58 protein-coding genes, 1 tRNA gene and 1 pseudogene (2 of these 60 only partly in view) are annotated in these 54522 nt (G+C 66.1%); 31 read left to right on the top strand and 29 right to left on the bottom strand.

Annotation, left to right across the window (positions count from 1 at the left end):
• The 3 genes in view from CYR75_RS02450 to CYR75_RS15935 are tightly spaced (at most 9 nt apart) and all read left to right on the top strand, a layout consistent with a single transcriptional unit that may run on beyond the window.
• A protein-coding gene (locus CYR75_RS02450; protein WP_225972804.1) for a nitric oxide reductase activation protein NorD crosses the window boundary here: on the top strand, positions 1-1902 show its 3' portion. The gene continues 63 nt to the left of window position 1, outside the view; the window shows 1902 of its 1965 coding nt (coding positions 64-1965); the start codon falls outside the window, past its left edge; it ends in the stop codon at positions 1900-1902.
• Positions 1899-2471 carry a cytochrome c oxidase subunit 3 gene (locus tag CYR75_RS02455; RefSeq protein ID WP_225972805.1) on the top strand — a complete coding sequence of 191 codons (573 nt, stop codon included), beginning with the start codon at positions 1899-1901 and terminating at the stop codon, positions 2469-2471. Before CYR75_RS02450 ends, CYR75_RS02455 begins: the two co-directional genes overlap by 4 nt.
• Positions 2472-2480: 9 nt before the next feature.
• Positions 2481-2798: a cytochrome C oxidase subunit IV family protein gene (locus CYR75_RS15935; RefSeq protein ID WP_158644556.1), complete on the top strand. Its 318-nt coding sequence runs from the start codon at positions 2481-2483 to the stop codon at positions 2796-2798.
• Here CYR75_RS15935 and CYR75_RS02465 read toward each other — a convergent pair.
• On the bottom strand, positions 2748-3407 hold the full coding sequence (locus tag CYR75_RS02465; RefSeq protein WP_225972806.1) for a Crp/Fnr family transcriptional regulator: 660 nt from the start codon (positions 3405-3407) through the stop codon (positions 2748-2750). The genes CYR75_RS15935 and CYR75_RS02465 overlap by 51 nt on opposite strands.
• A 93-nt stretch (positions 3408-3500) precedes the next feature.
• Positions 3501-3854, bottom strand: coding sequence for a hypothetical protein (locus tag CYR75_RS02470; protein ID WP_101498690.1), 354 nt, complete (start codon positions 3852-3854; stop codon positions 3501-3503).
• Between the two features lie 253 nt (positions 3855-4107).
• Between CYR75_RS02470 and CYR75_RS02475 the strand changes: the two genes are divergently transcribed.
• Positions 4108-5205 carry a branched-chain amino acid aminotransferase gene (locus CYR75_RS02475; protein ID WP_101498691.1) on the top strand — a complete coding sequence of 366 codons (1098 nt, stop codon included), beginning with the start codon at positions 4108-4110 and terminating at the stop codon, positions 5203-5205.
• Between the two features lie 12 nt (positions 5206-5217).
• On the opposite strand, the gene CYR75_RS02480 is transcribed toward CYR75_RS02475, so the two are convergent.
• The 7 genes and pseudogenes from CYR75_RS02480 to CYR75_RS02510 form a co-directional block, all read right to left on the bottom strand.
• Entirely contained in the window at positions 5218-5655 is a 438-nt protein-coding gene (locus CYR75_RS02480) for a universal stress protein (protein WP_101498692.1), read from the bottom strand.
• A 9-nt stretch (positions 5656-5664) separates the two neighbouring features.
• Positions 5665-6951: a TRAP transporter large permease gene (locus CYR75_RS02485; protein WP_101498693.1), complete on the bottom strand. Its 1287-nt coding sequence runs from the start codon at positions 6949-6951 to the stop codon at positions 5665-5667.
• Positions 6952-6954: 3 nt separating this feature from the next.
• A complete protein-coding gene (locus CYR75_RS02490) occupies positions 6955-7632 on the bottom strand; it encodes a TRAP transporter small permease (protein ID WP_101498694.1) in 678 nt (225 codons plus the stop codon).
• A 140-nt stretch (positions 7633-7772) separates the two neighbouring features.
• Positions 7773-8897 carry a TRAP transporter substrate-binding protein DctP gene (dctP, locus tag CYR75_RS02495; RefSeq protein ID WP_101498695.1) on the bottom strand — a complete coding sequence of 375 codons (1125 nt, stop codon included), beginning with the start codon at positions 8895-8897 and terminating at the stop codon, positions 7773-7775.
• Between the two features lie 547 nt (positions 8898-9444).
• Positions 9445-9918, bottom strand: a complete 474-nt coding sequence (locus CYR75_RS02500; RefSeq protein ID WP_158644557.1) for a hypothetical protein — start codon at positions 9916-9918, stop codon at positions 9445-9447.
• 214 nt (positions 9919-10132) lie between these two features.
• Positions 10133-11212: pseudogene (locus tag CYR75_RS02505) on the bottom strand (IS3 family transposase); the annotation flags it as partial.
• A gap of 61 nt (positions 11213-11273) precedes the next feature.
• Entirely contained in the window at positions 11274-11459 is a 186-nt protein-coding gene (locus CYR75_RS02510; protein WP_101498697.1) for a hypothetical protein, read from the bottom strand.
• Positions 11460-11626: 167 nt separating this feature from the next.
• Here CYR75_RS02510 and CYR75_RS02515 point away from each other — a divergent pair, with 167 nt between their 5' ends.
• Both CYR75_RS02515 and CYR75_RS02525 read left to right on the top strand, forming a co-directional pair.
• Complete coding sequence (locus CYR75_RS02515) at positions 11627-12196, top strand: hypothetical protein (protein WP_101498698.1); 570 nt, start codon at positions 11627-11629, stop codon at positions 12194-12196.
• Between the two features lie 263 nt (positions 12197-12459).
• Positions 12460-13530 (top strand): tyrosine-type recombinase/integrase, encoded by a 1071-nt coding sequence (locus CYR75_RS02525; protein ID WP_225972807.1) that lies wholly within the window; start codon positions 12460-12462, stop codon positions 13528-13530.
• 89 nt (positions 13531-13619) lie between these two features.
• Here the strand turns inward: CYR75_RS02525 and CYR75_RS02530 are convergent.
• The 4 genes from CYR75_RS02530 to CYR75_RS02545 form a co-directional block, all read right to left on the bottom strand.
• Positions 13620-13694: transfer RNA gene (locus CYR75_RS02530), tRNA-Glu, on the bottom strand.
• Between the two features lie 124 nt (positions 13695-13818).
• Positions 13819-15558: a single-stranded-DNA-specific exonuclease RecJ gene (gene recJ / locus CYR75_RS02535; RefSeq protein WP_101498700.1), complete on the bottom strand. Its 1740-nt coding sequence runs from the start codon at positions 15556-15558 to the stop codon at positions 13819-13821.
• 76 nt (positions 15559-15634) lie between these two features.
• Positions 15635-16405 carry a MipA/OmpV family protein gene (locus tag CYR75_RS02540; protein WP_101498701.1) on the bottom strand — a complete coding sequence of 257 codons (771 nt, stop codon included), beginning with the start codon at positions 16403-16405 and terminating at the stop codon, positions 15635-15637.
• 147 nt (positions 16406-16552) lie between these two features.
• The gene (locus CYR75_RS02545; protein WP_101498702.1) at positions 16553-18427 is read right to left on the bottom strand and encodes an ABC-F family ATP-binding cassette domain-containing protein; all 1875 of its coding nucleotides are present in this window, start codon (positions 18425-18427) and stop codon (positions 16553-16555) included.
• A gap of 145 nt (positions 18428-18572) precedes the next feature.
• Here CYR75_RS02545 and ndk point away from each other — a divergent pair, with 145 nt between their 5' ends.
• From ndk to CYR75_RS02565, 4 genes are all read left to right on the top strand, one after another.
• Positions 18573-18995, top strand: a complete 423-nt coding sequence (ndk, locus tag CYR75_RS02550; protein ID WP_101498703.1) for a nucleoside-diphosphate kinase — start codon at positions 18573-18575, stop codon at positions 18993-18995.
• A 112-nt stretch (positions 18996-19107) separates the two neighbouring features.
• Complete coding sequence (gene fabD, locus CYR75_RS02555; RefSeq protein WP_101498704.1) at positions 19108-20037, top strand: ACP S-malonyltransferase; 930 nt, start codon at positions 19108-19110, stop codon at positions 20035-20037.
• Between the two features lie 35 nt (positions 20038-20072).
• Positions 20073-20810 (top strand): 3-oxoacyl-[acyl-carrier-protein] reductase, encoded by a 738-nt coding sequence (gene fabG, locus CYR75_RS02560; RefSeq protein ID WP_101498705.1) that lies wholly within the window; start codon positions 20073-20075, stop codon positions 20808-20810.
• Between the two features lie 156 nt (positions 20811-20966).
• Complete coding sequence (locus tag CYR75_RS02565) at positions 20967-21200, top strand: acyl carrier protein (protein WP_101498706.1); 234 nt, start codon at positions 20967-20969, stop codon at positions 21198-21200.
• Between the two features lie 239 nt (positions 21201-21439).
• Here the strand turns inward: CYR75_RS02565 and CYR75_RS02570 are convergent, their stop codons facing one another.
• The 4 genes from CYR75_RS02570 to CYR75_RS02585 form a co-directional block, all read right to left on the bottom strand.
• Positions 21440-22078: a DUF1190 domain-containing protein gene (locus tag CYR75_RS02570; RefSeq protein ID WP_101498707.1), complete on the bottom strand. Its 639-nt coding sequence runs from the start codon at positions 22076-22078 to the stop codon at positions 21440-21442.
• A 2-nt stretch (positions 22079-22080) separates the two neighbouring features.
• The gene (locus tag CYR75_RS02575) at positions 22081-23304 is read right to left on the bottom strand and encodes a glutathionylspermidine synthase family protein (protein WP_101498708.1); all 1224 of its coding nucleotides are present in this window, start codon (positions 23302-23304) and stop codon (positions 22081-22083) included.
• Positions 23305-23382: 78 nt separating this feature from the next.
• Positions 23383-23565: a hypothetical protein gene (locus tag CYR75_RS02580; protein WP_101498709.1), complete on the bottom strand. Its 183-nt coding sequence runs from the start codon at positions 23563-23565 to the stop codon at positions 23383-23385.
• Positions 23562-24023, bottom strand: coding sequence for a TetR/AcrR family transcriptional regulator (locus tag CYR75_RS02585; RefSeq protein ID WP_101498710.1), 462 nt, complete (start codon positions 24021-24023; stop codon positions 23562-23564). The genes CYR75_RS02580 and CYR75_RS02585 overlap by 4 nt, the downstream gene beginning before the upstream one ends.
• A 221-nt stretch (positions 24024-24244) precedes the next feature.
• On the opposite strand from CYR75_RS02585, the gene CYR75_RS02590 reads away from it, so the two are divergent.
• The 3 genes from CYR75_RS02590 to CYR75_RS02600 are packed head-to-tail and all read left to right on the top strand — an operon-like array spanning position 24245 to position 27877.
• The gene (locus CYR75_RS02590; RefSeq protein ID WP_158644558.1) at positions 24245-24598 is read left to right on the top strand and encodes a hypothetical protein; all 354 of its coding nucleotides are present in this window, start codon (positions 24245-24247) and stop codon (positions 24596-24598) included.
• Positions 24595-25767: an RsmB/NOP family class I SAM-dependent RNA methyltransferase gene (locus tag CYR75_RS02595; RefSeq protein ID WP_101498712.1), complete on the top strand. Its 1173-nt coding sequence runs from the start codon at positions 24595-24597 to the stop codon at positions 25765-25767. Before CYR75_RS02590 ends, CYR75_RS02595 begins: the two co-directional genes overlap by 4 nt.
• A 55-nt stretch (positions 25768-25822) precedes the next feature.
• The gene (locus tag CYR75_RS02600) at positions 25823-27877 is read left to right on the top strand and encodes a hybrid sensor histidine kinase/response regulator (protein ID WP_101498713.1); all 2055 of its coding nucleotides are present in this window, start codon (positions 25823-25825) and stop codon (positions 27875-27877) included.
• Here CYR75_RS02600 and CYR75_RS02605 read toward each other — a convergent pair.
• Entirely contained in the window at positions 27832-28437 is a 606-nt protein-coding gene (locus CYR75_RS02605; RefSeq protein ID WP_101498714.1) for a hypothetical protein, read from the bottom strand. The genes CYR75_RS02600 and CYR75_RS02605 overlap by 46 nt on opposite strands.
• 200 nt (positions 28438-28637) lie before the next feature.
• On the opposite strand from CYR75_RS02605, the gene recA reads away from it, so the two are divergent.
• Positions 28638-29696, top strand: a complete 1059-nt coding sequence (gene recA / locus CYR75_RS02610) for a recombinase RecA (protein ID WP_101498715.1) — start codon at positions 28638-28640, stop codon at positions 29694-29696.
• 119 nt (positions 29697-29815) lie between these two features.
• Here recA and CYR75_RS02615 read toward each other — a convergent pair whose 3' ends face one another.
• Both CYR75_RS02615 and CYR75_RS02620 read right to left on the bottom strand, forming a co-directional pair.
• Positions 29816-30148, bottom strand: coding sequence for a hypothetical protein (locus tag CYR75_RS02615; RefSeq protein ID WP_101498716.1), 333 nt, complete (start codon positions 30146-30148; stop codon positions 29816-29818).
• Positions 30149-30227: 79 nt separating this feature from the next.
• Complete coding sequence (locus tag CYR75_RS02620; protein ID WP_101498717.1) at positions 30228-32099, bottom strand: extracellular solute-binding protein; 1872 nt, start codon at positions 32097-32099, stop codon at positions 30228-30230.
• 288 nt (positions 32100-32387) lie between these two features.
• Between CYR75_RS02620 and CYR75_RS02625 the strand changes: the two genes are divergently transcribed.
• The gene (locus tag CYR75_RS02625) at positions 32388-33170 is read left to right on the top strand and encodes a 3-hydroxybutyrate dehydrogenase (protein WP_101498718.1); all 783 of its coding nucleotides are present in this window, start codon (positions 32388-32390) and stop codon (positions 33168-33170) included.
• Here the strand turns inward: CYR75_RS02625 and CYR75_RS02630 are convergent.
• A complete protein-coding gene (locus CYR75_RS02630; protein WP_101498719.1) occupies positions 33139-34383 on the bottom strand; it encodes a pyridoxal phosphate-dependent aminotransferase in 1245 nt (414 codons plus the stop codon). The genes CYR75_RS02625 and CYR75_RS02630 overlap by 32 nt on opposite strands.
• 66 nt (positions 34384-34449) lie before the next feature.
• Between CYR75_RS02630 and CYR75_RS02635 the strand changes: the two genes are divergently transcribed.
• Together CYR75_RS02635 and CYR75_RS02640 are read left to right on the top strand one after the other, a co-directional pair.
• Complete coding sequence (locus tag CYR75_RS02635) at positions 34450-34776, top strand: FAD assembly factor SdhE (protein WP_192876674.1); 327 nt, start codon at positions 34450-34452, stop codon at positions 34774-34776.
• Between the two features lie 52 nt (positions 34777-34828).
• Positions 34829-35329, top strand: a complete 501-nt coding sequence (locus CYR75_RS02640) for a MarR family winged helix-turn-helix transcriptional regulator (protein WP_101498720.1) — start codon at positions 34829-34831, stop codon at positions 35327-35329.
• A 27-nt stretch (positions 35330-35356) separates the two neighbouring features.
• Here CYR75_RS02640 and CYR75_RS02645 read toward each other — a convergent pair whose 3' ends face one another.
• Complete coding sequence (locus CYR75_RS02645; protein WP_101498721.1) at positions 35357-35782, bottom strand: VOC family protein; 426 nt, start codon at positions 35780-35782, stop codon at positions 35357-35359.
• A 138-nt stretch (positions 35783-35920) separates the two neighbouring features.
• Here CYR75_RS02645 and CYR75_RS02650 point away from each other — a divergent pair, with 138 nt between their 5' ends.
• Both CYR75_RS02650 and CYR75_RS02655 read left to right on the top strand, forming a co-directional pair.
• Entirely contained in the window at positions 35921-36754 is an 834-nt protein-coding gene (locus CYR75_RS02650) for a thymidylate synthase (protein ID WP_101498722.1), read from the top strand.
• A complete protein-coding gene (locus CYR75_RS02655; RefSeq protein ID WP_101498723.1) occupies positions 36754-37233 on the top strand; it encodes a dihydrofolate reductase in 480 nt (159 codons plus the stop codon). Before CYR75_RS02650 ends, CYR75_RS02655 begins: the two co-directional genes overlap by 1 nt.
• 2 nt (positions 37234-37235) lie before the next feature.
• Here CYR75_RS02655 and CYR75_RS02660 read toward each other — a convergent pair whose 3' ends face one another.
• The 3 genes from CYR75_RS02660 to fabB are packed head-to-tail and all read right to left on the bottom strand — an operon-like array spanning position 37236 to position 40089.
• Positions 37236-38069, bottom strand: coding sequence for an alpha/beta fold hydrolase (locus CYR75_RS02660; protein ID WP_225972808.1), 834 nt, complete (start codon positions 38067-38069; stop codon positions 37236-37238).
• Positions 38066-38854 carry an enoyl-ACP reductase FabI gene (locus CYR75_RS02665; protein ID WP_101498725.1) on the bottom strand — a complete coding sequence of 263 codons (789 nt, stop codon included), beginning with the start codon at positions 38852-38854 and terminating at the stop codon, positions 38066-38068. Before CYR75_RS02665 ends, CYR75_RS02660 begins: the two co-directional genes overlap by 4 nt.
• Positions 38855-38859: 5 nt before the next feature.
• Positions 38860-40089 carry a beta-ketoacyl-ACP synthase I gene (gene fabB, locus CYR75_RS02670; protein WP_101498726.1) on the bottom strand — a complete coding sequence of 410 codons (1230 nt, stop codon included), beginning with the start codon at positions 40087-40089 and terminating at the stop codon, positions 38860-38862.
• Between the two features lie 277 nt (positions 40090-40366).
• On the opposite strand from fabB, the gene CYR75_RS02675 reads away from it, so the two are divergent.
• The 4 genes from CYR75_RS02675 to CYR75_RS02690 all read left to right on the top strand — a co-directional run bounded on the left by CYR75_RS02675 (position 40367) and on the right by CYR75_RS02690 (position 43761).
• A complete protein-coding gene (locus tag CYR75_RS02675; protein WP_101498727.1) occupies positions 40367-40711 on the top strand; it encodes a RidA family protein in 345 nt (114 codons plus the stop codon).
• 85 nt (positions 40712-40796) lie between these two features.
• Entirely contained in the window at positions 40797-41846 is a 1050-nt protein-coding gene (locus CYR75_RS02680) for a TRAP transporter substrate-binding protein (RefSeq protein WP_101498728.1), read from the top strand.
• Positions 41843-42403 carry a TRAP transporter small permease gene (locus CYR75_RS02685; RefSeq protein ID WP_101498729.1) on the top strand — a complete coding sequence of 187 codons (561 nt, stop codon included), beginning with the start codon at positions 41843-41845 and terminating at the stop codon, positions 42401-42403. The genes CYR75_RS02680 and CYR75_RS02685 overlap by 4 nt, the downstream gene beginning before the upstream one ends.
• Complete coding sequence (locus CYR75_RS02690) at positions 42400-43761, top strand: TRAP transporter large permease (RefSeq protein WP_101498730.1); 1362 nt, start codon at positions 42400-42402, stop codon at positions 43759-43761. The genes CYR75_RS02685 and CYR75_RS02690 overlap by 4 nt, the downstream gene beginning before the upstream one ends.
• 136 nt (positions 43762-43897) lie before the next feature.
• Here the strand turns inward: CYR75_RS02690 and fabA are convergent, their stop codons facing one another.
• From fabA to CYR75_RS02705, 3 genes are all read right to left on the bottom strand, one after another.
• Positions 43898-44407, bottom strand: a complete 510-nt coding sequence (gene fabA, locus CYR75_RS02695) for a bifunctional 3-hydroxydecanoyl-ACP dehydratase/trans-2-decenoyl-ACP isomerase (RefSeq protein WP_101498731.1) — start codon at positions 44405-44407, stop codon at positions 43898-43900.
• A gap of 98 nt (positions 44408-44505) precedes the next feature.
• Positions 44506-45366, bottom strand: coding sequence for a glycosyltransferase family protein (locus CYR75_RS02700; RefSeq protein WP_101498732.1), 861 nt, complete (start codon positions 45364-45366; stop codon positions 44506-44508).
• Positions 45363-46049 (bottom strand): hypothetical protein, encoded by a 687-nt coding sequence (locus CYR75_RS02705; protein WP_101498733.1) that lies wholly within the window; start codon positions 46047-46049, stop codon positions 45363-45365. Before CYR75_RS02705 ends, CYR75_RS02700 begins: the two co-directional genes overlap by 4 nt.
• Before the next feature lie 112 nt (positions 46050-46161).
• Between CYR75_RS02705 and infC the strand changes: the two genes are divergently transcribed.
• From infC to CYR75_RS02725, 4 genes are all read left to right on the top strand, one after another.
• Complete coding sequence (gene infC, locus CYR75_RS02710) at positions 46162-46764, top strand: translation initiation factor IF-3 (protein WP_225972809.1); 603 nt, start codon at positions 46162-46164, stop codon at positions 46762-46764.
• A 54-nt stretch (positions 46765-46818) separates the two neighbouring features.
• Positions 46819-47277 (top strand): dUTP diphosphatase, encoded by a 459-nt coding sequence (gene dut, locus CYR75_RS02715; protein ID WP_101498734.1) that lies wholly within the window; start codon positions 46819-46821, stop codon positions 47275-47277.
• Positions 47278-47289: 12 nt separating this feature from the next.
• The gene (locus CYR75_RS02720) at positions 47290-48351 is read left to right on the top strand and encodes a HesA/MoeB/ThiF family protein (protein WP_225972810.1); all 1062 of its coding nucleotides are present in this window, start codon (positions 47290-47292) and stop codon (positions 48349-48351) included.
• Positions 48352-48490: 139 nt separating this feature from the next.
• Positions 48491-48940 (top strand): hypothetical protein, encoded by a 450-nt coding sequence (locus CYR75_RS02725; protein ID WP_158644559.1) that lies wholly within the window; start codon positions 48491-48493, stop codon positions 48938-48940.
• 105 nt (positions 48941-49045) lie between these two features.
• Here CYR75_RS02725 and selD read toward each other — a convergent pair whose 3' ends face one another.
• On the bottom strand, positions 49046-50071 hold the full coding sequence (gene selD / locus CYR75_RS02730; protein ID WP_101498737.1) for a selenide, water dikinase SelD: 1026 nt from the start codon (positions 50069-50071) through the stop codon (positions 49046-49048).
• Positions 50072-50177: 106 nt separating this feature from the next.
• Between selD and CYR75_RS02735 the strand changes: the two genes are divergently transcribed.
• The 4 genes from CYR75_RS02735 to folP all read left to right on the top strand — a co-directional run.
• Positions 50178-52721, top strand: a complete 2544-nt coding sequence (locus CYR75_RS02735) for a putative PEP-binding protein (protein ID WP_101498738.1) — start codon at positions 50178-50180, stop codon at positions 52719-52721.
• A 234-nt stretch (positions 52722-52955) separates the two neighbouring features.
• Positions 52956-53459: a cell wall hydrolase gene (locus CYR75_RS02740; protein WP_101498739.1), complete on the top strand. Its 504-nt coding sequence runs from the start codon at positions 52956-52958 to the stop codon at positions 53457-53459.
• 69 nt (positions 53460-53528) lie between these two features.
• A complete protein-coding gene (locus tag CYR75_RS02745; RefSeq protein ID WP_101498740.1) occupies positions 53529-54311 on the top strand; it encodes a dihydroneopterin aldolase in 783 nt (260 codons plus the stop codon).
• Positions 54308-54522, top strand: partial view of a dihydropteroate synthase gene (folP, locus tag CYR75_RS02750; RefSeq protein ID WP_101498741.1) — the 5' portion only. The gene runs 775 nt beyond the window's last position; the window shows 215 of its 990 coding nt (coding positions 1-215); its start codon is at positions 54308-54310; its stop codon lies off the right edge, out of view. Before CYR75_RS02745 ends, folP begins: the two co-directional genes overlap by 4 nt.

The following is a 54522-nucleotide window of genomic DNA, read 5'->3' on the forward strand; positions in this document are numbered from 1 at the left end:
GAGGAATCGGTCGGAAAGCTGTGGCATGCCTATGCCAGCCGGCTGGACGCGCCCCCGGACTATCCCGAGGCCGAGGTGATGCTGAACGACGTCTCGGCTCGTCTGGCGGTGCTGTTTCGCGGGCTGGGCGGTGATCACGCGGTCGAACTGCGTCCCGCCGCCGACCGCGTCAGCCGCCACCGGATCAGTTGGCGCCGCCGTCTGGGAACCGACGCCGAGGCGCTGCCCCGCGCCAGCTTCGACGGCGAGGCGCTACGCCTGCCGCTGCGGCTGGCGGTGTTTCCGACCCAGCAGGCCAACGCCGCACTTTACCTGTGGCTGGCGGCCGCTGCCGCCCATGCCACGCTGCCCGCCCATCAGACCGACCCGCTGCGCGCCGATCTGGCGCGGCTGCAATTCGCCCGTGACGTGGTCGCGGCGACGCTGACCCAGGCGCCGGGGCTGCGCGGGCTTTATACCGACCTCGCCGCCGTGGTCCTGTCGCAACGCCCGGTCGCCCGGTTGCAGGGCGACGAGGCCGCGATCGAGGAGCTGGTTCGCCGCGAGTTGGGCGCCGACGATCCGCTGTCGGCCCGCGCGCAGGAATTGCTGGCGGCGCTGAACGGCCGGGCCGAGGACCTGCGCGCCGGCCGCGACTATCGCCCCTTTCGGCCCGTCGTGCTGTGGCCGGAACTCGAGACGCTGTCGGCCTCGGACGCGATGCGCGTCGAAAGCCGCGATGCCGAGGGCACGCCCGAGGAAAGCCATAACGACAGGACCATCCGCGCCCGGCGTCGCAACAGCGACCAAGCCTCGCGCAAGGACAGCCTGATCCTGCACAAGTTCGAGGCGATCCTGAGCTGGGCCGAGTTCCTGAACCTCAACCGCCGGGTCGAGGATGATGACGAGGATGACGCCAAGAAGGCGCTCGACGATCAGGACGAGCTGGGTCTGGGCCAGATCAGCAAGGCCCCCGCGACGCGGCTGAAACTGCATCTCGACCTCGCGCCCGAGGATGCCGACCGCGAGGCCTTGGCGGGGAAATTCACCTATCCCGAATGGGACGCCCGCCGGGGCGTCTATCTGCCCGATCACGTCCGCGTTCTGGCAAACCCCGCCGAAGAGGCCGCCGAGGCGTCGTTTCTGGACGATCCCGCCGCGCAGGCCCGCATCCGTGCCGTCCGCCGGCAGTTCGAGGCGCTGCGGCCGGGCCGGGTCGTCACCACCGGGCATCAGGACGGTGATGAGCTCGACGACGATCTGGCGCTGCGCTCGCATACCGACATTCGCGCCACCGGGCAGGGCAGCGACCGCATCTGGAAGCAGTCGCGGCCGGTGGCGCGCGATCTGGCGGTGTCGATCCTGCTCGACGTCTCGCGCTCGACCGAAAGCGCCGTGACCGGGCGTGCGGTCATCGACATCGAACGCGAGGCGCTGACCGCGCTGTCCTGGGGGCTGGACGCCTGCGGCGATGATTTCGCGATTCAGGCGTTCTCGTCGCTGAAGCGCGACCGGGTCTTTGTCACCGACTGCAAGGCGTTCGACGAACCGATGAGTGCGGCGATCGAGCGCCGCCTCGCCTCGCTGCGGCCGCAATTCTATACCCGCCTCGGCGCCGGCATCCGCCACGCGACGGTGGGACTGACGAAACAGGCCCGCAGGCGGCGGCTGCTGCTGATCCTGACCGACGGCAAGCCCAACGATCTGGACCATTACGAAGGCCGCCACGGCATCGAGGACAGCGCCCGCGCCGTGCGCGAGGCGCGCCGGGCCGGGCATTCGGTCTTTGGCATCACCGTGGACCGCGACGGCAAAAGCTGGTTTCCGCGCATCTTCGGGCAGGGCGGCTATGCGCTGATTCCGCATCCCGACCGGCTGACCGCAGCGCTGCCGCAGATCTATCGCGAGTTGGTCGGCGCATGACCGAGGAACGGCACATCCCCACGCGCCCCGTCTCGGGCTTCCGGCAACTGCCGGGAGAGCTGATCATGTGGGTGCTGATCCTCAGCGAGATCGCGGTGTTCAGCGCCTGTCTGCTGGTGTTTCTGGTGCTGCGCCTGACCGATCCCGTTACCTTCGCCACCTCGCAGGACCAGTTGCACCGGCTGTCGGCGGGGATCAACACCGCCGTTCTGGTGACCTCGGGCTATGCCGCCGCCCGGGCGCTGGCGCTGGTCCGCGATGGGGCCGCCTCGCGCGCGCGGCTGTGGCTGCTGGGCGCGGCGGGGCTTGGCGTCGTTTTTCTCGCGCTGAAGACGGTGGAATATGCCGATGCCGTCAGCCAAGGCATCGGCGTTGATACCAACAGCTTCTTCACGTTTTACTATCTGCTGACCGGCTTTCACGCCGCGCATGTGGTGGCCGGGGTGATCATCCTGATCCTGGTCGCGATCCGGCCCCAGCCCGAGCCGGTGCAGGCCGGTTCGCAATTCTGGCACATGGTCGATCTGGTCTGGGTGCTGCTGTTCCCGATCATCTACCTGCTGCAATAGGGGACCGTCATGCTGGAACGCGCCTGGATTTCGCTGATCGCCCTGAGCCTGCTGGCCACCGCCGTCGCGCTGTCGCAACACCTGCTGCCGGGTTCGGTGCAAAGTGTCGCCGGCGTGGTGGTGCTGGTCCTCGCGCTGATCAAGGCGCGGATCATCCTGTCCGATTACCTGGAACTGGCCGAGGCGCCGGACGTGCTGCGCAGCTTCACGGTCGGGCTGTCGATGTTCCTGATCGCCGCCAGCGTGCTGTATGTGCTGGCGATACTGGTGCAGCCGTCACCGGACCCAGGGCTGGCCCTTGTCCTGATTGGCGAGGTCGCGGAGTAGCTCGAGATCGTCGATGGTGGCGTGGTTGCCCTCGATCCGCACGCCGTGGTCGCGCAGCTTGGCAAAGGCGCGCGACAGGCTTTCGGGCTGGATGCCCAGATGGCCCGCGATCAGCGTCTTGTTATAGGGCAGGGGCAGGCGGTTGTGATTGGGCTGCCCCTCGGCCAGATCGACCAGAAATTCGGCCAGACGCTGCACACCCGACCGCGCCTTCAACTGCTCGACCTGCTCGATCAGCGCATGCAGGTGAACTTGCGTGGCGGCAAGCAGGTTCAGGCCCAGTTCGGGGTTCTCGATGATCTGGCGGCGGATGCGCTTGCCGTCGATCTGGATCAGCGTGCAGTCGCTGATCGCCTCGGCCGAGACGGGATAGGGCTGGTCGCGCAGCGCCACCGCCTCGCCAAAGCTGCGGTTGCGCTTGAGGATCGCCACCACCGCCTCCGCCCCGCTGGTCGAGATGCGGTAGAGCTTCACCCAGCCTTCCACGATCAGAAAGATCGCATAAGCCGGTTCGCCCTGCAGAAAGATCGTCTCGCCGCTGCTGAAGCTGCGCTGCACGCTGTTGGCCATCAGGTTTTCCAGCACCGGTGCGGGCAGTTGGCTGAGCATGGCTGAAGCCTGAGCGGCTTCGACGGACTTGGAATTCATGTTCACGTCAAAAAACTTCCGGAAATGGACTTTGGTCGGCGGGAAAAGGCGGGATCAGGGCAGGACGCGCTGCGAGGACCGGACGCAATAGACCGCCGGGCTGGCCTCGGGCGCGGGGGTGCAGTCGGCGGGCGCGTCCAGCGGCGCGACGTCAAAGCCGGTCTCGCCCACCTCGACCCGGTACAGGAAGGTCGCGGCCTCGGGCGGGACGCCGTGGATATAGGGCGTCAGCCGCAGCCCGGTCTGGCCGCAGCGCGAGACGACCGCCTCGGACCCCTGCGCCTCGAGGATCTGGCCGACCACCTCGCGCTGTGATTCGCAGGCCTCTGCGGTTTCCATGGGCGACATGGTCATGCGGATGTCGCCATCGGCAAGCGCGGTCAGCAAAAGCAGGGCGTGAAAAGACATATGAAATCCCGGGCTGGCTAATCTGGCGGTCAGGAAACGGCGTTCAACTCATCTGTCGATGGTAACCATTTGTTTCTGCTTTACCACAAAGCAAGCCGGAATGGACATGCCCCAGTTGCCGCAGTGCCGCGAGGCGGGGCGCAGGCGCACCGCGACAGGGCTTGCGTTGCGCCGCCAGAGGCCGGAATATCGGGGCGATTTCGACAATGGGGCCGCCATGGTCGCGACGCGGGCGGCGTGAAGGGGATGCAGGATGAACAGGGTTTCGCAGACAAGTTTCGCCGTGACGCCGGCAGAGGCGTTGGTCGGGATCAATGACCGCGCGGCGATGCTGTCGCAACCGGGGTTCGGCAAGTATCTGACCGACCACATGGTGACGATCCGCTATTCGGCCGACAAGGGTTGGCATGATGCGGCGCTGACGGCGCGTCACGACCTGTCGCTGAACCCGGCGACGATGGTGCTGCATTACGCCGGCGAGATCTTCGAGGGGCTGAAGGCCTATCGCCACCCCGATGGCGGCGCGGCGCTGTTCCGGCCCGACGCCAACGCCCGCCGCTTCAACGCCTCGGCCAAGCGTCTGGCCATGGCCGAACTGCCCGAGGATATGTTCGTGGACGCCGTGGCCGAACTGGCCATCCTCGACCGCGAATGGATCCCGTCCGAGGGCGAGGGGTCGCTGTATTTGCGCCCCTTCATGATCGGGACCGAGGTCGCGATCGGGAACCACCCCTCGGACAGCTTCCTGTTTTCGGTGATCGCCTCGCCGGTCGGGTCCTATTTCAAGGGCGGCGTGGCGGGCGTGTCGGTCTGGGTGTCCGACAACTACACCCGCGCCGCACCCGGCGGGACTGGTGCGGCGAAATGCGGCGGCAATTATGCGGCGGCGCTGGCCGCGCAGGCCGACGCGGCGCGGCAGGGTTGCGAGCAGGTGGTGTTCCTCGACGCGGTCGAGCGGCGCTGGATCGAGGAACTGGCGGGGATGAACGTGTTCTTCGTCTTTGACGATGGCAGCCTGCAGACCCCGCCGCTGACCGGCACCATCCTGCCCGGCATCACCCGCGATTCGCTGATCCGTCTGGCCCGCGACAAGGGCATGACCGTGCGCGAGGAACCCTATGCCATCGACCAGTGGCGCGACGATCTGGCCTCGGGCCGGCTGGTCGAGGTGTTCGCCTGCGGGACCGCTGCCGTTGTGGCGCCGATCTCGCAGATCAAGGGGAACGGCTTTGACCTGACCATCGGCGATGGCGGGCTGGGGCCGGTGACGGCCGATCTGCGCAAGACGCTGACCGATATCCAGTTCGGCCGCGCCGAAGGGCCAGAGGGCTGGGTGCACCGCCTGTTCTGACGTGACCCCGGCCTAGACCACCAGCACCGGCATCGGCGCGATGCCGGTGACCTTGTGGCTGACCGAACCGAGCAGGTAGTTCTCGGCCGAGCCGACCCCGCGCGCGCCGACCACGATCAGATCCAGCCCATGCTTGCGGGCAAAGGCCACGATGGTCCGCGCCGGCGGGCCGCTTTTGATGAAGGCCCGCACCTTCTCGACCCCTTGCTGCTGCGCGTGGCGCTTGGCGCGGTCGGCGGCCTCGCGCGCGGCGCCGCGCATGACATCGTCCAGCCGCTCGGGGTCGCTGGCGCGGACCATGGACAGCGACGCCTCGAGCATCGAGTGGCGGCGATAGACGGTCAGCACGTTCAGCGACGCATCGCTGAGCTTGGCCAGCTGAATCGCCTTGTCCAGCGCCCGCTCGGCCCCCGTCGATCCGTCATAGCCCACAAGAATATTGTCGAACATCAGCCCCTCTTACCGGTTGAAGAACAGGTCGCGCAGGAACAGGGCGATCTGCGGGAAGAAGATCAGCGCCACCGCCACCGCCAGCAGGATCGCGATGAAGGGCGGCGTGCCGCGGATCACCTCGACATAGGGCCGCTTGAAGACCGCAATCGCCGTGAAGATGTCGCAGCCAAAGGGCGGCGTGGCCGAGCCTATGGCCACCTGCAGGGTGATGATCGTGCCGACCAGCACCGGGTCCAGCCCCGTCGCGTCCACGACCGGCGCAAAGATCGGCACAAGGATCAGGATGACCACGATCGGGTCCACGAACATGCAGCCGACGAAGAACGCGACCGAGATGGTGAACAGCACCCCGTAACCGCCCATCTGGTCGATGCCGATGGCGGCCAGCACCTGCTGCGGGATCTGTGCAAAGCTGATGACATAGGAAAACGCCGCGCCCGCGCCGACGAGGATGAAGACCACCGCCGTGATCAGCCCGGTCGATTTGGCGGTCGCATACAGCGCCTTGAGGTTCATCTCGCGGAAGATCACCATCTCGAGGATCAGCGCGTAAAGCACGCAGGCCGCCGCCGCCTCGGTCGGCGAGAAGATCCCGCCATAGATGCCGCCGACGATGATGACCGGAAAGCCCAGGGGCCATAGCGCGCGGCGCAGCGCACGCCCCCGCTCGCGCCAGCTGGCGCGGTCCTCGGTCGGGACCTTGTTCCGCACCGCATAGATATAGCTGTAGATCGAGAACAGCAGCAGGATCAGCAGCCCCGGCCCGATCCCGGCGATGAACAGTTCTGAAATCGAGGTGCCAGACACGACGCCATAGATGATCATCCCGATCGAGGGCGGGATCAGGAACGCGATGTCCGACGAGTTGATGATCAGCGCCAGGCTGAAGCTGTCGGAATACCCGGCCTTGAGCAGGCGCGGCCGCAGCGGCCCGCCCACCGCGACCACGGTCGCCTGTGTCGAGCCCGACACCGCCCCGAACAGCGTGCAGGCCGAGGCGGTGGCGACCGCCAGCCCGCCTTTCAGATGCCCGACAAAGGCCATGACCAGATCGATCAGCCGCCCCGCCGACTGCCCCCGCGACATCAGATCGGCGGCAAAGATGAACATCGGCACCGCGATCAGGCTGGCGGGACGGATGCCGGCCAGGATCTGCTGGACCATCGTGTCAAGCTGGCCGAAGCCCCCGAACAGCGTGACAAAGCCGATCAGCGACCCGGCCAGCAGCGGGATCATCATGGGAAAGCCGAGCAGAAGCAGGACGATCATCACGCCGAAAATGGATAGGGCCATGATCTAGACCTCTTCTTCGTTGCTGTCGTCATAGCCTTCCAGCGTGCTGGTCGACAGCCAGATGGCAGGGTCGATGACGTTCTTGATCGCCGTCAGCCCGTATTGCAGCCCGGTCAGGAAGAACCCGACCGGCACCCAGACGATGATCCACCATTGCGGGATGGATAGCGCCGGCAGCAACCGACCGCGGCTGGCCTGCGCCAGCACGTAATCGACCGAATACCAGAACAGCAGGAACATGCCGGCCGCCGTGATCGTCGCGATCAGCGTCATCAGCAGCTTGCGCGGGCGAAACGGCATGGCGTCGAAAAACGCCGACATGCGGATGTGCCGCCCGTGACGCGCCGCGTAAGAGATGCCGGCGAATGTGATCAGGATGATCAGCGCCCGGTTCAGCTCTTCGGTGAACATGATCGACGACCCGAAGACGAACCGGCCGACGACGTTTGACACCGTATTCAGCGCCATCAGCAACACGCCGCTGGCCAGCAGCACCGCCTCGACCCTGGCGACGGCGACATCGACGATGCCGAGGATACCGGGAAGCCCGGACCGATAGGCGGAATCGTCGATGTCGTCGTCCACGACCTGCGCCTGACTCTCGGCCTGGGCGAGCAGGTCGGGATCGAGCTCGGGGCCGGCCCGCTCGCGTGGCGGGATCAGCGGTTGCGAAGCTGCCATCCTGTGGCCTTTCTGCTGTGGTGCATGAGGGGACCGAACGGCACGCGGTTGGGTCGGGTTCCGTCAGGCGCGCCGTGCCGGTGGGTCAAAACGACAACGCCCGACCTTTGCGGCCGGGCGTTGCAATCGCGTTCACCGGATCAGTTCGCCGGGGCGGGGGCGGCGTCCGCCGCAGGTTCCGCCGCAGCGTCCGCCGTGGCGCCGGCATCTGCCGCCGTGTCGCTGGCGGCGCTGTCGGCGGCTGCCTCGCCACCCGCCGCTTCGGCGGCGGCGTCCAGATCGGCCTTCATCTGGTCCAGTATCGTCTGCGCCTGCGGGCCGCCGATCTCGAGATAGGTCTTCTCGACCGCCTCGCGCGTGTCCATGAAGGGCTGGCGCTGCTCGGGCGTCAGCGTGGTCACGGTCAGCGAGGGCTTGGCCGCCTTCATCTCTTCGACCGAGCGCTGGGTCAGCCCCTCTTGATAGTCGAGGATATATTCGAAGGCCACGTCGATGGCGTCCTGCACCACCTTCTGATCCTCTTCCGAGAGCCCGTCATAGAACTCCTTGTTGGCCATGACTGCGGTGGTGTAGTTGTTGTGCCCGGTGAAGGTCAGGTGGTCGGTGACCTCGTAGGCCTTCTGCGAGTTCAGGTAGAAAAGCGGGTTTTCCTGCCCCTGAATGATCCCGGTCTGCAGGCTGCCATAGATCTCGCCCGTGGGCAGCGGCGTCGGCACGGCGCCAAAGGCGCGATAGCTTTCGACCAGCAGCGGGTTGGTCATCACCCGGAACTTGACCTCGTTCAGATCCTCGGGCGAGGTGACCGGCGATTTGGTGATCATCGCCACCTCACCCTCGGGGAACATGGTCAGCAGTTCCAGCCCCTGCTCGGCATAGAGCGGCGGGAACAGCTCGTGGATGGTCTTGGAATTGCGGAAGAAAGAGTTCAGCTGCTCGCCCTCTTGCGGCAGCAGATAGGGGACGAAGAACACCTGCGCCTCGGGGATCAGCGCGCCGGTAAAGCCGGGGGACTGGTCGACGAATTGCAGGATGCCGGACTGCGCCTGCTCCATGGTGTCGGCGGATTCGCCAAGCGTGCCAAAGGGGAAAAGCTGCACCTCGTGGTCGGAATTGGCCTCGACCTCTTCCTTGAACTTCTGGGCGAAGACACCCTGCACCTCGTCCAAAGCCTCTTCCAGCGCATAGCGCCAGGTATCGGCCATGGCGCTGCCGCTGCCGATGATCAGCGCGGCCAGGCTGGCCGCGGTCAGGTTCGTATAGGTCATATGATCTCCTGCGTCGTTGGACGGCGACATGGACCCGCCCGGCAATGAACAGTCAGATTTCTCGACGCGGACAGCACGCCCCCGTCACCCCGCGGTTCGCGTCTTGAGCGGGATAATCCATGCCGATTTATTGCATAAAACATGACAATCGATCCGGCGGCTGTCAAACGATTGGGGGAAATTAGATTTTTAAAGCGCATTATCAGTTGTTTAGCTTAGAGCCTTGCCGCGCGCGGCGGCTCGTCAGCCTACTGCCGCTAGTGATGTGGAGACGTGGAGGCTCGTGGCGTTCGCCACGGCAAAAGCTGGCAGACTGGGATGCTAGGCAACTCGAGCCTGCAGACCGCTTCAGTATGTGGCGAAAACTTTGACGCTCAGTCGCTCTGACGACACCCATGTCCATCGGCATGAGGCGTAACGAAAATCTCTATTAACCTGAAAAGGTGGCAGCCCGTAGGTGTTGCAAATCACATTGAATCTAAGAGAAAAAACTGGCCCGATACCGTCAAAAATACCGTAGATTCACACGCCAAATTTCTCGACCTTCTCAGAAGGGGATTTCTTCCTGCTCAATTTCGGTTGCACCATCGAGGGTGCGGCTTGATTGCGTAGATTGGCTCCGTTGCTCGGCAACTTCTGCCTCGTGCAATCGCCGCGCCTTCTCGCGCTTCTGACGGATGGAGTTCATTTCGCTGGAAAGTTTCTGCCCGCGCGTTGTGGACGAGCCGACGATGGCTTTGATGCCACCAAGATGCGATAGGAGCCGTGTCGCGCTTGAATCCACTTCTTCGAACGTCTGGGAAGCTAAGAACTCGGCCCAGAGTTCTTTTGAACGCAATTCGATACGGTTGGGAACGATGAGGTTCGCACCGACTACACCAACGCCTGTGATGAACACCGGGCGATTTCCGGTTTGGCTGCGCAACTTGTGCGACCGCAATCCGCTTTGCGCAACAATGCTCCGCACGTCCGAACGGAACTCGCCCGAAATTTGAGGACCAGAGATCGTCAGATCATCCACCCATACCGTATAGCCTAGCCCATCCTCGTCGCAACGATCCGCTATCATATCGAACATCGGTCGGTGGACGATTGACGCCAGCACAGGTGTTGACGTTGCCCCCAACTTTTATCCAGCGTGAGCGAGACTCCGGGACTGAGTTTTGCCCATTTGGGCGGGTTGGGCAACGGGGGCTGGCGCGGAGCTTTGCGGATTGCGCAGCGTCAGGCCCGTTGCGGGTGAAGGTTTCGGCAAACTCGGCTGGGGTCTGCCAGCTGAGGCGGGAGTGGGGGCGTTCGGTGTTGTAGTCCGTGCGCCAGGCGACCAGCGTTGCGCGGGCATGGTGCAGGGACGGGAACAGCGTTTCGTTCAAGAGTTCGTCTCGCAGGCGACCGTTGAAGCTTTCGATGAAGGCATTCTGGGTCGGCTTTCCGGGCGCGATGTAATGCCAGTCAAACTTGCGGTCATCCACGAATTTGAGGATCGCATTCGAGGTGAACTCGGTTCCATTGTCACTGACCACCGTCTGAGGCTTGCCGCGGGTGTCGAACAGCGTCGCCAGTTCCCGCGCCACCCTTGCCCCGAGAGCGACGTGTCCGCGATCAGCGCCAAGCATTCCCGCGTGCAGTCATCGACCACGGTCATGATCCGGAACCGGCGGCCATCGGTCAGCTGGTCTGACACGAAGTCCAGCGACCAGCGCTGGTTTGGCAGCAAAGGCAGCACCATCGGGCCCGTGTGCCCATGGCCCGCTTGCGCCCGCCCCGGCGACGGACATGCAACTGCTCTTCGCGGTAGATGCGAAACAGGCGCTTGTGGTTGACCTCGTGGCCCTCGCGCCGCAGGAAGACATGCAACCGACGATACCCGAACCGGCGCCGGACCTTTGCCAATTCTTTCAGCCGCTCGCGCAGCACAGGGTCGTCTTGGCGGACCACCTCATACCGCATGGTCATCCGGCAACAGCCGATCACCCGGCACGCCCGCCGTTCGCTCATCTCGTGACTTGCCACTAGATGCGCGACCGCTTGCCGCTTCGCGGCGGGCGTCACCACTTTTTTCCGAGCAGATCCTTCAAGGCCGAATTGTCGAGCATGGAGTCGGCCAGCAGCTTCTTCAGCCTGCCGTTCTCATCCTCAAGCGCCTTCAGACGCTTCGCCTCGCTGACATCCATGCCGCCATACTTGGCTTTCCACTTGTAAACGGTCGCATCGCTGACGCCGTGCTTACGGCAAAGATCGGCAACGGAAATCCCCGCCTCGTGCTCCTTCAGAATGCCGATGATCTGATCCTCGGTGAACCTGCTGCGCTTCATCTCTGGTCCTTTCGGTTAGGCCAGAGTCTACCTCAAACTGGATTAGGCAGAGGGGGCAACGTCAGAACCAATCGATTGGCTTCTGAAAGCCGCAATCATCAAAAACTTTCGCGATCATGGGAAGGCTCTGACGGGGAGGTTCCTTCATCAGAATCATCGTCAGATGATTGAACAGTTCCCCCGGCGAATAGGCATGACGAAAAACTTCGATCATTGCGGGAAACGTTTCGTCTTTTCCATTTTCCATTTTCTTTCCTTTGGTTAGTTGCCATCTGGGCATTGAGACTGCGCTAGCTAGAGAAAGTGCGGCATGAGGTTGAACTCACTATCTGAGACTCTAGCACGCGTGCTTGACTAGTTCAAGCACACGTGCTAGAGATTGTTGTGACGTCAGCACTAACCGCAGGAAATTCTATGACCGAAGATCAGTTCTCCGCTTCCCAGATTGGGGAAATCCTTGCCGACGCCTTGGAAGTCTCGACGGAAGCCCGGAACAACCTTCAACACCGTGTTCGATACCTCGCAAAGAAGAACTACCTGAAAGAGGGCCGAAAAATTGATCAGCGCGGAACGTTGCAGTTTCCGAAGTCAGAAGTCTACCGCGCGGCTATACTGTGCGAATTCCTCAATCTTTCTATGGATATGAAGATCGCTATCGGTGTTCTTGAGAGGGCCGAACGATTTAATCCCATTGGAGAGCTTCCTGAATCTGCACGGATCAAGGACGGCGGCGGATATACCTTTCACGGCGGACTATCAGATGCCGTGCGCGGGATAGCTTTCGGCGAAAAGTGGAAGCTGATTTTGACTTTGCAACGTTCAGGCTACGAAAGTGATGCTGGAATTGCCGCTCGCTACGTTTCGCCAAAAGAGTCGTCGGTAAACGTGGACCGACTGTTCGGACGGGCTGCGGCTGCAACCATCGTTGCTATCGATCTGACCGCGCTTTTCGAGAAGATCGTGCCTGTCGTTGGCAAGTTCTGACGTGGGCATTTCGGCGCATCATAGAGCTTTGCCGTCCCCGACCGCGCGGCTTCTGTCGCGTCCGGAAGCGGCTGCCTATGCCGGAGTCTCCCCGACGCTCTTTGACCGCATGAGGGGGGACGGCTTGATGCCCGGCCCGAAAAAGGTCTATGGGCGCGTCCTTTGGGATGTTCGCGCGCTGGACGCCGCGATTGATTGCTTGCCGGGCGACGATTTGTCGACGCAAGCTGCGAACCCATGGGACTGACCCCATGGAGAATCGTATGAAAGTGAGAATCAAGTATGTGGTGGAAGATACCGACCGGCATGGAAGCGTCCGCGTTTACTTGCGCAAGGATGGCCGGAAACTTCGACTGCATGGGCCGCTAGGCTCACCTGACTTCTGGCGCGAATATCATGCCGCACTGAAAGCACCGCCCAAGAAACGGGGCGAAACAAAGACTGTTCCCGGCACGATCCAGAAAGGCACGATGCGTTGGCTGGTGGCCCAATACACGGCGTCGGGAATGTTCAAGCAACTTGGGGCCAAGACTCAGAAGGACCGGCGCGCAACGCTGGAACGCTTCTGCAACAACATCCCCAAGGGTAAGACCTTGCCGGATGGAGAACTGCCATTCGATAAACTGCAACCCAAGCACCTGCGGTTGCGCCGGGATGCGATGGTGGCAACGCCAGAGGCAGCCAACACGATGTTGAAGGCGCTCAAGCAGGTGTTCAAGTTCGCGGTGCTTTACGAGCATTTGGCCGCGAACCCGGCTGCGGGCGTGGAACCGCTCAAATCCAAAGGCGACGGCTATCATAGCTGGACCCTGGAAGAGATTGAGAAGTTCGAGAAGGTTCACCCTATCGGCACAACGGCACGGCTGGCCTTGGCGCTGGCGCTCTACACGGGGCAGCGGCGATCCGATCTGGTGCAGTTCGGCAAACAACACGTCCGCGACGGCTGGTTGACCTTTACGCAGTTCAAGGGACGCGAGAACCGGCCTGTCAGGCTGGAACTGCCGATCATCCCGGAACTGCAACGCATCCTTGACGCATCCCCAACGGGCGATCTGGCCTTTCTGGCGACGGCATACGGCAAGCCCTTCACGGCTGCCGGATTCGGCAACCGGATGCGTGAATGGTGCGACAAGGCTGGGCTGTCGGATTGCTCAACCCACGGGCTGCGCAAGGCTGCCGCATCGCGGCTGGCGGAACTGGGCTGCACCGAATTCGAGATCATGGCTATCACCGGCCACCAGACAAGCAAGGAGGTTACGAGATATACCAAGGCTGCATCGCAAAGGCTTCGCGCGGAGTCCGCGCTGGCAAAGCTGACCGGGACTAAAAGCTGAACGAAAGTGTCCCACTTTTGCCCCCCGTTCGACGCGGTGGGACAAAACCGAATGCTAGGCTGCTGATTTTGTTGGGAAAAAATTTGAAGTGGCAGCCCGTAGGGGAATCGAACCCCTCTTTCCAGGTTGAAAACCTGGCGTCCTAACCGATAGACGAACGGGCCAGCCTTGGCGGCGGCGAGCTTTGCTCGCGGCGTGGAGCGGTGTTTAGGTCAGTCCTGTTTGGGGTGCAAGTCGAAAAATCGCGGCCTGCGGTTTTTTCTTTCGCGTTCAGGCGGGTTGCGGTCGTTACAGCGCGGCGACGTCGTCAAGGCGCAGGCGGACGCGGGCGCGGCCGCCCCAATGCGACAGTTCCAGCTTGCCTGCGGCGTGAAAGCGGCGGCCTCGGGCGGTCAGCAGCGCCGGGCCCAACTCTCCGTCCATCGCGCCCCAGGCCACCGCTTCCAGCGGCTTTTGACCGGCGGCGCGGAAGCTGGCGCGCAGGTGGTTCTCGCCCATCGCCGAGGCGCTGTCGAGAATCAGGTCCGAAAACGCAAAACGCGGGGCCGGGGCGGCCTGTCCGAACGGTCCGGCGGAGTCGATCATCTCGAGCAGTTCGGGTGTTGCCGCGGCGGGTTCGATCAGGCCCGAGATGCGCAGATCGGCCAGCAGGCGGCGCTGTGCCATTTGCGGGCCGATCAGCTCGGCCAGACGCGCCATGGCGGCGGGGATTGCCTCTTGGGCGACGGTCAGGCCCGCGGCCATGCGGTGGCCGCCGCCCTTCAGCAGCAGCCCTTCGGCCGCGAGGCGCTGCACCGCCTGACCCAGATCGACCCCGTCGACCGACCGCGCCGAGCCCTTGCCGATGCCGCCCTCGACCCCGATCACCACGGCGGGCAGGCCGCTGCGCTCCTTGACCCTCGCTGCGACGATGCCGACGACGCCGGGGTGCCAGCCATCGCCTGCGGCCCAGGCGAGCGCGGTGTCGCCGCGCGCCTCGACCTGCGACAGGGCCTCGTCGCGGACGGCGGCCTCGATGGCGCGGCGGTCGCGGTTCAACTCGTCCAGCGCCAGCGCCAGACGCCGCGCCTCGTCCGCGTCGGTGGCCGAGAGGCAGAGTGCGCCCAGATCAGCGCGGCCGACCCGCCCCCCGGCATTGACGCGGGGGCCAAGCACGAAGCCCAGATGAAAGCTGGATGGCGCGGTGTCCAGCCGGGCCACATCGGACAGCGCCGCCAGCCCCGGACGCGAGCGCCGCGCCATGATCGCCAGCCCCTGCCGCACAAAGGCACGGTTGACGCCGGTCAGGGGCGCCACGTCCGCCACCGTCGCCAGCGCCACCAGATCCAGCATCGGCAGCAGCGCGGGCTCGGGCGCGCCCTGTTTGCGCAGCACGCGCCCGGCCTGCACCAGCGTCAGGAAGACCACCCCGGCGGCGCAGAGATGGCCGAGGGTGCCGTCCTCATCCTGCCGGTTCGGGTTCACGACGGCCATCGCAGGCGGCAGCGTCTCGGCGCCCAGATGGTGGTCCAGCACGATGATGTCGGTGCCGCGGCCGGCGGCGAGCGCGTCATGCGACAGCGTCCCGCAATCGACGCAGACGATCAGGTCATGGTCGCGGGCCAGCGCCGCGATGGAGGGGGCGTTGGGGCCATAGCCCTCGTCGATGCGGTCGGGGATATACAGCGTCGCGCGGTGGCCAAGCTGGCGCAGCCAGTCCAGCAGCAGCGCCGCCGAGGCGCCGCCATCGACGTCGTAATCGGCAAAGATCGCGATGCGTTCGCGGCCTGTCGCGGCGCTGACCAGACGCTCGGCCGCGGGGCCGATGTCGCGCAGCGTTTCGGGGTCGGGCAGCATGTCGCGCAGGGTGGGGGCGAGAAAGCCCGGCGCCTCGGGCGCCTCGATCCCGCGCTCGGCGAGGATGCGGGCGACCGGCAGCGGCAGGGCCGAGGCCTGCGCCAGCGCCTCGGCGCGGCGGGTCATGGCGTCGTCCGGCCCGACCCAGCGGCGTCCGGTCAGCGAGCGTTCGACATTCAGGAAACTGGTCATGCCCGCCTGATCCTATATGCAGACGCAGGAGGCAAGCGGGATCGGGCGGCGGGCGGGTCTGGCGGCCCGGCCGCGATCAGAAGGCGAAGTTCAGCGTTCGCACGATGCCCAGCTTGACCGAGGGCTGGTTGCGGTCGCGCACCACCGGGCTGTCGGCCGAATCGCCGATGATGCGCCCGAAATTCATCTCGCCCAGAATGGCGGTCGCCGGGTTGACCTGATAGCGCGCCTCGATGCTGGCGGTGGCCGAGTTGAAGCCGTTGCCGGGGGCGTATTCGGTATAGTCGCTGCGCGCGGCCTCGATATCGGTGACGCCGAAATAGGTATCGTTATAGCGCGCATTGCCCCAGCCCGCCTTCAGCCCGGCCCATAGCGTCATGCGGTCGCCGGCCTCGAAGCGGTATTTGCCGCCGATCTCGCCGGTCAGCCCGTGATGGCCGCCAAAGCCCTTGCGGAGCGTGGCATAGCCGGTGGTCTGGCCCATGTTGTAGGTGGCCTTGATGCCGAACTCATAGGCGCGGCTGATGTCGTCGAGGCCCTCCAGCCGGTCGTCGTCATCCTCGTTCCGGGGGCCGACCATATTGGTGTTCAGCGACAGCCGGAACCCTTCGTCGCGGGACGGGCCGGCGCCGCCAAGGGCCAGATCGCGCAGGATCAGCCAGGGCCGGGTCTTGAACTCGTCCGAGCCCTTGTAGGTCCGCGAATAGGCCCCGCCCAACCCGATATCGACCGCCACCTTGTTCTGCCCCTTGCCCAGCACCGTCTGCGCGGCGGCAGGGCTGGCAAGCCCGGCGGCGAGAACGAGGGCGGCAATGGGGCTGGCGATCTGGGGCAGGATGCGGGTCATGAGGGGGAAAAGCCTTTCGCAAGCGGTCGGGCTTGCGCCCCGGTGATGGCCTAGATGGAACGAAGCGGCGCGGGGATCAAGCGGCAGCTTCGGCAGTCGGATCGGCGCGGCCCCCGCCGTGACCCGCAGGCCACAATCGCGGCAGGGTCAGGACGCGTCCTTGGGCCGTTCGGCGGCTTCCAGACGCTCCAACGCCTCCATCCACAGGGCTTCGGCGCGGATCATCGCCTCGGACGCCTCGGCATGTTTGCGGCCCCATTTCTCGACCTCGGTCGGGTCGTCATAAAGCGCCGGATCGGCCATCTTTTCAGACAGCCGGTCCAGCATGTCGGTCAGCTTTTCGACGCGATCTTCGGCGCGGCGGGTTTCGGCGCGCAGGTCAAGGATCTCGTCGCGGCTGGCGCGTTTAGGGACAGGCGACGGTGCAGGCGATGGCGCAGGCTGGGGGCGGGGGCGGTCCTCGGGCTGGGACAGCAGCATGGCGCGGTAATCGTCCAGATCGCCCTGCCAGGGCGTGACCTGCGCCTGATCGACCAGCCACAGCCGGTCGGCCACCAGCGACAGCAGGTGCATGTCGTGGCTGACCAGCACCACGGCGCCGGGATAGTCGTTCAGCGCCTCGGTCAGCGCCTCCCGGCTTTCGATGTCGAGGTGGTTTGTCGGCTCGTCCAGCACCAGCAGATGCGGGGCGTCGATGGTGGCGATCAGCAGCGACAGCCGCGCCTTTTGCCCGCCCGACAGCTGCCGGACGCGGGTCTCGGCCTGCGCCTCCATCAGGCCGAACCCGGCCAGCCGCGCGCGCAGCCGGGCCGGGGCTTCGGCCGGGCGCAGGCGGCGGACGTGGTCGAGCGGGGTTTCGTCCAGTTCCAGTTCATCCACCTGATGCTGCGCGAAATAGCCGACGCGCAGCTTGCTGGACCGGGTGATGCCGCCGACCATGGCAGGCAGCCTTTCGGCCAGCAGCTTCGACAGGGTGGACTTGCCCTGCCCGTTGCGGCCCAGCAGCGCGATCCGGTCGTCCTGATCGATCCGCAGGTTCAGCCCGCGCAGCACCGCGCGGTCGCCATAGCCGACCGAGACGCCCTCCATCGCGATGATGGGCGGGGACAGGGTTTCCGGCGCGGGAAAGGTAAAGCGGTGGAACTTGGCCTCTTCCGGGGCGGTGATCGGCTCCATCCGGGCCAGCATCTTGATGCGCGACTGCGCCTGCTTGGCCTTGGTTGCCTTGGCGCGAAAGCGGTCGACGAAGCTTTGCAGATGCGCGCGGCGGGCGTCCTGCTTTTTCGCCTCGGCGGCCTGCAGCGCGCGTTTTTCGGCACGGGCGCGGGTGAACTGGTCATAGCTGCCGGTATACAGCGTCAGCCGCCGGTCCTCGAGATGCAGGATATGCCCAACGGCGCGGTTCAGCAGCTCGCGGTCATGGCTGATGATGATGACGGTATAAGGATAGCGGGCCAGATAGCTTTCCAGCCACAGCGCGCCTTCCAGGTCCAGATAGTTGGTCGGTTCGTCCAGCAACAGCAGGTCGGGCTGCGCGAACAGCACGCCGGCCAGCGCCATCCGCATCCGCCACCCGCCCGAGAAATCGGCGCTCGGCCGCTGCTGGTCCTCGTCGGAAAACCCCAAGCCTTTCAGGATGGTGGCGGCGCGCGCCTCGGCCGACCAGGCGTCGATATCGGCCAGCCGGGTCTGGATTTCGGCGATCCGGCCGGGGTCGGTGGTGCGGGCGGATTCCTGCAGCAGCGCGGCGCGTTCGGTGTCGGCCTCCAGCACCGTTTCCAGCACGCTTTGATCCGTGCCCGGCGCCTCTTGCGCCACGCCGCCGATCCGCGCCCGCGAGGGCAGGGCGATGGTGCCGCCGTCCAGCGACAGCTCGCCCCGGATCAAGCGGAACAGCGTCGTCTTGCCGGTGCCGTTGGCGCCGACCAGCCCGACCTTGTGACCGTCCGGAATGACCGCGCTCGCCCCGGCGAACAGCGGCCGCCCGGCGATGGAATAGGAAATATCGTCGATACGCAGCATCGGCCTGCCATGCCGCAGGGCGCGGCTTGCGTCAATGCCCCGCCCCCGCATCCCCACCGACACGGCTTTTCAACACAAGGGCCCCATGCTATGCGCCGCCCATATTCGCGCGCCATCAGGTCGCGCCATCTTGACGGAGTTACCCATGGCTACCGAGCGCACGCTCTCGATCATCAAACCCGACGCCACCAAGCGCAACCTGACCGGCAAGGTCGTCTCGAAGTTCGAGGATGCCGGGCTGCGCGTCGTCGCCTCCAAGCGCATTCACCTGTCACCCGCCCAAGCCGGCGCCTTCTATGCCGAACATTCCGAGCGCCCCTTCTATGGTGAACTGGTCGAGTTCATGTCCTCGGAACCGGTCGTCGTGCAGGTGCTGGAAGGCGAGAACGCCATCGCCAAGAACCGCGAAGTGATGGGCGCGACCGACCCGGCCGAAGCCGCCGAGGGCACCATCCGCAAGGATTTCGCGCTGTCCAAGGGCGAAAACTCGGTCCACGGCTCGGACAGCAAGGAATCGGCCGAGCGTGAGATCGCCTTCTTCTTCTCGGGGCTTGAACTGGTCGGCTGACGCCGGACCAAGGCTGACGGATCGGGGCGCTTGCCGCAGGGCAGGCGCCCTTTCTGTTGCCGCGCCCTTTCCGCCGGGTTAGGACGAGGGAAACCGGCAGAAGGGCAAAACCATGCGCGCATTCGTTTTTCCGGGGCAGGGCGCCCAGACCATCGGCATGGGCCGCGAACTGGCCGAAGCCTATCCGGCGGCCCGCGATGTCTTCCGCGAGGTCGACGAGGCGCTGGACGAGGATCTGTCCGGCCTGATCTGGAACGGCGACGCGGATGAGCTGACGCTGACCCGCAACGCCCAACCGGCGCTGATGGCGACCTCGATGGCCGCGTTCCGGGCGCTGGAAAGCGAAGGCATCAACATCTCCGAGGCCGATTACGTCGCCGGACACTCGCTGGGCGAATATTCCGCGCTGTGTGCGGCGGGAGCGATCAGCCTGCAGGACACGGCGCGCCTGCTGCGCCTGCGCGGTCAGGCCATGCAAGAGGCGGTGCCGGTCGGCATCGGTGCAATGGCGGCGATTCTGGGCCTCGATTTTGCGACGGTCGATGAAATCGCGCGCGAGGCGGCGGGGGACGAGGTCTGTCAGGCCGCGAATGACAACGATCCGGGGCAGGTGGTGATCTCGGGCCACAAGGATGCCGTGGAACGCGCGGCGGCACTGGCCAAGGAACGCGGGGCGAAGCGCGCCCTGCTGCTGCCGGTCTCGGCGCCGTTTCATTCGGTGCTGATGCAGCCCGCCGCAGCCGTCATGGCCGACGCGCTGGCCGGCGTCGATATCCAGCCGCCCGCCGTGCCGCTGATCGCCAATGTCCGCGCCGAACCCGTGATCGAACCCGGCGCGATCCGCCGGCTGCTGGTCGAGCAGGTCACCGGCTCGGTCCGCTGGCGCGAATCCATCGCTTTCCTGACCGAGGCCGGCGTCACCGAGTTCTGGGAGATCGGCGCCGGCAAGACGCTGTCGGGCATGATCAAGCGCATCAGCAAGGATGCCGCGACGCGCCATATCGGCGGCCCGGCGGACATCACCGCGCTGAAAGGCGCCTGAAGGAAAGCTCGAGAATTTCGAGGAGAGAGAGACAGATGTTTGATCTGACAGGGAAACGCGCGCTGGTGACCGGCGCCTCGGGCGGGATCGGCGGGGCCATCGCGCAGGCGCTGCACGGCGCGGGCGCAACGGTCGCGCTGTCTGGCACGCGGCAGGGGCCGCTGGACGACCTCGCCGCCAGCCTGGGCGAGCGGGCGCATGTCGTCACCGCCGATCTGGGCGATGCCGCACAGGTCGAGGCGCTGCCGAAAGCCGCGGCCGAGGCGATGGGCGGGGTCGATATCCTGATCAACAATGCCGGCATCACCCGCGACAACCTGTTCATGCGCATGTCGGACGAGGAATGGGCGCAGGTGCTGGATGTCGATCTGACCTCGAACTTTCGGCTGGCGCGGGGCGTGTTGCGCGGGATGATGAAGGCCCGCTGGGGGCGCATCATCAACATCACCTCGGTCGTGGGGGCGACCGGCAATCCGGGTCAGGCGAATTACGCCGCCGCCAAGGCCGGGCTGGTCGGCATGTCGAAAAGCCTCGCCCACGAGGTCGCGAGCCGTGGCATCACCGTGAACTGCGTGGCCCCCGGCTTCATCGCCACTGCCATGACCGACAAGCTGACCGACGACCAGAAGGCGCGGATCCAGACCCAGATTCCCGCCGGACGGATGGGCGATCCCGCCGAGATCGCGGCGGCGGTGCTGTATCTGGCCAGCCCCGGGGCGGGCTATGTCACCGGCGCCACGCTGCATGTCAATGGCGGCATGGCGATGCTGTAAGCCCGGCGCATAGCCGCTTTTCAGCGCCGAATTTGCCGCGAAAGCGGTTGCATGGGTGGGCTTGGCTGCTATATCCCGTCATGAGCCAAGGGGGAACCCCGGCATCGCGGCATGACCGCAACCCTGGGCACATGCCCGCGAACATGAGGAAGAGACATGAGCGATATCGCTGATCGCGTGAAAAAGATCGTTGTCGAGCATCTCGGCGTGGATGAGGACAAGGTTGTTGAAACCGCTTCGTTTATCGACGATCTGGGCGCCGACAGCCTCGACACGGTCGAGCTGGTCATGGCCTTTGAAGAAGAGTTCGGCATCGAGATCCCCGATGACGCGGCCGAGACCATCCAGACCTTCGGCGACGCGGTGAACTTCATCAAGGGCGCGGTCTGATCCAGCCCTGATCCGACAGGAAAACGGCGCCCCCTCGGGCGCCGTTTTTCGTTGCAGCTTATGCCTTTGGAGTTGCCGCTGCGGTGGGAAGTTTCCTCTGGGGCCGGATATCGCGGCTGCGGCCAACGTCGTGTCTGAGTTGCGGCAGCCGCGAGGGCCGCGACCGAGTGGCGGCTGCGGCCAAGATCACTCGCACGGTCTATCTCTACTGCCGCCAGTTCGCGTCCGCACCTACGCGCTCAACCGCCCGCGCCGCGCATTCCGCCGCGTGCGGTGGAGGCGGCACCAAAGCCGCCACGGCTCGACACCTGGGCGCGCGACATGGGCGGCTTGCCGATGGTCGACGGCGCCTTGGCAAAGGCCGAGGTCGGGACCTTGCCCACCCCGCGATTGCTGGCAAAGCTCTGGTTGCCGGACGGCGTCGAAAAGCCGCCCTGCGCGGTCTTGACCATCGGCTGCGAGCTGATCCCGCGCCCGCCGCCCATCATCGAGCCCAGCATATAGCCCATGAACAGCGGCATGAAGATCGACCCCATGCCCCCGCCCGACTGCGCCTGCGCCGGATCGCCGCCGCAGTTTCCGGCGCCATGCTCCTGTTCGCAAAGCTCTTGCGATTCGTAGCGCGGCGCGGTTTCCAGATAATCCTGCTGCGCCTGCGCGAACTGGGTCTGGCAATCCTGCTCGGTGAAGAACAGCGAGCCCTTGCGCGCCTCGGACACGCAGCTGTCCAGATCGGGGAAGGCGGCGGCGTCGGTCTTGTCATCCTCGCAGGCCGCCAGCGTCATCACCGCGGCGCCGGCCAGAAACAGCGCGACGTGACGCGACCGCTTGCGCGGGGCGGGCGGGATGCCGGTCCGTGTCTGCAGTTTTTCGGTCATGCTTAATCCTCGATGTAATGCGGCTTGAAGCGTGAGAGGTTGTGCGTGATCCGGCTGGCATCCTCGCGGATGCCCATGCCGACGCAGCTTTCGCCCACGATCCAGGCCCCGATTACGGCGTGAAAGCCGCCGAACTCCGGCAGCGGGGCGAGGGCCTGAATGATGCGCGGATGGTCGTCATAGCTGTCATCGGGCGCGCGGTCGGTCTCGCGCCCCTGTTCGCGGATGACCACGCCCGCCCCCTCGCGCGAGAAAATCGGCTTGGACACATGCCCCTGCTGCAGCACATCCTGCGCCGCGGCAAAGGCGTTGGCGACCCGTGTCGCGGGCGCGCCGCCGGTCAGCGCCTCGGCCACGTCGGCAGCGAAAAACGCCGGCAGCAGGTTGGGGTGGCCGGGGAACATCTGCCACAGCAGCGGCAGCAGCGCCTTGTTCGACACCACCGCCTTCCAGGGCGGCTCGATGAAGCGCACGCCAGAGGGTCCGAGATGCGCGGCGAATTCGTCGCGCAGCATGTCCTCCCACGGATAGAGCTTGAAGAGCGTGCCGATCACCCGGTCCTGATCGTCGGCGAACTGCCCCTCCTCGGTCAGGCCGATGGCGGCTAGGCTGGTGAAATGCGCCCCCAGCCCGGCCTCGCGCGCGGCCCAGGCGAGGGCCTCGACGGTGGCGTAATCCTCGGGGTTGTCGGGGTCGGCGGCGAAATGGATGTCGGTGTCGGGCGCCGCGATCTCGGCCCAACGCGCGACAAGCGCCTCGTGCAGGGCGTTGAACTGGTCGGTATCGGCCGTCAGGACGCCCAGCCGCTGCTGCTCCTCGAGCCAGTCCCACTGGAACGAGGCGGATTCGTAAAGCGAGGTCGGCGTGTCGGCGTTGTATTCCAGCAGCTTCGCGGGGCCATGGCCGTCATAGGACAGGTCCATCCGGCCATACAGCTCGGGCTCGCCATCTTTCCAGCTATCGGCCAGAAAGTCCCAGAATTGCTGCGGAATCTGCATCCGCTCAAGCCATTCATCGCTGGCGAGCGCGGTCGCCACGGCCTCGCGGACCATGCCATGCAGTTCGGTCGAGGGGTCTTCGATATCGTCCTCGATCTGGCGCAGGCTGAAGCGATAGGCCGAGGTCTCGTCCCAATAGGGCTCGCCGCCCATATCGGCGAAGGTAAAGCCCAGCTCGGTCGCGCGCTCGCGCCAGCCGGGACGCTCGGGCAGGGGGACTTTCTGCATTGCGGCTCCTGTTGCGGCGAGACCACAGATGGCCCGCGAGGGGCGAGGATGCAAGGCAATGGGCGCGCGGGGCCGAAATCAGGCGCCGGTCGCCACGTCGCGCAGGATGCGGCTCAGCAGCCGGTCGGCGAGTTCCGCGCCCGAGACATTGGTCAGCAGATCGAGCCGGGCCGAGACCTGAAGCTGGCCGATCCCGTGGACGGCGGCAAAGATGCCCGCCGCCTCGTCCCGCGCCTGCGCCTCGGTCAGGGCAGGGTTCAACTGGCGCAGCTCATCGGCCGTGCGCCCCAGCAGCCGGCAATCGCCTGCATATACCAGTCGGGAAAGCGATCGCTGCGGCGCGGGCCGTCGAACAGCGCGCGAAACAGCGTCGGTTCGGTCTCGACAAGGCGCAGATAGCGCGCGGCGAGGCTGCGCAGCCGGGCGGTCGGGTCGTCGCCGGGCAGATCCTCGAACAACTCCTCGATGCGCTTGAAATTGCCGCGATTGACCTGCCACAGCACATCCGGCAGCCCGTCGAACAGGTTGTAGATCGTGCCGGGCGTGTATCCCACCGCCTCGGCCAGTCGCCGCGCGGTCAGCGCCTCGGGGCCGTCCGACAGGATGATTTCGCGCGCGGCGGCCAGCGTGTCGGCGCGCAACTCCTCGCGGGTGCGACGCGGCTCGGGGCGCGGCAGCGTCGGCTCGCTGGGTGAAACTCGCTTGCTGGACCTGGGCATCGCACGCTTGAACCTGACACTTGGCTACATCTTTCCGCGCGAGTGTATAAGGGATGGCGGGGGCGTCAAGCAGCGGGATCGGCTGAGGTGCATAGCTGCCGATGCGCGTGTTTTGCGGGTCTGGCGCTGAGTGAGCCTCCTGACCGCACAGCCCTTTCTACCCGATTTCTTTGATCGCTCGCAGATCGCGCCGCGGGCTGTGCCAAGGGGCACCCAAGATCATGAACGACGTTTGCAAAACCTGCGGTGGCGCCATGGCGGCAGGCGCGCTGCTGGTCTATCTTGTGCTGATGTCACCGTTTCTCCGCTCTCCCTACCAGTTTACGATTCTGCTTCACCTTGTGATTGGCAGCGCGCGCTTGGTGCTGACCCTCATCGCATCCGCAGCAAGCCTGCCGCTCCTGATCTTATTGCAGATGGAGATTAAGGTTGTGTTGATCCTCGCAGGGCTTTTCTCGACCCTGCTCTCGCGGTTGTCCAAGCTGTTTCCGGTGATCGACCAGCAGGGGCTGTGCGGCTGGTCCACCCGACGCCACTGCATCAGTCGCGCCACTGCGCCCGGTCTCGCGCCATGACGCCCGGCGCACGAGTGGCGGCCGCGATCCAGATCCTCGACCGCATCCTTGCGGGGCAACAGGCCGAGCCTGCGCTGATCGCCTGGGCGCGCGCCAGCCGCTTTGCCGGTTCCGGCGACCGCGCGGCGGTCCGCGATCTGGTCTTTCAGGCGCTGCGCCGCCGCGACAGTCTGGCTGCGCTTGGCGGCGCCCTGTCCGGGCGCGGGTTGATGCTGGGCATGCTGCGCGCCGAGGGTGCCGATTCCGACGCGATCTTCTCCGGCACCGGCCACGCGCCGCCGCCCCTGACCGAGGCCGAGCGCACCGCTGGCGCCCCCATCGCGCAGGCCGAGGCGCTGCCCGATCTGCCGGACTGGCTCTGGCCGCTGTGGCAGGCGTCTTTGGGCGCGCGCGCGCTGTCTCTGGCCCATGCCATGCGCGACCGCGCGCCGCTCTGGCTGCGGGTCAACCCGCGCCGGGCAACACCCGCGCAGGCCATCGCGGCCCTGACCGACGCCGGGATCGACGCCATCCCCGACCCGCATCTGCCCACCGCGCTGCGTGTCACCTCAGGCGAGCGGCGCGTCCATGGCGCCGCGCCCTATCGCGCCGGTTGGGTCGAGATGCAGGACCTTTCGCCGCAGATCGCCTGTAGCTTGCTCGCGCCCCGTCCCGGCCAGCAGGTGCTCGATTATTGCGCCGGCGGCGGCGGCAAATCGCTGGCGCTGCTGGCCGTGACCGACCTCAGCGTCACCGCCCATGACGCGGCGCCCGCACGGATGTCGGACCTGCCGGAGCGCGCGGCGCGCGCCGGCGTCTCGGTGACGCTCTCGCCGCCCGCGCCATCGGGCCAAAATTATGATCTGATCATTGCGGACGTGCCCTGTTCGGGTTCCGGCACCTGGCGGCGGAAGCCCGACGCGAAATGGCGCCTGACGCCCGAGAGGCTGGCGGAGTTATGTGCGCTGCAGGCAGAAATTCTTGATGATTGCGCCGATCTGGTGAGGCCGGGTGGACGCATCGCCTATATGACCTGCTCGTTACTGGACGCGGAAAACGGCGATCAGATCGATCGCTTTGTTGCTCGGAATCAGCGGTTTACCGAGCCAGAGCGCCGGCTGTTGACGCCCGAGGATGCCTCGGACGGTTTCTTTGTTTCAATTTTGACGCATTCGGCTGGCGCGGCTTAAAACTCTGTTAAGACTTCTGCCCTAAGCCTGATTCCGTGATTGCCTCGGGTGGGACATGAAGCTGCTGCAAAAACTGCCGCGTAACTCAATGATCTGGATGCCGTTTCTGGTGCTGCCGCTGGTCGTATCGGCGGTCGGGCTGCAGGTGCAGCAGGCGCGGCTGGATCAGGGCGCGACGCTGACGCTGGTCTCGCTGGCGGCATTTTTGGCGTGGTATCTGCTGGGCGGCAGCCTCGCCTGCGCTCAGATCCGGCGAGAGTGGCTGCAACGGCGACAGCTTCGTCGGCTGTCCGCGCTGATGGAGCACTCTGGCTGCGCGGAATGTGCCATTGCCGCTGACGGGATGGTGCTGCACCAGTCGCCCGAATCGCTCGATGCGGCGGGCGATTGGCGCGGACGCCCGGTCTTTCAGATGCTCGCGGGACGACTCGCCGATGCCGAGGGCGAGGGCGCCAGTTTGCTGGCCCGTGGCCTGCGGCAGGGTGCGGCGAGCAGCGATCTGCCCGCGGGCGGGCGGCTTTCGATCGAGCGGGTGGGTGACGATCTGCTGCGCGCATCTATTATTACGCCCGCTGCGCTTGCCTGCGCGAATGCGGCGCAGCCCTTCGACTATGACCGTCTGCCGGTCGCGATCATCAGGCTCGCCGCGGATGGAACAGTGCTCGACGTGAACCAGTCCGCCCGCGCCTATGCGGGCGAGGACGTGAAGGGCCGCCATCTCTCGCGCCTGCTCGACGGGCTTGGCCGCCCCATCGAGCAGTGGCTCGCCGAGGCGCTGTCCTCGGGTCGCACCACGCCGCCCGAGGTTCTGCGCGCAAGCCATGCCGGGGCCGACCGCTATGTGCAGGTTTCGCTGCACCCCGAAGCGGAGAGCGGCACCGTCATCGCCGTGCTGTCCGACGCCCGCGCCTTGAAGACGCTCGAGGCGCAATTCGTCCAGAGCCAGAAGATGCAGGCCATCGGCCAACTCGCAGGCGGAATTGCCCACGATTTCAACAACCTGTTGACCGCGATCAGCGGGCATTGTGACCTGCTGATGCTGCGCCATGACAAGGGCGATCCGAATTACGCCGATCTCGACCAGATCAGCCAGAACGCGAATCGTGCGGCCAACCTCGTCAGCCATTTGCTCGCCTTCTCGCGCAAGCAGACGCTGAAGCCGCAGCGGGTCGATCTGCGGAACACCATCGCGGATCTCTCTCATCTGCTGAACCGGTTGGTGGGCGAAAAGGTCAGGGTCGAACAACAGCATGACCCGCGCCTGCTGCCGGTTCGCGTCGATCGCGGCAAGATCGAACAGGTCATCATGAACCTCGTCGTCAACGCGCGCGATGCCATGCCCGATGGTGGCCGTGTCGATATAACCACCCAGAATGTCGATCTGCCGCAGGCGCAGCCGCACGGGCGATTCGCGGTGCCGGCAGGGAACTATGTGCGCGTGACCATCGCCGATCATGGCTGCGGTGTGCCGCCCGACCTGATCGACAAGATCTTCGAGCCGTTCTTCACCACCAAGCGCGTGGGTGAGGGGACCGGTCTAGGTCTTTCGACTGTCTATGGCATTATCAAGCAGACTGGCGGCTATATCCTGTGCGACAGCACGGTCGGGCAGGGGACGGTATTTACCATCTACCTTCCTGTGTTCACCGGTGCCGACCTGCCTGCCGAGGACGCACCTGAAAAACCCGCCGACGCGCCCGCCCTTTCGCCCCGCCACACGCAGCGCGTCCTGCTGGTCGAGGACGAGGCCCCGGTTCGCGCCTTTGCCAGCCGCGCCCTGAAGCTGCATGGCTATCACGTGACCGAAGCCGCCTCGGGCGAGGAGGCGCTGGAGATCCTCAACAACGACCGGTTCGAGGTCGATGTGTTTGTGACCGATGTCGTGATGCCGGGCCTCGACGGGCTGTCCTGGGTGCGCCGGGCGCTGAAGGACCGGCCCGGCAAGGCGGTGATCTTCATGTCCGGATACACCGAGGACGTGTTCGAGAACGGCCGCAACCCGGTCGAAGGCGCGTCGTTCCTGCAGAAACCCTTCTCGCTGACCGCCCTCGTGGCGGCGGTGGGTCAGAAGGTGGAAGGGGCGGCAGCTTCGTCCGAAATCGACGCGTAGAGGGCGAAATCGGCTGCCAGCGCATGTCGAAGCGCGGCATCGGTGTCGGGCTGCAGGGTCAGGTCGGCGGCGGGGGGGACGTTGATCCGCGGCAGGCTGATTGCGCAACCCAGCCAGTCGTCGAGAAAATCCGTGAAGGCCGGCATGTTCTCGTAACGGAAGATCCGGTCGACGCGCGTCCCGCCGCCGGTCAGGAACTCGGCCTGCGTCCCGATCGGGCGGGTCATGCTGTCGGACCGGCGCAGATAGCGCTGCACGAACTGGTCGAAACTTTCCGGGGCACTGTCAGTATCGGATTCGTCGCGGCGATAGAAGCGATACCAGCTGCTCAGCCAGTCCATGGGCTCGCGCATCAGGGCGACCGTGGTGAAGTGATCCGCGGTCAGCTCTTGCAGCCATGGATGGATATGGCGGTGAAAATGCGCGGCATCCGCGTGCTTCATCTGGGGTGGCCGCTGCACGGCGAGGCTGGCAAGCGGTTCCAGCGCCACCTCGACCGCGGTCGAGCCCGCTTTGGGCGTCGCCAGAAAGACCAGTCGTTGTTCCCAGAATATCAGCATCTCACGCCCTTTTATCCGGCCTTGGATAGGCAAGCGCCGGGCGGCTGTAAACCTTCGGTTAAGGATTTCGTGCTAGCTCTGCGCAGGTGAGGCTTGTCACGAGGCGCGTCATCACGTAATTAGAACATTAAAGGAACAAGCCGCGGCCCCGATTGAGCCAAGCACAGTGTTCTGACATAAGGGCAAGGAATTTTGGCAGGATGAGCGACACGAACATGGACAAGAAAGCGGCCGACAAGCAAAAGGCGCTGGACAGCGCGCTGGCGCAGATCGAACGGCAGTTCGGCAAGGGCTCGATCATGAAGCTGGGCGTCGACAACCCGGTGACCGAGATCGAGGCCACCTCGACCGGGTCGTTGGGGCTGGATATCGCGCTGGGGATAGGCGGGTTGCCCAAGGGTCGCATCGTCGAGATCTACGGGCCGGAAAGCTCGGGCAAGACCACGCTGACCCTGCATTGCGTCGCGGAAGAGCAGAAAAAGGGCGGCGTCTGCGCCTTTGTCGACGCCGAACACGCGCTTGATCCGCAATATGCCCGCAAGCTGGGCGTCAATCTGGATGAGCTGCTGATCAGCCAGCCGGATACCGGCGAGCAGGCGCTCGAGATCGTCGATACGCTGGTGCGTTCGGGCGCCGTGAGCATGGTCGTGATCGACTCGGTCGCCGCGCTGACCCCGAAGGCCGAGATCGAGGGCGATATGGGTGACGCGCAGGTCGGCGCCCAAGCCCGGCTGATGAGCCAGGCGATGCGCAAGCTGACCGCCTCGATCGGGCGCAGCAATTGCATGGTGATCTTCATCAACCAGATCCGCATGAAGATTGGCGTCATGTTCGGCAGCCCCGAGACGACCTCTGGCGGAAACGCGCTGAAATTCTATGCCTCCGTGCGTCTCGACATTCGCCGCATCGGCTCGATCAAGGATCGCGACGAGGTGGTGGGCAACTCGACGCGGGTGAAGGTGGTCAAGAACAAGGTCGCGCCGCCCTTCCGTCAGGTCGAGTTCGACATCATGTATGGCGAAGGCATCTCGAAGATGGGCGAGCTGGTCGATCTGGGCGTCAAGGCCGGCGTCGTCGACAAGTCCGGTGCCTGGTATTCCTATGGAGACGAGCGGATCGGCCAGGGCCGCGAGAACGCCAAGCAATATCTGCGCGACAACCCGGCGCTCGCAACTGAGATCGAAGATAAGATCCGCGCCAGCCATGGTCTCGATTTCGGCAGCCCGGCCGGAGAGGACGCGGTTCTGGCGGACGAATAGGGCGCGACGCGAGAGACGCGTAACGCAAGGAAAAACCCCGGACGCGCGTCCGGGGTTTTTATCATTGCAGCGGGGTGTCGAGCAGGTGGCGACGACCATCTCGAAGCCTTGATGAGACCTCAGTCCCCATCCGTCTCGTCATCGTCCCCGAACCGGGCGTCGTCGTCATATTCATCCTCGCCCTCGGGGACGTATTTCGCCGAGTTCATGATCGAGCGGTTGTCATGCATCTCGTCCATGACCACGTCGGCCGGAATCTCGCCCATCAGCCATTCGCGCAGTTCGGCCTTGGCTTCCTCCATCTCGACGCTTTCGGTGGTCGAGATCAGCTTCAGGAAGGCGCGCTGGTCGCCGTCGATCTCGTCGAGGTCAGCTTCGTCCAGATCGGGCCAGCGGTCGATGATCGCCTCGTAGAAAGCGGACCAGTTTTCAGCGACATGTTGCCATTTCATTGGCAAGCTCCTTCTTGAATTCCGGCCGCGGCGCGGCCCTCGGTTGCAGAACGACGACGCGCGGCAAGGGGTTCCGTCCTCACCCCTTCGGCTCGCGCCACCAGGTTTCCGGCAGAAAGCCCGGATAGTCGCCGTAAAGCGGGATGCGGTCGGGGAAGTGCAGCTCGGCGTCATGGGCGAGATGGCCGACAGGCGAGAAGCCGGCCGGGATCACATAGCGCCCGGCGGTCAGCACGCGGTCGAGCGCGTGAACGGCGGCGATGAAATCCTCGCGGCTGTCGGCGTTCAGCATTTCGGTCACCATCGCTTCGGCCGCGGGCGAGTTCATGCCCATGAAGTTCCGCGTCCCCGGCTCGGTCACGCCGGCCGCGCCCCAATAAAGCAGTTGCTCATTGCCCGGCGACAGCGACAGCGCACGGTCATACCAGGTCATGTCGAAGGCGTAGTTGGTCGTCCGTTCGGTATATTGGGCACTGTCCAGAAGCGAGACCCGCGCCTCGATCCCCAGATTGCGCAGCGCCTGCACATAAATGTCGGCCATCTGCCGCGTCTCGGCCGCCGTGGTCATGGCGCCGCCCGAGAGGTTCAGCAGGATCTCGAACCGGAAGGGCTCGCCCTTGGCATTCTGCAGGCTGCCGTCGCGGATGGTCCAGCCGGCCTCTTCCAGCAGCTTCAGGGCGCGGCGCAGCGCGCGGCGGTCCAGCGGCTCGGCGCTGCCCTCGGGCAGGGCATAGCCGTCGATGGTGCCGGGCAGCAGATCGGCGGCGAAGGGTTCCAGCAGTTCCAGCTCGCGCCCCTCGGCGGGCGCACCGGGGGTCATCGCCAGCTCGGAATTGGCGAAATACGAGGTGATGCGCTGATCCTGACCGCCCGAGACGGTGGCGTTGATGAACTGCCAGTTGAACGCCTCGATCATCGCCTGCCGCACCCGCCAATCAGCGAAGAGCGGGTTTCGCGTGTTCATCACGAAGCCCATGATGCCCGAGGGGCGTTCATTCGGGATGTCGGATTTCACCACCTCGCCCGAGGTCACCCGCGGGAAGTTGAACTCGTTTTCCCATTTGCTGGGGCTGAGCTCGCGCCAGACGTCGATCTCGCCGGCCTTGAACGCCTCGAACATGGCGTTGGCGTCGCCGTAATAATCATAGGTGATGGTGTCGAGGTTGTGCAGACCGCGATTGACCGGCAGATCGCGGCCCCACCAGTCGGGGTTGCGGCGCAGGGTCAGCGCCCGGCCCGGATCGACGCGGTCGATGGCATAGGGGCCAGAGCCGATGGGCGGCTCGAGCCCGGCGGCCGAGAAATCCTTGTCCTGCCACTGCGCCTTTTTCAGCACCGGGCGCATCCCCATCAGCAGCACCAGTTCTCGGTCGGGGGTGTTGAAGGTGAAGCGGATCTTGTTCGGCCCGGTCTGTTCCATCTTGGCGACCTTGGCCCAGGCGCCGCGATAGCGCGGGTGGCCCTGGGTGCCGAGCGTCTCATAGGACCACATCACATCCTCGACCGTGACCGGGCTGCCGTCGGAAAACCTGGCCTCGTCGCGCAGGGTGAACTCGACCCAGCTGCGATCCGGGGCGGTTTCGATGGTTTCCGCCAGCAGGCCGTAAAGCGTGAACGGCTCGTCAAGGCTGCGCAGCATCAGCGTCTCGGCCACGACGCCGGGCATGGTATAGATCGGCCAGGCCGGATTGCCCTTGAGCACCCAGGGCTTCAGCGAGTCGAACCCGCCTGATTCGGCCAGGCGAATCGAGCCCCCTTTCGGGGCGTCGGGATTGGCATAAGGCAGGTGATCGAAACCCGCCGGAAGGGCAGGTTCCCCATACATCGCAATGCCATGCGCGGGTTCGGCATGGGTTGCCAGCGGCATCGCGGCAACAGTCGAGAGCGCCAGCAGCGCGGTGCCCAAGGCACGTCTGATCGCGGAATCGTTAGGGTTTTTGAAGATTCGCATTCCTGCTGTTGGCCCCCTGCGGCAAAGTTAAGCGATTTCAACCGGCAGCCTATCCGAGCGGCTGGGGCATGACAAACATCAGCCTTGGACTCGGGCGCCGTTTCGCCTATAAATGGTGCACTGCTCGATAGGTTTCTTGCCTGTATGAAACCTGCCTCATGACTTGCGCCCGCCTTGTGCGGGCGCTTTTTTTTTATCCCAGTCCTTCAGCTTGGCCGTGGCAGATCGGCGTTGCGCGCCTGCGCAGGCCGGTCCAACCTGCGCGCAGATTTGAGGAAAGGACGACAGATGTTTGAAGACATGCTGAAAGGCCGTGTGGCGGTGGTCACCGGCTCAAATTCGGGGATCGGGCTGGGCATCGCGCGGGAACTGGCGCGGGCGGGGGCCTCGGTCGTCTTGAACAGCTTTACCGATGACGAGGCCGATCACAAACTGGCCGCCGATCTGGGGCAGGAATTCGGGGTCGAGGCGCGCTATATTCAGGCCGACATGTCCGCGCCGGACCAGTGCCGCGCGCTGATCGAAAAGGCCGGCGGCTGCGATATTCTGGTGAACAACGCCGGCATTCAGCATGTCGCGCCGATCCCGGAATTTCCGGTGGACAAGTGGAACGCGATTATCGCGATCAATCTGTCCTCGGCCTTTCACTGCACCGCCGCCGCCCTGCCGGGGATGAGCGACAAGGGCTGGGGCCGGGTCATCAACATCGCCTCGGCCCATGGACTTACGGCAAGCCCCTACAAATCGGCCTATGTCGCGGCCAAGCATGGCGTGGTCGGGCTAACCAAGGTGACGGCGCTGGAACAGGCGGGCAAGGGCGTGACCTGCAACGCGATCTGCCCCGGCTATGTGCTGACGCCCATCGTGGAAAAGCAGATCCCCGACCAGATGAAGACCCATGACATGAGCCGCGAGGACGTCATCAAGAATGTCATGCTGGCGCGCCAGCCCTCGGGCGAGTTCGCCACCGTCGAGCAGGTCGGCGGGACGACGGTGTTTCTGTGCAGTGACGCGGCGGCGCAGATCACCGGCACCACGATCAGCGTCGACGGGGGCTGGACGGCGCTGTAGCGCGCGGGCTTGCGTCGCATCCTTCGCAGAAGGCGCGGATGCGGCGCAGCGCCTCGGTCAGCGTGTCGGTGCTGGCGGCGTAGCTGATGCGGAAATGCGGCGACAGGCCGAAGGCCGCGCCAAAGACCACCGCCACGCCGGCCTCGTCCAGCAGCGCATTGGCGAAGACCTCGTCATCCGTGATGGGCGTGCCGGCGGGGCTGCGCCAGCCGATCATTGCCCGGATCGAGGGGTAGACATAGAACGCCCCCTGCGGCACCGGGCAGTCGATGCCGGGGCAGTCGTTCAGCCCCGCCACCACCAGATCGCGCCGTGCCTGAAAATCGTCGCGCCAGCCCTGCAGGAACTCCTGCGGCCCGCTGAGCGCGGCCAGCGCGGCGTGCTGGCTGATGGTCGAGGGGTTGGACGTCGATTGCGATTGCAGCTTGGCCATGGCGCGGATCAGCTCGACCGGGCCGGCGCCGTAGCCAATCCGCCAGCCGGTCATCGCATAGGCCTTGCTGACCCCGTTCATGGTCAGCACCCGATCCCTGAGGCGCGGCTCGACCTGCGCCGGGGTGGCAAAGCGGAAGCCGTCGAAGCAGAGATGTTCGTAGATGTCGTCGGCCAGCACCCAGACCTGCGGATGATCCAGCAGCACCGCACACAGCGCCCGCAGCTGCTCGGCGTCATAGGCCGCGCCCGAGGGGTTCGAGGGCGAGTTCAGGATCAGCCATTTCGTCTGCGGCGTGATCGCCCGGCGCAGCGCGTCCGGGGTGATGCGGAACCCGTCCTCGGCCCGGCTGGGCAGGATGACCGGCGTGCCCCCCGCCAGCGCCACGATGTCGGGATAGCTGACCCAATAAGGCGCCGGGATGATGACCTCGTCACCCGGGCCGACGCTGGCCAGCAGCGCGTTGAACAGGATCTGCTTGCCGCCGGTGCCGACACTGATCTGGTCGGGGGTATAGTCCAGCCCGTTTTCCCGCGCGAATTTCTGGCAAATCGCCTGTTTCAGCGACGCCATCCCGTCGACGGCGGTATAGCGCGTGTGACCGGCGTCGATGGCCGCCTTGGCGGCCTCGCGGATATGGGCGGGCGTGTCGAAATCCGGCTCTCCCGCCGACAGGCCGATGATGTCGCGCCCCTCGGCCTGCAGCGCCGCGACGCGCCCGGTCATCGCCACGGTGGGCGAGGGCTTGATGCGGCTGACCGCCTTTGACAGGAAGGGCATCGCGGGCTCCTTGGAAGTGACAGGCTTTCGTCATAGGCTGCGCGCGCGTTTGCGACAAGCGAGGCAATGATGGAAGACCCCGAGATCCGGCTGAAGCGGCTGCGGATGCGAAGCTGGCGGCGCGGCATGAAAGAGATGGACCTGATCCTCGGCCCCTTTGCCGACACCCAGCTGGCCCAGCTGTCCGAGCCGCTGATCGCGCAATACGAGCAGGTGATGGGCGAGAACGATCAGGACCTGTATCTGTGGGTCACCGCCCGCGCGCGCGGCGAAAGCGCCGGCCCGGCCGAGATCGCGGGCGTGCTTGACGTCATCGCGGATCACGCCTTTGGCCGGCTGGCCGGAAATCCGGCCGAGTTCACCAATCGGCCGCAAATAATCCGGCCCGATTAACCGCAGGTTTGGAAATTTGGTCCATGGTCCTCCTGAAGAAAGGGATGACCAGATGACCATTGCACTGAACGGACAACAGATTCGGCCTCAGGGCGATCCGGTGGCCAGCTATTTCCAGTGTCTGCAACTGCTCGAGCGGCTGCATCGGCTGATGCTGGACCTGATCAAGGATGATTTCGAGCGGGTCGGCCGCAGCGACCTGACGCCGGTCCAGGCCCTGCTGCTGTATAATCTGGGCGAGGCCGAGGTCTCGGCGGGCGAGCTGCGGTCGCGCGGCATGTATCAGGGCTCGAACGTGTCCTATAACCTGAAAAAGCTGGTCGGGATGGGCTATGTCCTGCACGAGCGATGCGATCAGGACCGGCGCTCGGTCCGGGTCAGGCTGTCGGATCGGGGCCAGCAGGTGCGCGACCAGATCGGCGAGCTGTTTGCGCGTCACGCGGGCGACCTGGACTGTTCCGGCGTGCTGGACGATCCGCCGCTGGATGCCGTGAACCGGCAATGGCGGCGGATCGAGCGGTACTGGGCCGAGCAGATCCGCTATATCTATTAGCGTCCGCTCCGGTCAGGCGCTGCGGAATTACCAGTGACCGGTGTTTTCCATGCTGGCCCAGGGTTCTTTCGGTTCCAGCTTGCCGTCCTGCAGCAGCTCGATCGAGATGTTGTCCGGGCTGCGCACAAAGGCCATGTGACCGTCGCGCGGCGGGCGGTTGATGGTGACGCCCGCATCCATCAGCTTCTGGCAGAGCGCATAAATATCATCGGTCTGATAGGCGAGATGCCCGAAATGCCGGCTGTCCGAGGGCAGGCCCTCATCGCCGTCCCAGTTATAGGTCAGCTCGACCGGACATTCCGGCTGGCCGGGCGGGGCCATGAAGATCAGCGTGAAGCGACCCTGCTCGTTTTCGGTGCGCCGTGTCTCTTCCAGACCCAGCAGGCGATAAAAGGCCATGGACTTTTCCAGATCCTTGACCCGGACCATGGTGTGCAGATAGCGAAGCGACATGATGACTCCTTTGTTCGTCGGCGTTTCGGCACCTTGGCACGCGACGGGCTTGCGCACAAACGATCCTCCATGGCGCTTATTCGGTCTGTTGCGCGTGGCCTCGGGACGTTATGAAGGGCCCCGGCACAGGAGGGCGGGATGCAGCAATATCATCAGGCGCTGAAAACAATTCTGGACGAGGGTGAGGAGACCACCGACCGCACCGGGACCGGGACCATCGCCTGTTTCGGGATGCAGGCGCGCTATCGGCTGTCGGACGGTTTTCCGCTGGTGACGACCAAGAAACTGCATCTGCGCTCAATCATCCACGAGCTGCTGTGGTTTCTGTCCGGCGACACGAACATCCGCTATCTGAACGACAACAAGGTGCGGATCTGGGACGAGTGGGCCGATGAAAAGGGCGATCTCGGCCCCGTCTATGGCCAGCAATGGCGGCGTTTCTCGGCGCTTGAACCCGCCGGGACCGACACCGCGGGGCGGCGCGTCTTTTACGCGCGTCACGTCGATCAGATCGCCGAGCTGGTCGAGAACATCCGCACCAATCCCGACAGCCGCCGGCTGATCGTCTCGGCCTGGAATCCGGGCGAGGTGCCGCGCATGGCGTTGCCGCCCTGCCATACGCTGTGGCAGGTCCGCATCATCGGGCGCAAGATGCATCTGCAGCTGTATCAGCGCTCGGCCGACATGTTCCTGGGCGTGCCGTTCAACATCGCGTCTTACGCGCTGCTGCTGGCGATGCTGGCCCATGTGACCGGCTATGAGGCGGGTGATTTCGTCCATACCCTTGGCGACGCGCATATCTATTCCAACCATCTCGATCAGGTGCGGCTGCAACTGTCGCGGACGCCCAAGCCGCTGCCGAAGCTGCGCTTTACCCGCGAGGTGTCCTCGATCTTCGACTTCCGCTATGAGGATTTCGAGTTTCTGGGCTATGATCCCGACCCGGCGATCAAGGCGCAGGTGGCGGTCTGATGCTGTCGCTGGTCGTCGCCCGCGCGCGGAACGGGGCCATCGGCAAGGATGGCGGCATCCCGTGGCACATCCCCGCCGATCTGGCCTTCTTCAAGCGCGAGACGCTGGGCGGCGCGATCATCATGGGCCGCCGCACCTGGGAGAGCCTGCCGCGGCAGCCGCTGCCCAGCCGGCTGAACCTTGTCGTTAGCCGCAGTCTGGACCTGCCCGGCACCGCCCACCCCGATGTGGACAGCGCAATCACCGCCGCGCATGAGGCGGGTCACGCGCGGATCTATGGCATCGGCGGCGCGCGCATCTATCAGGAGATGCTGCCGCAATCCGACCGCCTGCTGATCACCGAGGTCGACACCGTCATCCCCGACGCCGACACGTTCTTCCCCGATTTCGACGAGGCCGAGTGGGTCGAGACGCTGCGCCGCCCGCTGCCCTCGGACGGGCCGGGCTGCGTGCTGCGCGAATTGCTGCGCCGGCGCTGAGGTCAGGCGGCGCGGACCGCCTGCAGCCAAGACCTGATCGCGGCCACCGCCTCGGGTTCGTCCAGCCACGGCACATGGGCGCGGTCGGGCACCTCGGCATAGATGGCGTCGGGGCGTTCCTGCTGCATCCGCTGAAACGCGGCCTCGCCCAGCAGATCCGAATTCGCCCCCCGGATCACCGCGACCGGCATCCCCTGGGTCGCCTGCCACAGCGGCCACAGATCGGGCGCCTCGCCCTGAAAGGCGGCCAGAAACGCCTCGCGCAGGGCGGGGTCGTAATTGACCTGCAGCCCGTCCGGCGTCTGGACATAGAACCGCCCGGCATCCTCGCGCCAGCGGCCCTTAGGCACATTGTCGAAGCCCGGCGCCATCTGCGCCATGCGCTGCGCCACCTGGTCCAACGTCTTGGCGGACGGGTTGCGGCCGACATAGTCGAAGATACGCTCCAGCCCCGTGCGCTCGATCTCGGGGCCGACATCGTTCAGGCACAGCCCGGTCAGGCGGTCATGCGCGATGGCGGCCAGCAGCAGGCCGATCAAGCCGCCGCGCGAGGTGCCCAGCACCGCCGCGCGCTCGATCCCCAGATGATCCAGCAACGCCAGCGCGTCGCGGGCCTCTTGCGGGACGGTATAGCTGTCGGCGCCGGTCCGGTCGGACGCGCCGCGCCCGCGATAATCCATGCGGATCAGGCGGACATCGGACAGATGCGGCGCGACGTAGTCGAAATCGGCCATGTTGCGCGTCAGCCCGGCCAGACACAGCACCGGCAGCCCCTCGCCCTCGTCGCGATAGGCGAGCTTTGCGCCATCGGCGGCGTGAAAGAACTGCGCGCTCACAGGTTTTCGCTCTGCGGCATGCCGAGGACGTGATAGCCGCCATCGACGGTCACGATCTCGCCCGTGGTGCAGGCGCCCCATTCGCTGGTCAGCCAGACCGCCGTCCCCCCGATCGCCTCGAGCGTCGCGTTCGCGCGCAGCGGCGCGTTGGCCTGGGTGTGGCGGAAGGTCTTGCGCGCGCCGCCGATGGCGGCCCCGGCCAGCGTTTTCATCGGGCCCGGGCTGACCGCGTTGACGCGGATGCCGTCGGGGCCGAGATCGTTGGCCAGATAGCGCACCGACGCCTCGAGCGCGGCCTTGGCCACGCCCATCACGTTATAAAACGGTGTGACCCGGTTCGACCCGCCATAGGTCAGCGTCAGGATCGAGCTGCCCGGCCCCATCAGCGGATGCGCGCGGCGCGCCACGTCGATCAGCGAATAGCAAGAGATATCGAGCGAATTCTTGAAGTTCTCTCGGCTGGTGTCGACAAAGCGGCCGGTCAGCTCGTCCTTGTTGGAATAGGCGATGGCGTGGACGACGAAATCCAGCCGCCCCCAGTCATTGCCGATCCGCTGAAACGCCGCGGCGAGGCTGTCGTCATCGGTCACATCGACGTCGATCAGCAGGTCGGAGCCGACCGATTCCGCCAGCGGCTTGACCCGCCCCGCGAACATGTCGCCCTGATAGCTGAAGGCCAGTTCCGCCCCCTGCGCCGCCATGGCCCGCGCGATCCCCCAGGCAATCGAGCGTTCATTCGCGACGCCCATGATCAGCCCGCGCTTGTTCTTCAGCAGATCTCCCATCTGCGTCACTCCTGAAATTTCGACATGACAAGCGAGGCGTTGGTGCCGCCGAACCCGAAGCTGTTCGACAGGACCGAATCGAAATCCACATCGTCGACGCGTTTCAGGGCGATTTCCTCGGGCTTCAAATCGGGGTCGAGTTCGGTGACGTTGGCCGAGGCCGAGATGAAGCGGTTCTGCATCATCAGCAGGGAATAGATCACCTCATGCACGCCGGTCGCGCCGAGGCTGTGGCCGGTCAGCGATTTGGTCGAGGCGATGGGCGGGGTCGAGCCCTCGCCAAAGACGCGGCGGATGGCCTTGACCTCGCCGATGTCGCCGACCGGGGTCGAGGTGCCGTGGGCGTTGATATAGCTGATCTTGCGGTCCTTGGGCAGGGTCGCCAGCGCCACGCGCATCGACCGCTCGCCGCCCTCGCCCGAGGGCGCCACCATGTCGTGGCCGTCCGAGGTCGCGCCATAGCCGGTCACTTCGGCATAGATCCTGGCGCCGCGGGCGCGGGCGTGTTCCAGTTCTTCCAGCACCACGACGCCGCCGCCGCCGGCGATGACGAAGCCGTCGCGGGTGACGTCATAGGGCCTTGAGGCGGTTTCGGGCGTGTCGTTGTATTTCGACGACATCGCGCCCATCGCGTCGAACAGGCAGGACAGCGTCCAGTCCAGTTCCTCGCCGCCGCCGGCGAACACGATGTCCTGCTTGCCCATCTGGATCTGTTCGACGCCATTGCCGATGCAATGGGCCGAGGTCGAGCAGGCCGAGGTGATCGAATAGTTCACGCCCTTGATGCGGAACGGCGTCGCCAGACAGGCGCTGTTGGTCGAGGACATGCAGCGTGTGACCATGAACGGCCCCATGCGCTTGGGGCTGCCCTTTTCGATGACGATCTGATGGGCGTCAAAGAAGTTGCTGGTCGACGGCCCGCCCGATCCCATGATCAGCCCGCTGCGCGGGTTCGAGACGTCGCTCTCCTCCAGCCCGGAATCGGCGATCGCCTGCTCCATCGCAAGGAAGTTATAAGCCGCGCCCGGACCCATGAAGCGCAAGTTGCGCTTGTCGATATGATCCTCGAGCTTGATCTGCGGCATGCCGTGAACCTGGCTGCGAAAGCCATGCTCGGCATATTCGGGGGCGAACACGATGCCCGAGCGACCGACCCTCAGGCTTTCGGTGACTTCGGCGGCATTGTTGCCGATGGGCGAGATGATCCCCAGCCCGGTGATGACGACACGGCGCATACACGCTCCTTCATTTCCTGCCATTGCGATCGGCGCTGTCTGCGCGACCCAATTTGACGCGACGATAAGGCCGCGCCGCCTGACAGACAAGACGCGCGGCCCGGAAACGACGCCCGAAGGCCCCGCCGCGCCGGGTTTGCGCCTGCCAGCCTAGCCGATTTGCCCATGCCCAGAAAGTCGCGCATTGCCTCTGGGCGGGGCGCGCATCTGCGGGCATAAGATGGCGCGGACGCAAATGCTGACCCAAGGGCAGCACGGAAAACAACAGGAGACCGACATGTCGATCGAACGCATCCAACCCGGCCCCCGGATGAGCCAGGCCGTGATCCACGGCGACACCATCTATCTGGCCGGCCAGCTTGGCGATCCCTCTGCCGACATCGCCCAGCAGGTGCGCCAATCGCTGGCCGGCGTCGACAAGGTCCTGGCCGAGGCCGGCAGCGACAAGTCCAAGATCCTGTCGGTGATGATCTGGCTGGCCGATATGGGCGATTTCGACGCCATGAACGCCGAATACGAGGCGTGGCTGGACAAGGACAACCCGCCCACCCGCGCCACCGGCGAATCGCGTCTGGCCACCCCCGACCATCTGGTCGAGGTGATCGTGGTCGCCGCGCGCTAAGGCTTTGCGGCAGGCGGGTCAGGTGGCTCGCCTGCCTCTGAGGGGCCGGGTGTGCCCGGTCGCGTTCATCAGGGGAGGAAAGGCGATGATGGGGATGGTCCGGGTGGTGCTTGCCACCGCATTTGTGCTTGCATCGGGGGCGGGCGGCGTGGCCGCGCAAGAGCATGTCTTCAAGCTGCATCATTTTCTGGGGGCCGAGGCGACGGTCCAGAAACACATGCTGGAGCCATGGGCCAGACAGGTCGAGGAGAACTCGGGCGGTCAGGTCAGGATCGACATCTACCCCTCGATGACGCTGGGCGGCCGCCCGCCGGAACTGGTGACGCAGGCCCGCGATGGCGTCGTCGATCTGATCTGGACGCTGAACGGTTATACCCCCGGCGTCTTTCCCCGGACCGAGGTGATGGAGCTGCCCTTCGTCTATCTCAACGACCCCGGCGCGGCCAATCTGGCGCTGGCGGATATGTATGCCGACCATCTGGCCGAGGATTATCGCGGGCTGGAGCCGATGTTCCTGCATGTCCATGCCGGGCAGGCGATCCAGACCGTCTCGGAAGAGGTGCGGCTGCCGCAGGATCTGCCGGGCATGAAGATGCGGATTCCCACCCGCACCGGCGCCTGGGTGATCGAGGCGCTGGGCGCGCAGCCGGTGTCGATGCCGGTGCCCGACCTGCCGCTGGCGCTATCCAAGGGCGTGGTCGACGGCGCCTTCATCCCGTTCGAGATCATCCCGACGCTGAAGATCCAGGACCAGACGCAGTTCCAGATCGAGGGCGCGGACGGCATCCGCTTCGGCACCTCGGTCTTTCAGGTGTCGATGAACAAGGCCCGCTGGGACAGCCTGCCGCCCGATGTGCAGCAGGCGTTCCGCGACGCCTCGGGCCGCGACTGGCTGGTCGAGATCGGCCGGGTCTGGAAACAGGCCGAGCTGGACGGGATCAAGGCCGCGACCGATGCCGGCAACATCCACGTCACCCTGACGCCCGAGGAGACCGAGGCGTTCCGCGAAAAACTCGCCCCGGTCATCGACCGCTGGGTGGCCGAGGTGACGCCGCTGGGCATCGACGGCGCGGGGCTGGTCACGCAGGCACGCGATCTGGTGGCAAAATACCGTAAGGAAACACAGGCGGAATGAGGCAGCCGGATGCGTCACCCCCTGCGACCGGGCTGACCGGCGCGGCTCCCGATCCCGCCGCCGTCACCCGGCAGCGCAGCGGTCTCGCGGCGGGGGTCGCGGTGGCGGCAATGGTCTGGGCGCTGCTGGGCGGTGCGGTTCTGCTGGGGGTGGTCGGCATCAACGCGGCCTCGGTTCTGGGCGCTGCCTTCGGCCACCCGCTGCCCGGCGATTTCGAGCTGACCGAGATGGGCATCGCGCTCGCCGTCTTTGCCTTTCTGCCCTATTGCCAGCTGACCGACGCCAATGTCACCGCCGATATCTTCACCGCCCGCGCCGGTTCGCGGATGCGGGGGGCGCTGCGCGCGCTGGGGTCGCTGGCGGCGCTGGTCTTTGGCTGCGTGCTGTTGTGGCGCATGTCGGCGGGGCTGGTGGATCACCGGCTGTACTCCTCGGTGACGGCGATCCTGCAGATCCCGCTGTGGTGGGCCTTTGTGCCGGTGCTGATCTCGCTGGCGCTGCTGGCCGCGACCGCGCTGCTGACCCTGACCGAAAGCCTGCGCGAGGCCCGTGGATGAGCGATCCGCTGCTGCTGGGCGGGCTGGCGCTGACGGCGCTGGTGGCGCTGATCGCCATCCGCCTGCCCATCGCCTATGCCATGATCGCGGTCGGCGCCGGGGGCATCATGTGGCTGAACGGCCCGACCCTGCTGCTAAGCCAGCTCAAGACGCTCGCCTATGGGCAGTTCTCGGTCTACGACCTGTCCATCGTGCCCATGTTCATCCTGATGGGAGAGCTGGCGACCGTCGCGGGCCTTAGCCAGGCGCTGTTCCGGGGCGCGAATGTCTGGCTGGGCTGGATGCGGGGCGGCACGGCGATGGCGGCGATCGCGGCCTGCGCGGGGTTCGGCGCGGTCTGCGGATCGTCGCTGGCGACCGCCTCGACCATGGGCAAGGTCGCGCTGCCGGAACTGCGGAAATACAACTACTCGGGCGCGCTGGCGACCGGGACTCTGGCGGCGGGGGGCGTGCTGGGCATCCTGATCCCGCCCTCGGTCGTGCTGATCGTTTATGCGGTCATTGTCGAGGCCAACATCGTCACCATGTTCGCCGCCGCCCTGATCCCCGGCCTGATCGCGGTGCTGCTGTTCATCCTGACCATCGCGCTCTATGTCACGATCCGCCCGCAGGCCGGTCCCGCCGGCGGCGCCGCCAGCCGCGCCGAGTTCATCAGCGCGACGCTGGGTCTGCTGCCGGTCACCATCATCTTTGGACTGGTGCTGGGGGGCATCTATGGCGGGCTGTTCAACCCGACCCCTGCCGCCGCCGTGGGGGTGGTGCTGGTCGCGGGCTATGGGCTGGTCCGGGGCGCGATCGGCTGGCGCAACCTGACCGGGGCGCTGCTGGCCACGGCGCGATCCGCGGGCATGATCTTCCTGATCCTGCTGGGCGCCGAGTTGATGAAGATATTCATGTCCCGCGCCGGTCTGCCGCAACAGGCGGCGGCCTGGATCGCCGACAGCGGCATGTCGCCCCTGTCGGTCATGGTGGTGATCCTGTTCGCGCTGATCCTGCTGGGTTGCCTGATGGACAGCCTGTCGATGATCCTGCTGGTGATCCCGTTCTTCTGGCCGATGCTGCTGGAGTTGAACGGCGGCATCTATCAGACCACGGGCGAGGGCGCGGGTTTTGCCATGTCCACCGACGAGCTGAAGATCTGGTTCGGCATCCTCGCGCTGATCGTGGTGGAACTTGGCCTGATCACGCCGCCGGTGGGGATGAACGTGTTCATCATTTCCAGCATGGCGCGCGACACGCCGATGATCGAGACCTTCAAGGGCGTGCTGCCATTTTTCATGGTCGAATTGCTGCGCGTGGCCCTGCTGCTGGCCTTCCCGGCGATCACGCTGTTCCTGCCGCGCCTGCTGGCGGGGTAGCGTTGCGGGGCAGGCGCTCGGGGCTGCGTATGCCCGCAGATTGGCGGCTAGGTCGCCTTGCTGTCGTGCCTGCCGTCTGACGAAGCTCGGGCTCCGGCTGGCGCGCGACCCTCGCCGCAGGCCAGCCGCTGCCGGGTCAGCTTTCGGACAGCGCCACCTTCATGTCCTTGACCTGATAGATGACCTCGCCATCGGCCTCGACGATGCCGTCGGCCACGCCCATGGTCAGGCGGCGGGTCTGCAGCGCCTTGGTGAAATCGACGCGATAGGTCAGCATCTTGCGGTCGGGACGGACCATGCCGGTCAGCTTGACCTCGCCCACGCCAAGCGCATAGCCGCGCCCCTTCCAGCCCCGCCAGCCGAGGTTGAAGCCGGTCAGCTGCCACAGCCCGTCCAGACCCAGACAGCCGGGCATGATCGGGTTGCCGGGGAAGTGGCAGGGAAAGAACCACAGGTCGGGCGAGATATCGAACTCGGCCGTGATATGGCCCTTGCCATGCGCGCCGCCATCCTCGCTGACATCGGTGATGCGGTCCATCATCAGCATGGGCGGCGCGGGAAGCTGGGCGTTGCCTGGGCCGAACAACTCGCCCCGGCTGCAGGCCAGCAGGTCGTCCTTGTCGAAATACGTCTTCTGCATGGCCATGGGCGCGTCCTTCGGTTTCCGGTTTCTGCTCATCGTCAATTCCGCGCCTGTCTAACGATCAGGACCGAGTGTCGCAAGCGCGGGCAAGGGTGGGGCGTTCAATACCACTGCCCCGGCTCCATCAGCCCAAACTCCATCAATTGCTGCGCGCTCCAGTCGAAGGGGTGAGAGTTGCGCCACATGAAGCTGTCGATCCGGTCGCGCGAGGCGGGGTTGCGGCGCAGCGCCTTGGCGACCCGGAACGAGACGATGGCCGCCGTCAGGTTGTTGTGCCAGCGGCAGGCATAGGTGTTGTATTCCTGATCGTCGAAACGGTGATCTTCGAGCAGGCGCAGGCCGGGGCGGCTGCGAAACAGCGCGATGCGGTCGATCCGGCGGCGGTCTTCGGGCAGGTATTCCTCGAACCGCCAGCGCAGCCCGCCGTGGAAATCGAGCTGCCGGTCCAGCGTCTGCCCCGACCCGTCGGTGCGGCCAAGCGCGTAATAGCCGGTGCGGTCAAACATGGCGTTGTCGAGGTTCACCGCATCGGGATAGCGGGCCAGATCGGGCGCATACAGGTCGATGACATAGGTCAGCATCGCCGCCCGGCGTTCCTCGGCGTGAAAGGCCAGCATCTCGCCCACCTGCCGCGTTTCCGAGAAGGGAAAGAACAGATATTCGGCGTTATAGCCGTAGTAGAGCCACGTGCCGGGGGGCACGGCCTCGTTCACCGCGTTCACGGCATCGACATGGGCGCGCTTGCGGCGGCTGTCGAAGGTCAGGTTGACGATGGCGGGATGGGGCGCGGACAGCGCCAGCGGCTCGGGCGACAGCGCCAGGATGGTGCGGAAACCCGCCTTGACGGCGTGGGCAAGGGTCGAGGCGGTCTCGACCTCGTCCTCGATCAGCAGGATGGCGATGGGGCCAGTGCGCAGCGCGGCAGGCTTGGCGGCCAGAAACTGGTCGAGCGTCGGGGTCATGACAGCAACTCGCGGATGCGCGCGATCTGCGGCGCGCGTAAGGTAGTGGAGGGCGCGGCGTCAGGTGGCGCGGTGGCGTCAGCGGGCGGCGGTGTCGAGCCAGCTTGCGCGGTGTCAGGCGCGGGGTAGGGCTGCGTGATGATCTTGCGGATCTGATCCACCAGTAGCGTGCGCTTTCGCTCGACCAGCGGATTGCCGGCGGAGGGCAGGGCCTGCAACGCGGCCTGCACCTCGGCCGCAACGGGGGCGGGCGCGTCCAGCAGCGGTTGCAGCGCGGCGCGCAGATCGGCCTGCGCGGCCTCGGCGGCCTCGGCCTCGGCCCGGGCCACGGCGGCGGCGCGGGCGCGGGCATCGGCGGCGGCGATGGCCAGTTCCGCCACCCGCTCGGTCTCGCGCGCCAGATCGCTGCCGGTGTCGGGCGGCAGGGGCGCGTCCTGCGCGGCGGGGGTGGCGGGCACGGGCTGAGCCGTCTGAACGGGCGTTTCCGGCGGCGCCGGTTCGGGTTCGGGCTGCGGCACCAAAGGCCGCGCCACCGGGCGCTGCGACAGCCCGCCTGCGACCGGCGGGCGCGGCGAGATCCCCTCGCGCAGGGCCGCAGGCAGCAGTTCCGGGTTCGACCAGCCCCACCAGCCCGCCGCCAGCAGCACGAGGAACGCGACAATCGCGGCGATCAGCCTTCTCATCCGGGGGTTTCCTTCCTGACGCCGCTCTCTGTTGCCACAACAGCACGGCGCCGGAAAGCCCGCTGGACGATATCGCGGGCAAAGCCGCAATTCCGGGGATTCAGGTTGTCACTTGCCGCGCGAGTGCTTATTTTGCACGCCATTCGACTGCATCCATAAAAGGAATCCAACCATAGCTCGTCGTCCGCACAATGCGCCGCCCCCCAACCGTGACGCCGGTCCCCGCGTCAATGAACGAATCCGCGTTGCCGAAATCCGGCTGATCGGCGCGGATGGTGAAAATGTCGGCGTCGTCACGCCCGCCCGCGCGATGGAGATGGCGCAGGCTGCCGGTCTGGACCTGGTTGAGATTTCGCCCAACGCGTCGCCGCCGGTCTGCAAGATCATGGATCTGGGCAAGTTCAAGTATGAACAGCAAAAGCGCGAGGCCGAGGCCCGCAAGAAGCAGAAGATCATCGACATCAAAGAGGTGAAATTCCGCCCCGGCACCGATACCCATGACTATGACGTCAAGATGCGCAATGTCATGAAGTTCCTCGAGGCCGGCGACAAGGTCAAGGTCACGCTGCGCTTCCGGGGCCGCGAGATGGCGCACCAGAATATCGGCATGGACCTGCTGCACCGCATCCGCGACGAGGTGGGCGAGGCCGGCAAGATTGAGAACATGCCCAAGCTGGAAGGCCGGCAGATGGTGATGATGATCGCGCCGAAATAGCGGCGTGTCTGGCCGCCGGGCCTCTGTCCGGGGCCTGCGATGAAGGGGACCGGAATGGCGCCCGAAATTCTGATCGTAAAGGATGACGGCGCCGATCCCGATCTGCCGCTGCCCGCTTATGAAAGCGCGGGCGCGGCGGGGGCCGATCTGCGCGCCGATCTGGGGCCGGGGCAGGTGGTCGTGCTGGCCCCCTTGCAGCGGCAGTTGATCCCGACCGGCCTGCGCATGCAGATCCCGCCGGGGTTCGAGGTGCAGATCCGCGCCCGGTCCGGCGCCGCGCTGCGCGAGGGGCTGTCGCTGGTCAACGGCGTCGGCACCATCGACGGCGATTATCGCGGCCCGGTCGGGGTGATCGCGATCAACCTTTCGGACCGTCCGCTGACCATCAACCATGGCGACAGGATTGCCCAGATGGTCGTCGCGCCCGTGGTGCAGGCGCGGTTTTCGCATGTCTCGACGCTGGAACAGACCGCGCGCGGCGCGGGGGGCTTTGGCTCGACGGGTCGAGGCTAGGCGATGGGCCTGATGGCTGGGGCCGCACTGGCGCTGATGGCGGTGGGCTGGTGGCGGGGCTGGTCCCTGCCGCGCGTGCTGATCCTGCTGGCGGCGCTGTGGCTGCTGGTGCTGGCGCTGCTGCTGATCGTGCCGGCCCTTGCGGCGCAAGCGGGGCTGGGCGCCGATCCGCGGGTCTGGGCGGTGGGCGGGCTGCTGCTCGCCGGCGCCTCGGGCTATGGGGCGCTGATCGGGCGGGCGCGTATCGCGGCGCACCGTCGCTGGGGTGCCGGGCAGATTGCGCCGCCGGGGCAGCCGCAGACCGTGCACGACACTTCACCCGCCAGTGACGATGCGCTGGAACGCTATGCCCGCCACATCGTCCTGCGCGAGATCGGCGGGCCGGGCCAGCAGATGCTGCGCAAGGCGCGCGTGCTGATCGTCGGCGCGGGCGGGATCGGCTCTCCGGTGGCGCTGTATCTGGCCGGGGCCGGGGTCGGGCATCTGACGCTGGCCGATGATGACGATGTCAGCATCTCGAACCTGCAACGCCAGATCCTGTTTCGCACCCGCGATGCCGGCCGCGCCAAGGTCGATGCCGCCGTCGAGACGCTGCGCGCCCTGAACCCGCTGATCGAGGTGACGGCCCTGCCACGCCGGCTTGGCGCCGAGGATGCCGAGGTGATGCGCGGCTTCGATCTGGTGCTGGAAGGGACCGACAGCTTTGCCTCGCGCAAGGGGGTGGCGCGGGCCTGCGTCGCGGCGGGTGTGCCGCTGATCGCCGGGGCCATCGCGCAATGGGAAGGGCAGGTCACGATCTATGATCCCAATGCCGGGACGCCCTGCCTCGACTGCCTGTTTCCCGACGCGCCCGCGCCGGGGCTGGCGCTGTCCTGCGCCGAGGCCGGTGTCGCAGGGCCGCTGCCGGGGGTCATCGGATCGATCATGGCGCTTGAGGCGATCAAGGCGATCACCGGCGCGGGGCAGGGCCTGCGTGGTCAGATGCTGATCTTTGACGGGCTGTGGGGCGAGACGCGGCGCATCGCGCTGCAGCGCCGCGCCGATTGTGCGGTCTGCGGGGGCATCCCAGCCTGAAAGACGCCCACCGTCGGCGGTTTTTCCGCGATTTCAAGCCGTCCCATTCAAATTTCGGGAACGAATGCGTGAGGTTGCGCTTTTGTTACCAGGGCGCAGACCACACTGAAGCGCGCCGGAACATAGAATGGAGTGCATCATGAAGATTCTGACCACAATTGGCGCCGGTGCGGCGGTTGCCTTCACCCTCGTCGCCTGCGCCCCGACCGAAGAGACCCCGATCACCCGCGCCGAAGCGGATCTGATGGTCGAGGAAACCGTCGCCCCGGCAGCCCCGGTCGCGGCCTCGGGCGCGGTCGCGCCGGCCAACAGCGTGAACGGCAGCTATAACCTGCGCGCCAGCGAGTGCGGCCAGCCCGGCAGCGAGGGCGCGCTGAACATCCAGGGCAACAAGTTCGTCTTCCACGAGTCGGAATGCACGGCGATCTCCAGCACCAACAAGGGCGACGCGACCGAGGTCGAGCTGTCCTGCACCGGCGAGAACCAGGGCTTCACCCGCCTCACCAAGCTGCGCCTGTCGCCGGGCGTGCTGCGGCTGGAAGAGAACAATGTCGGCCTGCGCTACTACCGCTGCCCGGCGGCGACCTGATCGCAGCCTGACGGCAGGCCGCGCGGTCCTGCGCGGGCATCCGACAGCCAGATAAAAATGGGCGGCACCCGTGGGGGGCCGCCCTTTTCCGATCGTTTCTGCCGTTCAGACGACCTCGATCCCTGCGCCGGGCAGGGCCTCGCCGATGATCGCCGCCTGCGGATGCAGCTTGCGGACGCGGGCCAGCACCTCGTCGACGGTCTCGGGATCGACCGCCAGCAGCAGCCCGCCCGAGGTCTGGGGGTCGGTCAGGATCGTGCGTTCCGCCTCGGTCACGTCGTCGGGCAGGCTTGTGTGTTCGCCCACCGCATCCCAGTTGCGCCCGCTGGCGCCGGTGCGATGGCCGCTTTCGGCAAGTTCTGCGGCGCGGGCCAGCAGCGGCAGGGCGTCGCGGCGGATGCGCAGGCGCAGCCCCGCCCCCCGCGCCATTTCCATGCCGTGGCCCAAGACGCCAAAGCCGGTGACATCGGTGATCGCGTGGACATGGGGCAGGGTCGCCAGCTCGACCCCGATGCGGTTCAGCGTCGTGCAGCTTGCCACCATCTCGGCCACGTCGCTGGGCGTCGCGGTGCCCTGCTTGATCGCGTTGGAATAGATGCCGACGCCAAGCGGCTTGGTCAGGATCAGCACATCGCCCGGCTTGGCGCCGGTGTTGCGCCGCACATCCTCGGGCGCGCAGAGACCGATGACGGCGAGGCCATAGATCGGCTCGGGGCTGTCGATGGAATGGCCGCCGGCGATGGGGATGCCGGCCTCGGCGCAGATCTCGGCCCCACCGCCCAGGATGTCGCGGATGGTCTGGGCGGGCATCTTGGCGATCGGCATTCCAAGGATCGCCAGCGCCATGATCGGCCGCCCGCCCATCGCATAGATGTCGGAAATGGCGTTCGTCGCGGCGATCCGCCCGAAATCGCGGGCATCATCGACCATCGGCATGAAGAAATCCGTGGTCGCGATCACGCAGGTCTTCTCGTCCACCTGCCAGACCGCCGCATCGTCGGATTGCTCATTGCCGACCAGCAATTGCGGGATCGCCTGCGCAAGCGGTTGATCGGCCAGCAAATCGCGCAGCACCGCCGGTCCCAGTTTGCAGCCGCAACCGCCGCCATGCGCCAGATCCGTCAGTTTCATGCCCGTCTCCTTTATTGCCGGGCCATCCTATCGGGCGCGAAACCGCAAGCTCAAGCGCTATCTCGCACTTGCAGCAAAGGCGCGGGCATGGCTAATCTGCCGCGACATGATACGCAGCATCGCCCCATCCGACATCGTCGCCATCGCACCCGATTCGGGGATCGACGCCGCTGTCCATGGCTGGCGGGCAAAATGCCTGCAACGTCTGGTGCGGATGGATCTGCCGGTGCCGCCGTCGCACGCGCTGGCGGCGGGCGCGGTGCGCGCCCTGGCGCAGGGCGCGGTGCTGGATCTGGACGTGCTGCGCGCGCTGTTTCAGGGCGGGACCGGGCTGCTCAGCGTCCGGCCGTCGGCGGTGAAGCCGGAATGGGGCGGGCCGGGGACGGTGCTGAATGTCGGCATCAACGACGCCTGCCATGCCCGGCTGGTCGAGACGCGCGGGCAGAAAGCGGCGGATTCGATCTATCTGGGTTTTGTCCAAGCCTATGCGCAGAACGTGGCGCGGCTGGATTTCGACAGTTTCGACAGCGGCGGCGAGAATGCGCTGCAACGCGCGCTGGCGCTGTATCGGCAAGAGATGGACGAGGATTTCCCCCAGGATCCGGCGCGGCAACTGGCCGAGGTGCTGCGGTCGATGGCGCGGGCCTGGGACGCGCCCACCGCGCGCATCCTGCGCAGCGCCAAGGGCGCGCCGCAGGACGCGCCGCTGGGGCTGGTGATGCAGCAGATGGCGCTGGCCATCGGGCCGGGCGTGACCGGGTCGGGCACGATCCAGACGGTGGACAGCGTGACCGGCCTGCCGGTGATGACCGGGCGCTTCAAGGGGCAGATGCAGGGGCCGGCCAAGGGGCAGGGCGCGCAGACCATGTATCTGACCCGCGACACGCGCGGCGACTCGCTGGAAGACCTCGCGCCCGAACTGTTCGCGGATCTGGTCGGCTACTGCGCCGCCGCCCGCGAAAAGCTGCGCGACGAGATGCAGATCGAGTTCGTGCTGTCCGATGGCAAGCTGTCGATCCTGGACGCGGTGCGGGTCAACCGCTCGTCCCGGGCGGCGGTGCGGATCGCGGTCGCCCTGGCGCAGGACGGCGTGATCGCCCCGGCCGAGGCGGTGATGCGGATCGAGCCGCGCGCCCTGTCCGAGCTGATGCACTATCAGACCGACCCGAACGCGCCGCGCGACATCATCGCCCGCGGCATCGACGCCAGCCCCGGCGCCGCCACCGGGCGCATCGTCTTCAGCGCCGCCGCCGCCCAGGCCTCGGCTGCGCGGGACGAGCCTTGCATCCTCGTCCGCCGCGAGACCCTGCCCGAGGATATTCGCGGCATGCACGCCTCGGTCGGGGTGCTGACCGAACGCGGCGGCATGACCAGCCACGCCGCGGTGATCGCGCGCGGTCTGGGCCTGCCCTGCATCGTCGGCGCCACCGGCATCAGCATCGATCCCCGCGCCCGCTTGCTGCATTGCGGCACGCGCAGCTTCCGCGAGGGCGAGGAGATCACCATCGACGGCACCTCGGGCGAGGTGCTGGCCGGGGCGCCGGCGCTGCTGGAACCGGCGCTGGACGACAGCTTCAACCAGCTTCTCGACTGGGCGGACGATTTCCGCGACATGGGCGTGCGCGCCAATGCCGACACCGCCGAGGATGCCCACACCGCGCTGATGTTCAAGGCGCAAGGCATCGGGCTGTGCCGGACCGAGCACATGTTCTTTGACGAGATCCGCCTGCCGATCATGCGCGAGATGATCTTCGCCGACACGCCCGAGGATCGGCGCATCGCGCTGGCCCGGCTGCTGCCGATCCAGCGTCAGGACTTTGCCGAGCTGTTCCGGATCATGGCCGGGCTGCCGGTCACCATCCGCCTGTTCGACCCGCCCCTGCACGAATTCCTGCCCCAGCACCGCGAGGGCATGCGAGAGCTGGCCGAGTCGCTCGACCTGCCGCTGTCCGACGTGACCCGGCGGATCGAGGCGCTGTCCGAGTTCAACCCCATGCTGGGCATGCGCGGGGTGCGGCTGGGCGTCACCGTGCCGGAAATCTATGACATGCAGGCCCGCGCCATCTTCGAGGCCGCGATTGCCGCCGCCGCCATCGGCGCCCCGGTGGTGCCCGAGATCATGATCCCGCTGGTCAGCGCCCGGCGCGAGGTCGAGATCGTCAAGACCCGCGTCGATGCCGTGGCCGCCGCGGTCCGTACCGAAACCGGCACCGACTTTACCTATCGGCTGGGGGTGATGGTCGAAACGCCCCGCGCCTGTCTGCGGGCGGGCGATATCGCGCGGCACACCTCGTTCCTGTCCTATGGCACGAACGACCTGACGCAGATGACCTACGGGCTGTCGCGCGACGATGCCGGCCGCTTCATGGGCACCTATGTCCAGCAGGGCGTCTATCCCGAAGACCCGTTCCACATCCTGGACGAGGAAGGCGTGGGCGAGCTGCTGCTGCTGGGCACCGAACGCGCCCGCCGCGTGCAGCCTGGCATCACCATTTCCGTCTGCGGCGAACATGCCGGCAACCCGCAGACCATCGCCTTCTGCCACCGCGCGGGGATGGATTACATCTCTTGCTCGCCCTTCCGGGTGCCGGTGGCGCGGCTTGCTGCAGCGCAGGAAGCGATTCGCAGCAAGGCACAACCCAAGGGTTGATTCGCCTTTTTTCTGCTGTCGCTCTGCGCGATGCCGCAAGTGCGAAATGGCATAAATCCGCCAGATCGCTGCCGAGGCTTCGGCGAAAACTCGCCAAAAAGCTGGTTAATCAGGGTTTTCGCGGAACCTCACGCCGTCTCGCGTGGCGGCCTGGTGTTTTGGCTGCGTAGGTTCCGCTCAGAAACAAGCCGGCCTCTGCTCGGTCGGCGACCCCTGAGACAGGAATACTGCCATATGCTTACGCTCACCCGTAAACTGGCCGCCCTCGTTGTGAGTGTGTCGCTGGCGCTGCCCCTTGCCGCCGCAGCCGACCCCGCCAAAGGACCGGAAACCCTGACCAACACCAGCTATGGCGGCGCGGATTCGCTCGCCTGCCTGACCGAGGCGCTGTATTTCGAGGCCCGCGGCGAGGGTCGCAGCGGCCAGCGCGCCGTGGCCGAGGTCATCCTGAACCGCGTCGACAGCCGCACCTTCCCGAACTCGGTCTGTGGCGTCGTCCATCAGCGCGGCCAGTTCACCTATAACAAGGGCCGGCGCATGTCGAACGCCGCCGCCGCCGCCCGCGCCCGCCAGATCGCCGCCGACGCGCTGGCCGGTGCCCCGCGTGAACTGACCAACGGCGCCACCTATTTCCACACCACCGCCGTGCGCCCGTCCTGGTCCAAGCGCTTTACCCGCACCCAGAAGATTGGCAGCCATGTGTTCTATCGTCAGGGCCGCCGCGTCGCCTCGAAATAATCTCGCATGACGCGATGAAGGTCGCGCCCCGCCCCTTGCGGCGGGGCGTTTTCTTTGGGATCTGGGGCCATGGACGAACCTGACCAGATCCATCTGCGCGACTACCTGATCGAGGCCGAGATCGGCGCCTTTCAGTCCGAACGCGGCCATCGCCAGCGGCTGCGCTTTAACCTGACCGCCGATATGGCCGACGCCGTGGACGCGGCGGGCGATGATGTGGACCGCATCCTGTCCTATGACGTGCTGACCGATGCGGTGGCGACGGCGCTGGCGGATGCGCGGTTCAACCTGCTGGAAACACTGGCCGAAAAGATCGCGGCCGAGGTGCTGGCCCATCCCGCTGCCGCCTGCGTGCGGGTCAGCGTGGAAAAGCTGGACCGCATCCCCGGCGCGCTTGGCGTGACGCTGCTGCGCCGCCGTGGCCGCGTCGATCCTGTGCAGGCCGCGCCCGCCCCGGTGGTGCTGTTTCACGGCGCGCCGGTGCCGCCGCCGACCGGCGCGGTGATCGTGGTCCCCGACGCGCCCGGCCTGCCGTTGCCCTCGGGCGGCAATGCGCGGCGGATCGCGCTGCTGGCGCTGGATCAGGCGGCCTGGGCCTTGGGCGGGCAGTTGGGGCTGCATGTGGCCGACAGCCGGACCGAGCTTGACTGGGCGGTGAAAGAGGGCCGCCCGATCCTCTGGGCGCCGTCGCGCATGGCGGCCGATGTGCCGGACCTTGCGGCCGAGCCGGTCAAACTGGCGCTGTGGCTGGCCGAGCGGATGGCGGCGAGCCGCCTCGATCTGGCGCTGCCAGCGGGGGCGGCAATGCCCGAGCTGACGACCGAAATCCCCCTGAACCGGGTCGGCGGATGAGCGAATTCTACTGGCGTCCCATTCCGGTCAGCGAGGGCGCGCTGCCTCTCGCCGGTGGCTGGCTGCGCTTCGATCATATCGAGCGGCTGTCGCGCCACGCCCCACCGCAGATCCTGCCCTCAAGCGCCGCGCCCGCCGATGTTCTGGCGCGGCTGACCGCGCCCCGACCGCCGATCATGGGGCTGGCGCTTGACCGGCCGCAGATCATGGG

Source organism: Paracoccus jeotgali, from assembly GCF_002865605.1.
Taxonomy (GTDB): Bacteria; Pseudomonadota; Alphaproteobacteria; order Rhodobacterales; family Rhodobacteraceae; genus Paracoccus; species Paracoccus jeotgali.

Bases quoted from the DNA above. Each gene is read 5' to 3' on its own strand.
- CYR75_RS02455 (WP_225972805.1), top strand. From the start codon at position 1,899: ATGACCGAGGAACGGCACATCCCCACGCGCCCCGTCTCGGGCTTCCGG.
- CYR75_RS15935 (WP_158644556.1), top strand. From the start codon at position 2,481: ATGCTGGAACGCGCCTGGATTTCGCTGATCGCCCTGAGCCTGCTGGCC.
- CYR75_RS02465 (WP_225972806.1), bottom strand. From the start codon at position 3,407: ATGCTCAGCCAACTGCCCGCACCGGTGCTGGAAAACCTGATGGCCAAC.
- CYR75_RS02470 (WP_101498690.1), bottom strand. From the start codon at position 3,854: ATGTCTTTTCACGCCCTGCTTTTGCTGACCGCGCTTGCCGATGGCGAC.
- CYR75_RS02475 (WP_101498691.1), top strand. From the start codon at position 4,108: ATGAACAGGGTTTCGCAGACAAGTTTCGCCGTGACGCCGGCAGAGGCG.
- CYR75_RS02480 (WP_101498692.1), bottom strand. From the start codon at position 5,655: ATGTTCGACAATATTCTTGTGGGCTATGACGGATCGACGGGGGCCGAG.
- CYR75_RS02485 (WP_101498693.1), bottom strand. From the start codon at position 6,951: ATGGCCCTATCCATTTTCGGCGTGATGATCGTCCTGCTTCTGCTCGGC.
- CYR75_RS02490 (WP_101498694.1), bottom strand. From the start codon at position 7,632: ATGGCAGCTTCGCAACCGCTGATCCCGCCACGCGAGCGGGCCGGCCCC.
- dctP (WP_101498695.1), bottom strand. From the start codon at position 8,897: ATGACCTATACGAACCTGACCGCGGCCAGCCTGGCCGCGCTGATCATC.
- CYR75_RS02510 (WP_101498697.1), bottom strand. From the start codon at position 11,459: ATGGAAAATGGAAAAGACGAAACGTTTCCCGCAATGATCGAAGTTTTT.
- CYR75_RS02515 (WP_101498698.1), top strand. From the start codon at position 11,627: ATGACCGAAGATCAGTTCTCCGCTTCCCAGATTGGGGAAATCCTTGCC.
- CYR75_RS02525 (WP_225972807.1), top strand. From the start codon at position 12,460: ATGAAAGTGAGAATCAAGTATGTGGTGGAAGATACCGACCGGCATGGA.
- recJ (WP_101498700.1), bottom strand. From the start codon at position 15,558: ATGACCAGTTTCCTGAATGTCGAACGCTCGCTGACCGGACGCCGCTGG.
- CYR75_RS02540 (WP_101498701.1), bottom strand. From the start codon at position 16,405: ATGACCCGCATCCTGCCCCAGATCGCCAGCCCCATTGCCGCCCTCGTT.
- CYR75_RS02545 (WP_101498702.1), bottom strand. From the start codon at position 18,427: ATGCTGCGTATCGACGATATTTCCTATTCCATCGCCGGGCGGCCGCTG.
- ndk (WP_101498703.1), top strand. From the start codon at position 18,573: ATGGCTACCGAGCGCACGCTCTCGATCATCAAACCCGACGCCACCAAG.
- fabD (WP_101498704.1), top strand. From the start codon at position 19,108: ATGCGCGCATTCGTTTTTCCGGGGCAGGGCGCCCAGACCATCGGCATG.
- fabG (WP_101498705.1), top strand. From the start codon at position 20,073: ATGTTTGATCTGACAGGGAAACGCGCGCTGGTGACCGGCGCCTCGGGC.
- CYR75_RS02565 (WP_101498706.1), top strand. From the start codon at position 20,967: ATGAGCGATATCGCTGATCGCGTGAAAAAGATCGTTGTCGAGCATCTC.
- CYR75_RS02570 (WP_101498707.1), bottom strand. From the start codon at position 22,078: ATGACCGAAAAACTGCAGACACGGACCGGCATCCCGCCCGCCCCGCGC.
- CYR75_RS02575 (WP_101498708.1), bottom strand. From the start codon at position 23,304: ATGCAGAAAGTCCCCCTGCCCGAGCGTCCCGGCTGGCGCGAGCGCGCG.
- CYR75_RS02585 (WP_101498710.1), bottom strand. From the start codon at position 24,023: ATGCCCAGGTCCAGCAAGCGAGTTTCACCCAGCGAGCCGACGCTGCCG.
- CYR75_RS02590 (WP_158644558.1), top strand. From the start codon at position 24,245: ATGAACGACGTTTGCAAAACCTGCGGTGGCGCCATGGCGGCAGGCGCG.
- CYR75_RS02595 (WP_101498712.1), top strand. From the start codon at position 24,595: ATGACGCCCGGCGCACGAGTGGCGGCCGCGATCCAGATCCTCGACCGC.
- CYR75_RS02600 (WP_101498713.1), top strand. From the start codon at position 25,823: ATGAAGCTGCTGCAAAAACTGCCGCGTAACTCAATGATCTGGATGCCG.
- CYR75_RS02605 (WP_101498714.1), bottom strand. From the start codon at position 28,437: ATGCTGATATTCTGGGAACAACGACTGGTCTTTCTGGCGACGCCCAAA.
- recA (WP_101498715.1), top strand. From the start codon at position 28,638: ATGAGCGACACGAACATGGACAAGAAAGCGGCCGACAAGCAAAAGGCG.
- CYR75_RS02615 (WP_101498716.1), bottom strand. From the start codon at position 30,148: ATGAAATGGCAACATGTCGCTGAAAACTGGTCCGCTTTCTACGAGGCG.
- CYR75_RS02620 (WP_101498717.1), bottom strand. From the start codon at position 32,099: ATGCGAATCTTCAAAAACCCTAACGATTCCGCGATCAGACGTGCCTTG.
- CYR75_RS02625 (WP_101498718.1), top strand. From the start codon at position 32,388: ATGTTTGAAGACATGCTGAAAGGCCGTGTGGCGGTGGTCACCGGCTCA.
- CYR75_RS02630 (WP_101498719.1), bottom strand. From the start codon at position 34,383: ATGCCCTTCCTGTCAAAGGCGGTCAGCCGCATCAAGCCCTCGCCCACC.
- CYR75_RS02635 (WP_192876674.1), top strand. From the start codon at position 34,450: ATGATGGAAGACCCCGAGATCCGGCTGAAGCGGCTGCGGATGCGAAGC.
- CYR75_RS02640 (WP_101498720.1), top strand. From the start codon at position 34,829: ATGACCATTGCACTGAACGGACAACAGATTCGGCCTCAGGGCGATCCG.
- CYR75_RS02645 (WP_101498721.1), bottom strand. From the start codon at position 35,782: ATGTCGCTTCGCTATCTGCACACCATGGTCCGGGTCAAGGATCTGGAA.
- CYR75_RS02650 (WP_101498722.1), top strand. From the start codon at position 35,921: ATGCAGCAATATCATCAGGCGCTGAAAACAATTCTGGACGAGGGTGAG.
- CYR75_RS02655 (WP_101498723.1), top strand. From the start codon at position 36,754: ATGCTGTCGCTGGTCGTCGCCCGCGCGCGGAACGGGGCCATCGGCAAG.
- CYR75_RS02665 (WP_101498725.1), bottom strand. From the start codon at position 38,854: ATGGGAGATCTGCTGAAGAACAAGCGCGGGCTGATCATGGGCGTCGCG.
- fabB (WP_101498726.1), bottom strand. From the start codon at position 40,089: ATGCGCCGTGTCGTCATCACCGGGCTGGGGATCATCTCGCCCATCGGC.
- CYR75_RS02675 (WP_101498727.1), top strand. From the start codon at position 40,367: ATGTCGATCGAACGCATCCAACCCGGCCCCCGGATGAGCCAGGCCGTG.
- CYR75_RS02680 (WP_101498728.1), top strand. From the start codon at position 40,797: ATGATGGGGATGGTCCGGGTGGTGCTTGCCACCGCATTTGTGCTTGCA.
- CYR75_RS02685 (WP_101498729.1), top strand. From the start codon at position 41,843: ATGAGGCAGCCGGATGCGTCACCCCCTGCGACCGGGCTGACCGGCGCG.
- CYR75_RS02690 (WP_101498730.1), top strand. From the start codon at position 42,400: ATGAGCGATCCGCTGCTGCTGGGCGGGCTGGCGCTGACGGCGCTGGTG.
- fabA (WP_101498731.1), bottom strand. From the start codon at position 44,407: ATGGCCATGCAGAAGACGTATTTCGACAAGGACGACCTGCTGGCCTGC.
- CYR75_RS02700 (WP_101498732.1), bottom strand. From the start codon at position 45,366: ATGACCCCGACGCTCGACCAGTTTCTGGCCGCCAAGCCTGCCGCGCTG.
- CYR75_RS02705 (WP_101498733.1), bottom strand. From the start codon at position 46,049: ATGAGAAGGCTGATCGCCGCGATTGTCGCGTTCCTCGTGCTGCTGGCG.
- dut (WP_101498734.1), top strand. From the start codon at position 46,819: ATGGCGCCCGAAATTCTGATCGTAAAGGATGACGGCGCCGATCCCGAT.
- CYR75_RS02720 (WP_225972810.1), top strand. From the start codon at position 47,290: ATGGCTGGGGCCGCACTGGCGCTGATGGCGGTGGGCTGGTGGCGGGGC.
- CYR75_RS02725 (WP_158644559.1), top strand. From the start codon at position 48,491: ATGAAGATTCTGACCACAATTGGCGCCGGTGCGGCGGTTGCCTTCACC.
- selD (WP_101498737.1), bottom strand. From the start codon at position 50,071: ATGAAACTGACGGATCTGGCGCATGGCGGCGGTTGCGGCTGCAAACTG.
- CYR75_RS02735 (WP_101498738.1), top strand. From the start codon at position 50,178: ATGATACGCAGCATCGCCCCATCCGACATCGTCGCCATCGCACCCGAT.
- CYR75_RS02740 (WP_101498739.1), top strand. From the start codon at position 52,956: ATGCTTACGCTCACCCGTAAACTGGCCGCCCTCGTTGTGAGTGTGTCG.
- CYR75_RS02745 (WP_101498740.1), top strand. From the start codon at position 53,529: ATGGACGAACCTGACCAGATCCATCTGCGCGACTACCTGATCGAGGCC.